35 protein-coding genes, 1 pseudogene and 1 riboswitch (1 of these 37 only partly in view) are annotated in these 42,292 nt (G+C 73.4%); of the genes and pseudogenes, 19 read left to right on the top strand and 17 right to left on the bottom strand.

Annotation, left to right across the window (positions count from 1 at the left end; genetic code table 11):
- Positions 1-32 precede the first annotated feature (32 nt).
- Positions 33-2,357: a phosphoribosylformylglycinamidine synthase subunit PurL gene (purL, locus tag AC060K_RS01735; RefSeq protein WP_483763715.1), complete on the bottom strand. Its 2,325-nt coding sequence runs from the start codon at positions 2,355-2,357 to the stop codon at positions 33-35.
- A 147-nt stretch (positions 2,358-2,504) separates the two neighbouring features.
- Here purL and AC060K_RS01730 point away from each other — a divergent pair, with 147 nt between their 5' ends.
- From AC060K_RS01730 to AC060K_RS01700, 7 genes are all read left to right on the top strand, one after another.
- Entirely contained in the window at positions 2,505-2,915 is a 411-nt protein-coding gene (locus tag AC060K_RS01730) for a nitroreductase family deazaflavin-dependent oxidoreductase (RefSeq protein ID WP_483763714.1), read from the top strand.
- Between the two features lie 89 nt (positions 2,916-3,004).
- Positions 3,005-3,958 (top strand): EamA family transporter, encoded by a 954-nt coding sequence (locus AC060K_RS01725; RefSeq protein WP_483763713.1) that lies wholly within the window; start codon positions 3,005-3,007, stop codon positions 3,956-3,958.
- Positions 3,959-4,080: 122 nt separating this feature from the next.
- Complete coding sequence (locus tag AC060K_RS01720) at positions 4,081-4,767, top strand: LmeA family phospholipid-binding protein (RefSeq protein WP_483763712.1); 687 nt, start codon at positions 4,081-4,083, stop codon at positions 4,765-4,767.
- A 117-nt stretch (positions 4,768-4,884) separates the two neighbouring features.
- Positions 4,885-5,412: an RNA polymerase sigma factor gene (locus AC060K_RS01715; protein WP_483763711.1), complete on the top strand. Its 528-nt coding sequence runs from the start codon at positions 4,885-4,887 to the stop codon at positions 5,410-5,412.
- Positions 5,405-6,472, top strand: coding sequence for a hypothetical protein (locus AC060K_RS01710; RefSeq protein WP_483763710.1), 1,068 nt, complete (start codon positions 5,405-5,407; stop codon positions 6,470-6,472). The genes AC060K_RS01715 and AC060K_RS01710 overlap by 8 nt, the downstream gene beginning before the upstream one ends.
- A 5-nt stretch (positions 6,473-6,477) precedes the next feature.
- Positions 6,478-9,102, top strand: coding sequence for a hypothetical protein (locus AC060K_RS01705; protein WP_483763709.1), 2,625 nt, complete (start codon positions 6,478-6,480; stop codon positions 9,100-9,102).
- A gap of 192 nt (positions 9,103-9,294) precedes the next feature.
- A complete protein-coding gene (locus AC060K_RS01700) occupies positions 9,295-10,236 on the top strand; it encodes a hypothetical protein (RefSeq protein WP_483763708.1) in 942 nt (313 codons plus the stop codon).
- Here AC060K_RS01700 and AC060K_RS01695 read toward each other — a convergent pair.
- Positions 10,149-10,988 carry a hypothetical protein gene (locus AC060K_RS01695; RefSeq protein ID WP_483763707.1) on the bottom strand — a complete coding sequence of 280 codons (840 nt, stop codon included), beginning with the start codon at positions 10,986-10,988 and terminating at the stop codon, positions 10,149-10,151. The genes AC060K_RS01700 and AC060K_RS01695 overlap by 88 nt on opposite strands.
- A gap of 64 nt (positions 10,989-11,052) precedes the next feature.
- On the opposite strand from AC060K_RS01695, the gene AC060K_RS01690 reads away from it, so the two are divergent.
- Together AC060K_RS01690 and AC060K_RS01685 are read left to right on the top strand one after the other, a co-directional pair.
- The gene (locus tag AC060K_RS01690) at positions 11,053-11,850 is read left to right on the top strand and encodes a DUF2599 domain-containing protein (protein ID WP_483763706.1); all 798 of its coding nucleotides are present in this window, start codon (positions 11,053-11,055) and stop codon (positions 11,848-11,850) included.
- Positions 11,851-12,067: 217 nt separating this feature from the next.
- The gene (locus AC060K_RS01685; protein ID WP_483763705.1) at positions 12,068-12,376 is read left to right on the top strand and encodes a hypothetical protein; all 309 of its coding nucleotides are present in this window, start codon (positions 12,068-12,070) and stop codon (positions 12,374-12,376) included.
- 91 nt (positions 12,377-12,467) lie between these two features.
- On the opposite strand, the gene AC060K_RS01680 is transcribed toward AC060K_RS01685, so the two are convergent.
- Entirely contained in the window at positions 12,468-14,594 is a 2,127-nt protein-coding gene (locus tag AC060K_RS01680; RefSeq protein ID WP_483763704.1) for an acyl-CoA dehydrogenase family protein, read from the bottom strand.
- Between the two features lie 45 nt (positions 14,595-14,639).
- On the bottom strand, positions 14,640-15,407 hold the full coding sequence (locus AC060K_RS01675) for a TetR/AcrR family transcriptional regulator (protein WP_483763703.1): 768 nt from the start codon (positions 15,405-15,407) through the stop codon (positions 14,640-14,642).
- 135 nt (positions 15,408-15,542) lie between these two features.
- Between AC060K_RS01675 and AC060K_RS01670 the strand changes: the two genes are divergently transcribed.
- Genes AC060K_RS01670 through AC060K_RS01660 form a run of 3 tightly spaced genes read left to right on the top strand, consistent with a single transcriptional unit; the run spans position 15,543 to position 19,263 of the window.
- Complete coding sequence (locus AC060K_RS01670; protein ID WP_483763702.1) at positions 15,543-16,865, top strand: acetyl-CoA C-acetyltransferase; 1,323 nt, start codon at positions 15,543-15,545, stop codon at positions 16,863-16,865.
- A gap of 41 nt (positions 16,866-16,906) precedes the next feature.
- Complete coding sequence (locus tag AC060K_RS01665) at positions 16,907-18,253, top strand: 3-oxoacyl-ACP reductase (protein WP_483763701.1); 1,347 nt, start codon at positions 16,907-16,909, stop codon at positions 18,251-18,253.
- 11 nt (positions 18,254-18,264) lie between these two features.
- Positions 18,265-19,263: a MaoC/PaaZ C-terminal domain-containing protein gene (locus AC060K_RS01660; protein WP_483763700.1), complete on the top strand. Its 999-nt coding sequence runs from the start codon at positions 18,265-18,267 to the stop codon at positions 19,261-19,263.
- Between the two features lie 123 nt (positions 19,264-19,386).
- Here the strand turns inward: AC060K_RS01660 and AC060K_RS01655 are convergent, their stop codons facing one another.
- From AC060K_RS01655 to AC060K_RS01645, 3 genes are all read right to left on the bottom strand, one after another.
- On the bottom strand, positions 19,387-20,373 hold the full coding sequence (locus tag AC060K_RS01655; protein WP_483763699.1) for a helix-turn-helix domain-containing protein: 987 nt from the start codon (positions 20,371-20,373) through the stop codon (positions 19,387-19,389).
- A 189-nt stretch (positions 20,374-20,562) separates the two neighbouring features.
- A complete protein-coding gene (locus AC060K_RS01650) occupies positions 20,563-20,841 on the bottom strand; it encodes a hypothetical protein (protein WP_483763698.1) in 279 nt (92 codons plus the stop codon).
- 122 nt (positions 20,842-20,963) lie between these two features.
- The gene (locus AC060K_RS01645) at positions 20,964-21,290 is read right to left on the bottom strand and encodes a hypothetical protein (protein ID WP_483763697.1); all 327 of its coding nucleotides are present in this window, start codon (positions 21,288-21,290) and stop codon (positions 20,964-20,966) included.
- Here AC060K_RS01645 and AC060K_RS01640 point away from each other — a divergent pair.
- A pseudogene (locus AC060K_RS01640) lies at positions 21,235-21,597 on the top strand (S8 family serine peptidase); the annotation flags it as partial. The gene AC060K_RS01645 and the pseudogene AC060K_RS01640 overlap by 56 nt on opposite strands.
- A gap of 76 nt (positions 21,598-21,673) precedes the next feature.
- Positions 21,674-24,310 carry a S8 family serine peptidase gene (locus AC060K_RS01635; RefSeq protein ID WP_483763729.1) on the top strand — a complete coding sequence of 879 codons (2,637 nt, stop codon included), beginning with the start codon at positions 21,674-21,676 and terminating at the stop codon, positions 24,308-24,310.
- Between the two features lie 43 nt (positions 24,311-24,353).
- Here AC060K_RS01635 and AC060K_RS01630 read toward each other — a convergent pair whose 3' ends face one another.
- From AC060K_RS01630 to AC060K_RS01620, 3 genes are all read right to left on the bottom strand, one after another.
- Complete coding sequence (locus AC060K_RS01630) at positions 24,354-25,244, bottom strand: LLM class flavin-dependent oxidoreductase (RefSeq protein WP_483763696.1); 891 nt, start codon at positions 25,242-25,244, stop codon at positions 24,354-24,356.
- Positions 25,245-25,333: 89 nt separating this feature from the next.
- Complete coding sequence (locus AC060K_RS01625) at positions 25,334-26,791, bottom strand: mechanosensitive ion channel (RefSeq protein ID WP_483763728.1); 1,458 nt, start codon at positions 26,789-26,791, stop codon at positions 25,334-25,336.
- 188 nt (positions 26,792-26,979) lie between these two features.
- Positions 26,980-28,440: an aminotransferase class V-fold PLP-dependent enzyme gene (locus AC060K_RS01620; RefSeq protein ID WP_483763695.1), complete on the bottom strand. Its 1,461-nt coding sequence runs from the start codon at positions 28,438-28,440 to the stop codon at positions 26,980-26,982.
- A gap of 33 nt (positions 28,441-28,473) precedes the next feature.
- Positions 28,474-28,589: riboswitch (SAM riboswitch) on the bottom strand.
- 274 nt (positions 28,590-28,863) lie between these two features.
- On the opposite strand from AC060K_RS01620, the gene AC060K_RS01615 reads away from it, so the two are divergent.
- Positions 28,864-29,316 (top strand): rhodanese-like domain-containing protein, encoded by a 453-nt coding sequence (locus tag AC060K_RS01615; RefSeq protein ID WP_483763694.1) that lies wholly within the window; start codon positions 28,864-28,866, stop codon positions 29,314-29,316.
- Positions 29,313-30,572, top strand: coding sequence for an O-succinylhomoserine sulfhydrylase (locus AC060K_RS01610; protein ID WP_483763693.1), 1,260 nt, complete (start codon positions 29,313-29,315; stop codon positions 30,570-30,572). Before AC060K_RS01615 ends, AC060K_RS01610 begins: the two co-directional genes overlap by 4 nt.
- Here the strand turns inward: AC060K_RS01610 and AC060K_RS01605 are convergent.
- Positions 30,562-32,523 (bottom strand): glycoside hydrolase family 3 C-terminal domain-containing protein, encoded by a 1,962-nt coding sequence (locus AC060K_RS01605; protein WP_483763692.1) that lies wholly within the window; start codon positions 32,521-32,523, stop codon positions 30,562-30,564. The genes AC060K_RS01610 and AC060K_RS01605 overlap by 11 nt on opposite strands.
- Positions 32,524-32,652: 129 nt before the next feature.
- Here AC060K_RS01605 and AC060K_RS01600 point away from each other — a divergent pair, with 129 nt between their 5' ends.
- Together AC060K_RS01600 and AC060K_RS01595 are read left to right on the top strand one after the other, a co-directional pair.
- Entirely contained in the window at positions 32,653-33,462 is an 810-nt protein-coding gene (locus AC060K_RS01600) for an MBL fold metallo-hydrolase (protein ID WP_483763691.1), read from the top strand.
- Positions 33,463-33,523: 61 nt separating this feature from the next.
- Entirely contained in the window at positions 33,524-33,910 is a 387-nt protein-coding gene (locus AC060K_RS01595; RefSeq protein ID WP_483763690.1) for a HesB/IscA family protein, read from the top strand.
- Positions 33,911-34,088: 178 nt separating this feature from the next.
- Here the strand turns inward: AC060K_RS01595 and AC060K_RS01590 are convergent, their stop codons facing one another.
- The 3 genes from AC060K_RS01590 to purS are packed head-to-tail and all read right to left on the bottom strand — an operon-like array spanning position 34,089 to position 36,270.
- On the bottom strand, positions 34,089-35,288 hold the full coding sequence (locus AC060K_RS01590) for a GNAT family N-acetyltransferase (RefSeq protein WP_483763689.1): 1,200 nt from the start codon (positions 35,286-35,288) through the stop codon (positions 34,089-34,091).
- Between the two features lie 11 nt (positions 35,289-35,299).
- Positions 35,300-36,013: a phosphoribosylformylglycinamidine synthase subunit PurQ gene (gene purQ, locus AC060K_RS01585; RefSeq protein WP_483763688.1), complete on the bottom strand. Its 714-nt coding sequence runs from the start codon at positions 36,011-36,013 to the stop codon at positions 35,300-35,302.
- Complete coding sequence (gene purS, locus AC060K_RS01580; protein ID WP_483763687.1) at positions 36,010-36,270, bottom strand: phosphoribosylformylglycinamidine synthase subunit PurS; 261 nt, start codon at positions 36,268-36,270, stop codon at positions 36,010-36,012. Before purS ends, purQ begins: the two co-directional genes overlap by 4 nt.
- A 220-nt stretch (positions 36,271-36,490) precedes the next feature.
- On the opposite strand from purS, the gene AC060K_RS01575 reads away from it, so the two are divergent.
- Positions 36,491-37,378: a formate/nitrite transporter family protein gene (locus tag AC060K_RS01575; protein WP_483763686.1), complete on the top strand. Its 888-nt coding sequence runs from the start codon at positions 36,491-36,493 to the stop codon at positions 37,376-37,378.
- Between the two features lie 81 nt (positions 37,379-37,459).
- On the opposite strand, the gene AC060K_RS01570 is transcribed toward AC060K_RS01575, so the two are convergent.
- From AC060K_RS01570 to AC060K_RS01560, 3 genes are all read right to left on the bottom strand, one after another.
- Positions 37,460-39,454 carry a cellulase family glycosylhydrolase gene (locus tag AC060K_RS01570; protein WP_483763685.1) on the bottom strand — a complete coding sequence of 665 codons (1,995 nt, stop codon included), beginning with the start codon at positions 39,452-39,454 and terminating at the stop codon, positions 37,460-37,462.
- A 120-nt stretch (positions 39,455-39,574) separates the two neighbouring features.
- The gene (locus tag AC060K_RS01565) at positions 39,575-41,815 is read right to left on the bottom strand and encodes a glycoside hydrolase family 6 protein (RefSeq protein WP_483763684.1); all 2,241 of its coding nucleotides are present in this window, start codon (positions 41,813-41,815) and stop codon (positions 39,575-39,577) included.
- Between the two features lie 204 nt (positions 41,816-42,019).
- On the bottom strand, positions 42,020-42,292 hold the end of the coding sequence (locus AC060K_RS01560) for a LacI family DNA-binding transcriptional regulator (RefSeq protein ID WP_483763683.1). The gene runs 708 nt beyond the window's last position; 273 of the gene's 981 nt are visible here — the last part of the coding sequence; its start codon lies beyond the right edge, outside the window; it ends in the stop codon at positions 42,020-42,022.

The following is a 42,292-nucleotide window of genomic DNA, read 5'->3' as shown; positions in this document are numbered from 1 at the left end:
CCGAACTGCCGATCACACGACCTCAAACAAGCTCAGCCGAAGATGCGCGGCAGCGTTCCCTCGAAGGCCTCGCGCGCCTCGTCGAGCGGCACCTCGAAGGCACCCTCCACGGCGACGGTGGAACCACCGGTCACGCCCAGACGCAGCACGGGAACCCCGGCCGCCTCGGCCGACGCCACGACCGCAGCCTCGGACTCCGGCGCGACGGCGACGAGCGCACGGGCCGTCGACTCCGAGAACAGCGCGGCGAACGGGTCCACGCCGTCGCGGGCGGTCAGGCCCTCCAGCGACACCGAGACGCCCGTGCCGAACCGCAGGGAGGACTCCAGCAGCGCCTGCGCGAGGCCGCCTTCGGACAGGTCGTGCGCCGCTGCGACGGTGCCTGCGCGCCGCGCCTCCACGAGGACGGACGCCAGCGCCCTCTCGGCGGCCAGGTCCACGCGAGGCGGCACGCCGCCGAGGTGCTGGTGCACGACGTCGGCCCAGGCCGAACCGTCGAGCTCGTCACGAGTGGTGCCGAGCAGCAGGACCGACAGCCCTTCCTCGCGCCAGCCGGACGGCACGGCGGTCCGTACGTCGTCGAGGACACCGAGCACGCCCACCACGGGCGTGGGGTGGATCGACGAGTCGATCTGCCCGGGCTCGCCGGTGCCGTTGTAGAGCGAGACGTTGCCGCCGGTCACGGGAACGCCGAGCTCCTGGCACGCGTCCGCGAGGCCCTCGATGGCCTCCACGAGCTGCCACATCGAGTCCGGGTCCTCGGGCGAGCCGAAGTTGAGGCAGTCGGTCACCGCGAGCGGCGTGGCCCCGACCGTCGCGACGTTGCGGTACGCCTCCGCGAGCGCCAGCGCCGCGCCGGTGCGCGGGTCGAGCTTGCCGTAGCGGCCGTTGGCGTCGGTCGCGAGCGCCACGCCGAGGCCGGTGGACTCGTCGACGCGGATCACGCCGCCGTCGTCGGGCTGGGCGAGCGCGGTGTTGCCCTGGACGAAGCGGTCGTACTGGTTGGTCACCCACGCCTTGGAGGCGAGGTTGGGGGAGGCGAGCAGCGTCAGCGCGGTCTCGCGCAGCTCGTCGCCCGACGACGGCCGGGCGAGCCCTGCGGCGACGGTCCCGGCCGCGTTGAGCTCGTCCTGCCAGGCGGGCCGGGCATAGGGGCGGTTGTACACGGGGCCCTCGTGGGCGACGGTGCGCGGGTCGACGTCGACGATGCGCTGGCCGTGGTGGTCGATGGTGAGGCGGCCGGAGTCGTTGACCTCGCCGATCACGGCCGTCTCGACGTCCCACTTCCCGGTGATCGCGAGGAACTCCTCGAGCTTGTCGGGCCGGACCACGGCCATCATGCGCTCCTGCGACTCCGACATGAGGATCTCGCCGGCGTTCAGCGTGGGGTCGCGCAGCAGCACGTCGTCGAGGTCCACGTGCATGCCGCCGTCGCCGTTGGAGGCGAGCTCCGACGTGGCGCACGAGATGCCGGCGGCCCCCAGGTCCTGGATGCCTTCCACGACCTTGGCCGCGTACAGCTCCAGGCAGCACTCGATGAGGACCTTCTCCATGAAGGGGTCGCCCACCTGGACCGAGGGGCGCTTGGCGGGGACGCCGTCCTCGAACGTCTCGGACGCGAGGATCGAGGCGCCGCCGATGCCGTCGCCGCCCGTCCGGGCACCGAAGAGGACCACCTTGTTGCCGATGCCGGAGGCGTTGGCGAGGTGGATGTCCTCGTGCCGCAGCACGCCCACGCACAGGGCGTTGACGAGCGGGTTGCCCTGGTACGACGCGTCGAACACGAGCTCGCCGCCGATGTTCGGCAGCCCGAGGGAGTTGCCGTAGCCGCCCACGCCGGACACCACGCCGTGCACGACGCGCGCCGTGTCGGGGTGGTTCACGTCGCCGAAGCGCAGCTGGTCCATGACGGCGACCGGGCGCGCGCCCATCGAGATGATGTCGCGGACGATGCCGCCGACGCCGGTGGCTGCACCCTGGTACGGCTCCACGAACGACGGGTGGTTGTGGGACTCGACCTTGAAGGTGACGGCCCAGCCGTCGCCGATATCGACCACGCCGGCGTTCTCGCCGATCCCGACGAGCAGATGCTCCTTCATCTCGTCGGTGACGCGCTCGCCGAACGTGCGCAGGTGCACCTTGGACGACTTGTACGAGCAGTGCTCCGACCACATCACCGAGTACATGGCCAGCTCGGCGGCCGTGGGGCGCCGCCCGAGGATGTCCTTGATGCGCTGGTACTCGTCCGGCTTGAGTCCCAGCTCGCCGAACGGCTGGGCCTCGTCGGGGTGGGCGGCCGCGTTCTCGACGGTGTCGAGCTGCGGGCGGGAAGGGGCCTGGGACGCGGGCGCGGTCATGTAGTTCCTCGCGTGCGGAGTGGGATTGGCGGCGCACTGCGGCGCGCCGCCAGTCTACCTTTCGCCTCCCGGGCGCCTGCGCGGTTGTCCACAGGGACTCCCCGCCGCCCGGGAATGTCCCGGACGCCCTGAACGGTTGCCCTGGTCATGAGCGACTGGAATACGCAGATCATCGAGGAGTTCCGCGCGAACGAGGGCCGCGTCGGCGGGCCGTTCGAGGGCGCGAACATGATCCTCCTCCACACGGTGGGGGCCAAGACCGGGCTGGAACGCGTCCACCCGGTCGTGTACTTCCCGGAGCCGGACGGTGCCATGATCGTCGTCGCCTCCAAGGGCGGCGCCCCGGAGAACCCGGCCTGGTACCACAACCTGGTCGCCAATCCGGAGTTCGACGTCGAGGTCGGCACCCGGACCTTCCGGGTCAAGGCCGAGGAACTCGGGCCGGACGAGCGCGGCGTGGTCTGGCAGCGCGTGGTGAGCGAGGCCCCCGGCTTCGGCGACTACGAGAAGCGCACCGAGCGCGTCATCCCGCTGATCCGGCTGACGCCGGTCGGCTGAGCCATCGCACGCGACCGTTCAGTACCGCTGAACGGTGCGACAGCGATACGCGATGGACGCTTCACGGTCTCGCGACGGAGGATGGCCGCATGCCCCTGCGTCACTCGCTCCTCGCTGTGCTCGTCACCGTCATCTGGGGCCTGAACTTCCTCGCGATCGACTACGGCGTGGCCGACGTCCCGGCGGCGCTCTTCGTGGCGATCCGCTTCGTCGTGGTGCTGGTGCCGGCGATCTTCCTGGTGCCGCGGCCCAGCGCCCGCCTGCGTGACGTCCTGCTCGTCGGGACGTTCCTCAGCCTGGGTCAGTTCGCGCTCCTGTACACGGCGATCGCCCTCGGGCTGCCGCCGGGCATCGCGTCGCTGGTGCTGCAGGCGCAGGTGGCGTTCACCGTCGTGTTCGCGTCGGTCGCCCTCCGTGAACGGCCCACTCCCGCGCAGCTCGTCGGAGTCGCGATCGGGGCGGTCGGGCTCCTCGTGGTGGGCCTGGGCCGCAGCGCGAGCACCCCGGCGCTGGCGCTCCTCCTGGCGATCGCCGCGGCGGCGTCGTGGGCTACGGGCAACGTGATCGTGCGCCGGCTCGGAGCCGCGGTCCCCGCGGGCGGCCCCGCCCCGAGCCCCATGTCGGGACTCTCCATGACGGTCTGGTCGGCGCTGGTCGTGCCGGTGCCGATGTTCGGGCTCGCGATCGCGCTGGACGGCCCGGGCGCCGTCGGGCACTCGCTGACGCACCTGAGCGGGACCGCCATCGTCTCCACGCTGTACACGGCCTGGCTGGCAAGCCTGGTGGGCTACGGCATCTGGAACACGCTCCTGGCCCGGCACCGCGCCGGGGCGGTGGCTCCCTTCACCATGCTGGTCCCGGTGGTGGGCATCGCCGCGGCGTGGGTGGTCCAGGGCGAGGTGCCCAACACCGCCGAGGCCGGCGGCGGCCTCCTGCTCCTGCTGGGCGTCGCGGTCACCTCGGGCCTGCTGCGGTTCGGTGCCCGACGACGGCGCCCGCTCACCCCGGCCGCGGACGTCCCGAAGGCGGAGGCTCGCCTCTGAGCCTCAGGTGGCAGGGCACGCGACCTATCAGTCACTGGATGTTTCATACATCGCATGTATGTTCCGCTGCCGGGCGCGACTCCCTGGCCGATGGTGGACAAAGCCCCCTAGGGTGGCTGGTCGTGAGACGTGCTCTGGGGTGGTTCCTGACGCTGGCCGTGCTCGCCGTCGTCCTGGTGGTGGGTGACCGCGTCGCAGCGGGCGCCGCCGAGCGCGCCGCCGTCCAGGCTTTCCAGCAGCAGGCCGACGTCACCGGGGCGAGCCTCGACATCACCGGCTTCCCGTTCCTCACCCAGGTGGCGCAGGGCGAGCTGACCCACGTGACGGGATCGGCGGCCACGGCGTCGTTCGGCGGCTACACGGTCACCGGCCTGGAGATCGACGCCCACGGCGTCGGTGTCGCGCCGCCATACCCGGTCACGTCCGGCACCGCCTCGGGGCTCCTCGCGATCGACGACCTCGAGCGGGCCCTGCGCGACCAGTCCGGCCTGGCGGGCGACCTGAGCACGGAGGGCGACACCCTCGTCCTCTCCGGCACCGTACTGGGGCTGCCGATGGCCGTGGCGGGACGCCCCCGGGTGGCCGACGCCGCCACGCTCGCGGTGGACGTCGTCTCCGTCGACACCGGCTCCGGCCCGCAGCCGGTCGAGGACCTGCCCGGTTCCGTCGCAGCCCTCCTCTCCGGGCTCGAGGTGCCGCTCACGCTGCCCGCCGGGGTCGGGCTCGACGCCGTCGAGGTCGCCGACGGTTCGGTGCGGGTCACGGTGACCGGCACCGGGGTGGCGCTCGAGGAGCTCGTGGCCTCCTGACGCGGCCCCGCCCGCGGATTCACCCGCCGACGCCGGGACGGCACCCCGCCCACCGCGCCATCATGTCGCTCGTCAGGCCGTGTCAACCCGACGGGCCCCGTCACACGTCGAGGCGATGTGAGCACAGTCGTGGCGGGAGAGGCCCAGGTGGACCTGGATGCCTTCGTCGCGCGCGAGTACCCGAAGGTCGTCGCGGCGGTGGGCCTGATCACCGGCAGCCCGCAGGATGCGGCCGACGCCGTGCAGGACGCCCTTGTGGGCTTCCTCGCCAAGCCACCGGCCCGGCGGGTGGAGAACCTCGCCGCCTGGATCACGGTGGTCGCGAGCAACCGCGCCAGGGACCTGCAGCGGTCGCGCGCCGCGGAGACGCGGGCCCTGCGCCGCGTCGGGTCCCGGGTCGAGGCGACAGCGGCCGAGGACCCGGTGGCCGCGGCGTCGGACGCCGTCGACGTGGACGTCGCCCGTGCGCTCGCCGCCCTGCCGGACCGGCAGCGCCAGGTGTGCGTGCTCCACTACCTGCTCGACCAGCCCGTGGATCAGATCGCCGCCGGGCTGGGTGTGAGCACCGGGACGGTCAAGACGCAGCTCTTCCGGGCGCGCAAGGCCCTGGCGGCTCGGCTCCGGAAGGAGGACCACCGTGGCTGACACCTCGCTGGACGACCTGCTGCGCGACTCCTTAGCCCGCGCCGCGCAGCCCGGGGACCCCGCCGGGGTCGCCGACGCCGTCCGCCGGCGCGTCGCCGAGGGGGACGCGGGCGCGGTCGCCCCGTCGTCCACCGCGCCGGGCTGGGGCGGCCTGCACAGCCTCCTGCCGTGGCTGGGCGCCGGGCTGGTCGCGGTCGTGGCCGGGTCGGTCGTGGGCGCGAGCGGCCTGCTCGGGGCCGTGGGGTCCGACGACGGCGCCGCCCCCGGGCTGCCGCTCCTCGTGCCGGACCACGGCGTGTCCGCGGGGCTGTGCCCGGGCGGGACCGGCGCCGCGGACCTGCGGGCGGGCGAGCGGGTGCTCGTCGTCGCACGGAGCGCCGACTCCTCCCACGTGGCAGTGCGCAGCCCCCACGACCGCTCCTCGGTGGTCTGGCTACCCGCCGCGGTGGTGACCGCCGACGTGGGCGAGACCCCCGTCGAGGACCTCCCGGTCGCCGGCTGTGCGCAGCCGCTGGTCGCGCTCGCCTCGCCGTCGGCCGCGCCGACGCCGGCCCCCTCCGCGACGCCGTCGGACGCTCCTGTACCGGCGCCCGGCCCGTCGACGACGGCGACGCCCCGGCCTGGCCGGTCCACGCCCGCACCCCAGCCCGCGCCAGGTCCGACGACGGCGCCACCGGCTCCCGCGCCCGCGCCACCGGCCCCCGGCCCGACGCCGCCCGCGCCGCAGCCCCCGCCTGCCCCACCTGCCGACACGACGGCGCCGACCGTCTCGGCCATGACGGCGGATCCGGCGACGTGCCCGGGCTACTCGCTGGACACCACGAGCACCGTCGTCGTCTCCGCGTCCGACGCGGTCGGCGTGCGCGGCGTCTCGCTCTCGTGGTCCGGCGCCACGACGGGCAGCGCCGAGATGTCCGCCGCCTCCGGAGGCTGGCGCTACGACCTTGCGATCCCCGAGGGCACCTACGGCAACGTCACCTTCTCCGCCGTGGCGCGCGACCAGGCGGGCAACCAGAGCGCGCCACGGACCGTCACCGTCTTCGTCAACTGTCTGGGGTGACCGCCATGAAGAAGCTCCTCTCGCGCCGGGTGCTGCAGCGCGTCGCCGGAGTGGCCGGCGTCGCCGCCCTGGCAGTGACCAGCACCTTCGTGGCGGGGGCCCTTGCCGGGGGCGACTCCGCGCCCGAGGCGACGTCGGAGCCCTGGGCGGGCGCGGCGTCGTCGGGCAGCGAGACCGTGACCGTGCCGGTGCTGGCTCCCTCCGCGACCGGGCCCGACGCCCCCGCCCCGCCCGCCGACGGCACGGCGGAAGGCGACGACACCGCGGAACCGCTCGCGAGCGAGGTGACCGGGACGGTCGAGGTCGCGCTGCCCCCGAGCGGCGACCTCGCCGCCCCGGAACCGGCCGCGAGCGCCTCCCCCGAGGCGTCGGCGGGCCCGTCCGCCGCGACGGGCCCCGACGGGGAGTTCCTCCTGGCGCTGGCCCCCGAGGTGGTGGCGTCCCTGGCGGGGCTGGCGGAGGCGTCCGACCCGGCTGGCCTGCCGGGCGTGTCGGTGCTCGACGCGGGCGGCGACCCGTGCGCGACCGGCGCGGAGGCGACAGGCTGCCCCGAGGGCGTGCGCTCCACGGTGCTCGCGTCGACGGACCTGCCGCCGCTGTTCGGGTACACCGTCACCCGCCCGTCCGTGGGCGAGGCCCCGTCGTGGGGCGTCGCGTGCCCCGCGGTGGAGACGGGCGACGACGGGGTGCGGTTCGCCGTCGGGACCAACCTGCCCGTGGAGCTCGAGGTCCAGTACTGGCCCGAGGGCCGGCCGGAGGACGCGCGCCGCATCCTCGCCTGGACGTCCGACGAGGACCGGGAGCGGTTCGAGGCGAACCCGCCGCCGCCCACCGGCCCCGCCGAGATCCTCACCCACTGCACAACGCTCGACGGGCTGGAGCCCGGCGTGGCCTACGAGGTGCACTCCGTGCTGACGGCCGACTCGGGCGAGGAGCTGGTCCTCGACGATGTGGTGCGGTCCGACGCGCAGGACGGGCGGCCGCCGTCGCGGGTGCTGACGCTGGCGCAGAACGTGATCTTCGCGTCGCTCGCCCACCGCCCCGAGGAACAGGCGGAGCTGGTCGCGTTCGAGGTGGCCCCGGAGGACGACCTGGACTGCGCCGCGACCGGGCCCCGCGCCACGCGGCAGCCGCTCCCCCGGCTCACAGGCCCCACCGTCACCGAGGTGCCCCGCGAGGACCTCCAGCGTGGCGGCTACGACACCGGCTTCCGGCAGCGCACGTCGTCGTCGTTCCTCGCGCCCGAGGGCGCTCAGGTGCTGGTCTGTCTCACGGCGCTCGACGACACGCGCGCCTCCTTCGAGGGCCCGGCCGCCTCCCGGGAGAGCGTGGTCCTGTCCACGCCGGACCGGCTGGTCCCCGTCATCTCCTGGTACCGCGCGACCGTGCACCCGGACCACGGGATCGAGCGCCTGCGGCTGGGCGTCGCGACCCGCGGTGCCGGCGAGTGCGCGCAGCTCACGCGGGACCCGCGCCGGTTCGGGCGGACCTTCGAGATCGAGGCGCCCACCGGCGGGACCCTCTGCGACCAGTGGGACCTGGACGGCACGTCCGGCCCTGCCTGGGGGCTCGACCCGGTGATCTGGGCGCGGGTGGACGGCAACGGCGGCTCGTACACGGCGCAGGCGGTCCTTCCCGTCGCAGGGCGCGCCTGCTCCGCCGTCTGCCCGCTGCCCGACGTCGAGTGGTACACCCTGAGCCTCGAACGCCCGCTCAACGACGGCGCGCTGTGCGGCAGCTCGTTCGGCGGGTGCGACGAGCCGACGCCGCGGGCGGCCGGGTCTGCGCTGGTGCGCGTGGAGTGGGTACAGGGCCGGACCAACGGCCAGGCGGACTGGCAGGTGGGACCGCTGGTGCAGCACGTGGGTGCACCCGTCGCGGCCGAGCTGCCGCAGCTCGACACCGACCTCGTGCCCGCCTTCGACCCGGCGGCGGGGGCGATCGTGGTGGACCTGCGCACCGACCGGCCCGCGGCCTACCGCGCCGAGCTGCGGGGCGACTGCGCCCGCGAGGATGAGGTGACGCTCCTGGAGGGGCGCACCGAGGGCTTGGCGCGGCTGTCCTTCGGGGGCGTGTGCGGCGGCACCGCTTACGAGGTCGCCGTGACCCTGACCGACGACGCGGGCCGCTCGGCCGTCTACGGGCCCGACCACGTGCCCCCGCGGCGCTGGGCCACCAGCCTGCGCACCCCAGGTTTCGCGGCGGTGGTCCGGGGCTCGCTCTCGGTGCGCCAGGGAGACGGCGCCGAGGTGCCCGGTGGGCCCACCGTGTGGCTCGAGCCCGTCTCGCTCCGGGTCGGCGGTGTGGAGCTCACGCCGGACGACTACCGCGACGGCCACTGCGGCGGCACGGCGGTGGCCGTGCTCCTCGACCAGCGCGAGGCCGACCTTGCGGACCAGGTCCGGGTCCAGGCGGAGGTCGTGGTGCGCGACGGCGGCGGGGCGTACGACCCGGGCCGCGTGCACCAGAGGTGCCCTGCACGGTCCGAGCCCCACGGGGACAGCCGCACGGTGGTGGTCGACGGGCTCGTCCCCCTCGACGACCTGCGGTCCGGCGAGGGGGTCGACGTGACGGCGCGGGACGCGTCGGGGGCGGTCGAGGTGCGGGTCCGTCTGGCGCTGGCGAACTGACGCGCGCCTCGGACCGGGGCGCCGCGGCCGGGGCCGTGGCGCACACCACGTGTTACCTCGGACACATCGCCCCAAAACGCCGAAACGATGCGACTCTTCGCGCCTTCACGCGGGGGTTGGTGCGAGATGAAACCGCCTCTGACCAGGGGGTTTCGCATCCATACCACAAGGTGGTTTGATTCGCACATGCAAATGCTCCGAACTTTCTCGCGAGAGTCCTTCGAGTTCGGGCTTGCTTCATGGCGGTGGCTGGGGATCAGCGGCAAGACTCCACGCTTCACCACGTGCTTCGGCGACGTGTTCCTGGAGTCTCTCGAGGGCTGGTGGTTCCTGGACGCTGTCGAGGGCACGCTCGAGCTCAGGTGGTCCACCGCCGTCGACATGTACTCCGAGCTCGAGACCCCGGAAGGCCAGGCCACGTTCCTGCTCGCCGACCTGGTCCAGGAGGCCCAGCACCGCGGGCACCGTCTCGCCGCCGACGAGGTGTTCACCTTCACCCCCCACCCCGCGGCCGGGGGCGACATGTCCATCGACACCGTGGTGCCCGCTCGCTTCGCCCTCGCCCTCAACTGGGCCGGGCAGCTCCACGAGCAGCTCCGGGCAGGATCCCAGCACACGGTCCCCGCCGCCGTCGGCGCCACCGCCGTGGACCACCTCACGGACGCCTGGGCCAACGCCTGGCAGGACAGCACCGGGTACGCCGACGGCGGCACTCACCCTCTCGACCCGGCCCGCCACTACGAGCGCTACGCACCCCCTGCGGACGCATACGGCGCGCCGTCGGAGGCCGTCGTGATGGACAGCGCCTATGCCGTCGGCGCGTACCCGGCCGTGCCGACCGGCCGGCACGCCTCGGTCCCGCCCGCTGGCGACACCGCCTACGCACCGTCCGCCTACGCGACCGATCCGTACGCCACGTATCCGGCGGACCCGTACGCGCAGCACGACGGCTGGGCGGCCTCAGCGACGACCTACGCGCAGCCCGCCCCTCCGAGCGCCGCCGTGCCGACGGGCACGTACGCGACCGTGCCGGCACCGGCGGGCTACTACGACGCGCCGGTGACACCGTCCGAGCCCGTGGCCGCCGAGACCGGCGCGCTCCCCGCCTGGGACGACCTCTGGCGCCGCCGCTGAGCCGGCCACTGGCCCGCGTCCCGTGAGCGGGGCGCGACCCGGTGCGGCCGCGCCGGACGCCGCACGGGGCGCTCGGCGTCCTGCACGGACGGCAGCCGCCGCTCGCGCTCGGTCCGCGCGACCATGCTCAGCTCGGCGACCGTGCACGCCTGCGACCGCTTGAGCAGCCGCGTCTCGAGCGCCGTCCGCGCGGTGCGGTGCAGCCCGTCCGTGTAGCCGAGGATGGTCTGCGCGTGGCCGTACGTGATGCGGCCGCCCCGGAGCGCCGCGAGGGTCCGGGGGTGGTCGTGGACGAGCGCCCGGGACTCCTCCGCCAGCGCGAGGACGGAGCCCTCGGAGATCCGCAGGGCGGCAGCGAGCGCCTCCACGAGGACGGGCGGCAGGACGGCGCCCGCCGCCTCGTCGTCGGCCGCGTCCGCCTCGACACCGAGGGCCGCCTCGACGCCGAGGGCGGCCTCCGGAGCCGCCCCCGCCTCCTCGGCCGACGCCGAGAGCTCCGGACGCCCCTCCGCCCAGACCCGGACGGACTCGACGAGCACCGCCCGTGACGCAGCCAGCGAGGCCAGGAGGGCGTCGACCGCCGTCACCGCCTCGACCGCCTCGGTGAGGGACGCGAAACCGGCCGCGACCCCCGACACCGCACCCGCATGGGCGAGCGCGGGAACAGGATGGCCCGTGCGGGGGACCGCACGACGGGACACCGCGCGGCCGGCCACCGGGGCCTGAGTCACCACTGCCTTGTTCGAACGCATGTTCGAACTGTAGCGATCGTCACCCACGTGCGCCACCCCAGACACGCGGACCCACAATGGTCGGGTGAGATCTGCCCGCCCGGTGGCCCGCGTGCTCCCCGTCCTGCTCTCCTGGTCCGCGTCCTGCCTCCTCCTCGCGGCCTGCACGGGCACACCGGAGCCCGCGGGAGCAGGGACCGAGCCCGGCGCGAGCTCGTCCACCGCGTCCGGCGGCCCGTCCTCCGCACCGGCCTCCGCACCGCCCGGCGCGACCGCCCTCGTCGAGCACCAGGTGCTCGTGGGCGACACCTCCCTGACGATCGGTTCCACGGCGGTCGCAGTCACCTCCGGCCCCGGTGCCGAGCCCGTGACGGTCACCGCGGACCTCCCCGTGACGGTCACCCTCGACGGGCCCGGGTCCCTGGTCGCACACGCCGACGGCGGCCTCACCGTGCTCGACGAGGCCGGCACGGCCCTCGCGGGCGTGGCGCCGCCCGAGTCCGCCGTCGTCACCCGGACGACCCTGCCCGAGCCCGGGCGCGCGGAGGTGACGGGGTACGCCGAGGAGGGTGGGACGACGTCGGGCAGCGTGGTGCTCTCCGGCGCCGGCAGCGCCTTGGCCGGGGCCACGTGGGGCGACCGCGAGGGCGGGCGGTCGCTGGCTGTCGAGCCGACGGCGTGGGCACGGACGGCCGGCCAGGCCGGGGTGGCCCTCCTGGCGGCGGAGCTCGGGGCCGCCGAGCCCGAGGCGCAGAGCACGACCATGCGGGACCAGCTCACCTGTCATGCCGTCGGCGCGCCCGACAAGGCCACCTGGAACCTCGAGCCGTGGCGGCCCGACGTGGGGCTGATGAGCGTGCTCGCCGCGCGCTGCAACCCCTGAGGCGGGACTCACCCGCACTCCATGCCCTCTCGGCGTGCGGATCCGGCCGCTGTGGGGTTTCCTGGAGATGGACGGTCGGCAGGGGCCGTCCTCGCTGGACCCCAGACGTCTTCGACCGTCCTCCGGGACGCTCGAGCAACGCTGCGGGCTGCCCCGAGCCACCGCAGCAGAACGCTTCACAGACGGCACGGCGATCACCTCGGCAGGGAGGCTCCCGATGACCCGTGTTCTTGCGCTCGGAGCGATCGTCGCGGTCTGCGGCGGTGCGCTCGTCGGCGTCGCCCTCGCGCTCGGTCCACCGCTCTTCGCCGTCCTGGCGGTCCTCCTGGCGCTGGGTGGCGCCGCTGCCGTGGCGCTCGTCGTCCCGGACCCGGAGGAGTCGGCGGAGACCGTCACGCTGAGCGGCCCGCTCGCACGCGAGGTTCCCGCGACAGAGCCGGAAGATCAGGCTGAGGCCGCACCGCACCACGTGCGGGCACCCACGAGCCTGCCGGCCCCGAAGGCGGCGGTCCCCACCGCCGCCTGACGCTCAGGCCCAAGGCCGGCCACCCCGTACCAGGGGTGGCCGGCCTTGGGCTGCCGGACTGTCAGCGCTTGGCGTGTCAGCGCCTGGCGTGTCAGCGCTTGGCGCGGATCGCCTTCTCGCTCACCGGCTCCTTGCCGCTCGCGCGCAGCTCGCGGTAGTAGTCGCGGGCCTCGTCCTGCCGGGCCTTCTCCGCGCCAGACGCGATGGGCGCGCGCAGGTGCTCCGGCCCGTAGCCCCAGGCGTCGACCAGGTCCACCGCGTGCGGGCGGATCTTCTTCAGAAGGCGGTCGATGCTGCTCGTGACCGTCTGGGCACGCGTGGCCGACAGGCGACCGTGCAGCAGGTACCAGGCGAGGTTCCGCTCCACGAGGGTGAGGCCGAAGATGTCGCGCAGCCAGGTCAGCACCTCGCGCGTCCCCGCGTCGGGAACCTTCGGCAGCGCCTCGGTGAACGCCTCCCAGCGCAGCAGGTCGGCGTACGCCTTGGCCGCCTCGATGAGCTGCACCTGGTGGTTGTCGAAGATCTCCTGCGCCACGGCGGGCTCGGCCTTCAGCGCCGGGCGCAGGCCCATCGCGACCTCCTCGACCATGGTGGCGACCCGGTCGGCGAGCAGCTTGCGCTGCGTCTCCTCGTCGCGCAGGTTGTTCGCGGCACGGCGAACGTCACCCGCGTCGGCGAGCACCTGGGCGGCCCGCGCCAGCGGGGTGCGGTGCAACGCCGCGTCCACCGCCTGGTCCACCACGAACCGCGCCATGCCGCCCGGGCTGCGCGTGGCCTTGGCCATCTCCTTGCCGAACTCGCCCACGAGGCGCTTGGCCACGAGCTGCAGCAGCACGTGGTTGTCGCCCTCGAACGTGACGTAGACGTCGAGGTCGGAGCGCAGGCTCGTGAAGCGGTTCTCCGTGAGGAACCCGGCGCCGCCGCAGGCCTCGCGGCACTCCTGCAGGGTGTCGAGCGCGAACCACGTGCTGGCCGACTTGAGCGCCGCCGCCGTGGTCTCGAGGTCCTCGCGCGTGGCGGGCGTGTCCTCCTCGCCGGAGAAGACCGTGTGGAAGAGGTCCAGCAGGCCGTCGTGCGCGAAGTGCGACGCGTACGTCTCGGCGATGCGCGGGAACAGGCGACGGCGGTGCGTCGCGTAGTCGAGGAGCGTCAGCTCCTCCACGCCCGCGGACGGCGCGAACTGGCGCCGCTCGGCCGCGTACTTCACGGCGATGGCGAGGCCGATCTTCGAGGCGGCCACGGCCGCGCCGTCGAGCGACACCCGGCCCTGGACGAGGGCGCCCAGCATCGTGAAGAAGCGGCGGCCGGGGCTGTCGATCGACGACGTGTACGAGCCGTCCGCCGCGACCTGGCCGTAGCGCGCGAGCAGGTCCGTGCGGGGGACACGGACGTGGTCGAAGTGCAGGCGGCCGTTGTCGATGCCGTTGAGGCCACCCTTCTGACCGTCGTCCTCGCCGCCGATCCCCGGCAGGAAGGCTCCGGCCGTACCGTCCGGGTTGGTCTCGCGGATCGGCACGTAGAAGCAGTGCACGCCGTGGTTGACCCCGTTGGTGATGAGCTGGGCGAACACCGTGGCCGCCGTGGCGTGCACCGCGGCGTTCCCCAGGTAGTCCTTCCACGCCCCGCGGAACGGGGTGTGGATGACGAACTCCTCGGTCTCGGGGTCGTACGTCGCCGTGGTGCCGATCGACGCGACGTCCGAGCCGTGGCCGGTCTCCGTCATCGCGAACGCGCCCGGCACCGACAGGTCCATCGCTCCCGGCAGCAGGCGGTCCTGCTGCTCCGGCGTGCCCAGGTGGAAGATCGCCGAGGCGAACAGCCCCCACTGCACGCCGGCCTTGATCTGCAGCGACGGGTCGGCCGCCACCATCTCCTCGAAGCCCACCAGGTTGGCGCCCGCGTTGTCGCCACCGCCCAGGCGCTTCGGGAAGGCGAGGTGCACGTGCCCGTACGGCACGAGCTGCTTCATGTGCTGGAGGGTGAGCTCGCGGTGCTCCTCCTTGACGATCCCCTCGCGCTTCCACAGCTCGGGGTGCTCGGCGACGAGGCGGCGCGCCTGGGCGCGCTCCTCCTTCCAGCGGCCGAGCAGGTGGTGCTCCAGGGCCTGCACGTCCACGCGAGGCCCGCTGCCCGACGACGTCGCGGTCGCCTTCACGCGGTCGCTCGCCGGGGCGGTGGTGGCCGCCGCGGTCTCCACGGGGTCGGAGGTGGTGGTCATCGGTGCTCCTCGGTTCTCGAGAGGGACCGGCCGGTCGGGCCGGGCTCAGGCAGTCGGGTCCAGGGTGGTGGTCTTCGTGTCCGCCGGGCCGGCGGCGGCGGGGTCGTGGTGCAGCACGCCCACCGGCCCGGTCCACAGCCAGAGCGCCACGCGCTCGGTGAGCTCCTCGCGGCTGAGGCCGCCCAGGCCGAGGTCGTGCCCCAGCCACCACTCGCCGGCACCACGGACGAATCCCACGGCGCCGGCGGCCCAGGCCGCTGCGTCCGCGCGGGACACGTCGGTGGCGCGGGCGAACGGCTCGGCGACGAGCTCGATGACAGAGTCCAGGTAGGCGCCCAGCGGGGTGTCGGACGGGCCGACGGGCACGCCCGCGGCCTCCAGGGCCTGCTCGGCGACGCGGCGGGCCATGCGGCCGGCGCTCGCCTCGACGGGCGACGACGGCTCGTTGCCGCCGATGGCCGTACGGGTGACGAACCAGTAGACGTTGGGCGAGCTCTCGATCATCTCGAGGTAGACCCGCACCATCCCGCGCAGCGCCCCCTCGGGCGTCCTGGCGGCACGGGCAGCGTCACGCAGCGCGTCGTGCATCTGGCGCACCACCGCCTCGGCGACCGCCAGCCGGAGGCCCGCCTTGTCGTCGAAGTACCGGTACACGATCGACTTGGACGTGCCCGCGGCAGCCGCGATCTCGTCCATGGACACGGCGGGGCCCAGCTTGTGCACCGCTTTGCGCGCCGCTCGGACCAGCTCGGCGCGCCGAGCCGTGCGATGGTCGTCCCATCGGGTCGAGCGGCCGTCCACGCTGACGCTCATCGGACGACCTCCTCGTCATGCCTTGTGATCCGTCTCACGAGACCGAGAGTATCAGGTACTGTGAGTCCTGGGCACAAGCGGCCCGCTCCGGCCTGTGCCGGAACCTGTCCGACGGAGTGAGAAGGAAACAGCGACGTGGCCACCACACCTGCCCCCCGTGACATCCCGCGCGACGCCGTGATCGTCGGCGGCAACCGGATCCCGTTCTCCCGCGCGGGCAAGAAGTACGTCCGCGCGAGCAACCAGGACATGTTCACCGCCGCCCTCGAGGGCCTCGTCGCCCGTTTCGGCCTCCAGGGCGAGCGCCTCGGTGAGGTCGTCGGCGGTGCGGTCCTCAAGCACAGCCGCGACTTCAACCTGATCCGCGAGTGCGTGCTCGGCTCGTCCCTGTCGGCGCAGACGCCGGCGTACGACCTGCAGCAGGCCTGCGCCACGGGCCTCGAGGCCGCCATCGCGGTGACCAACAAGATCCGCCTCGGCCAGATCGAGTCCGCGGTGGCGGGCGGCACGGACACGGTGTCCGACGCGCCGATCGCCGTCGGCGAGAAGCTGCGCCTCGCGCTGCTGGCCGCGAACCACGCCAAGACCACGGGCGCCCGGGTCAAGGCGTTCACCACGCTGCGCCCCAAGGACCTCGCGCCCGCCAGCCCGAGCACGAGCGAGCCGCGCACGGGCCTGTCGATGGGCGAGCACCAGGCCATCACCACGGCGAAGTGGGGCATCAGCCGCGAGGCGCAGGACGAGGTGGCGTTCAACAGCCACCGCAACCTCGCCGCCGCCTGGGACGCAGGCTTCTTCGACGACCTCGTGACCCCGTTCAAGGGCCTCACGCGTGACGACAACCTGCGCGCCGACACCTCGCTCGAGAAGCTCGCGACGCTGAAGCCGGTGTTCGGCACCCGCCTGCCCGAGCCCGCGACCATGACGGCCGGCAACTCGACCCCGCTGACCGACGGCGCGTCAGCCGTGCTCTTCGCCTCGCGCGAGTGGGCCGCCGAGCGCGACCTGCCGGTCCTCGCGCGGTTCGTCGACGCCGAGACGGCCGCCGTCGACTTCGTCCACGGCCACGAGGGCCTTCTGATGGCCCCCGTGCACGCCGTGCCGCGCCTGCTCGCCCGCAACGGCCTCACGCTCGAGGACATCGACTTCTTCGAGATCCACGAGGCGTTCGCCTCGACGGTCCTCACCACGCTCGCCGCGTGGGAGGACAAGGAGTACTGCCGCACCGAGCTCGGCCTCGACGAGGCCTTCGGCACCGTCGACCGGTCGCGCCTCAACGTCAACGGGTCGTCGCTCGCGGCGGGCCACCCGTTCGCCGCCACGGGTGGTCGCATCATCGCCACGGCCGCCAAGCTCGTCGCCGCCAAGGCCGCGGAGACGGGCCGCCCCGCCCGGGCTCTCCTCTCGGTCTGCGCTGCCGGTGGCCTCGGGGCCACCGCGCTCATCGAGTCCGCCTGACGTCCCCGCGCACCAGAACCCGGAAGGAGCCCGACCTCATCGTGGCTGACAAGTACACCGAGGCCGTGAACAGCGGCCTCGCCAAGACCCTCGCCAAGAAGCTGGGGCTGCCGCGCCCCGCGATCCTGCGCCGCTACCAGCCGGGCGCGCCGCTCACGGTGGGCCCGGTCCTCGTGGTGTCCGACGACGCCTCGGCCGCCGACGCCGACTCCCTCGCCAAGGCGCTGCTCAGCTGGGACCTGGACGTGCGCCGCTCGGCCGAGAACGCGGGCGGCGTCCGCTGGGGCGCCGTCGTGCTCGTGGGCACCGCCGCCCAGGCTCCCGCTGCCGTCTCCGAGGCGGTGCTCGCCCTCGGCAGCACGCTCCGCTCCCTCGCGGGCAACGGGCGCGTCGTCGTCCTGTCGCGCGCGCCGGAGGCCGGCGACTCCCCCGCGGTCGCGGCCACGCGCGCCGGGTTCGAGGGCTTCACGCGCTCGGTCGGCAAGGAGCTGCGCGGGGGCGCCACCGCCAACGGGGTCCAGCTGACGGGTGACGCCGCCGTCGAGTCGGCGTCGGTGCTGGCCGCGCTGCGCTTCTTCCTGTCCGCCAAGTCGGCGTACGTCGACGGCCAGGTGCTGCCGGTGGGCCCGTCCGGCCCGCTCGGCGACGTCGACTGGGAGCACCCGCTGGCGGGCCGCACGGCCGTGGTCACGGGCGCAGCCCGCGGTATCGGTGCGGCGATCGCCCGCACGCTCGCCCGCGACGGGGCCAAGGTCATCGTCGTGGACGTGCCCGCGGCCGGGGAGTCCCTCGCTGCGGTGGCGAACGAGATCAAGGGCACCGCCCTGCAGCTCGACGTGACCGCCGCCGACGCCGGCACCAAGCTGCTCGAGGCCGCGGCGAAGCATGGCGGGCTCGACATCGTGGTGCACAACGCCGGCATCCTGCGCGACAAGCTGCTGGCCAACATGAAGCCGGCCCAGTGGGACGCCGTGATCGCGGTCAACCTGGCGTCCCAGCTCGCGATCAACGAGCAGCTGCTCGCCGCCCGCACCCCGGGGCTGCGCATCGTGTCGCTCGCCTCGACGAGCGGCATCGCCGGGAACAAGGGCCAGACCAACTACGCCTACTCGAAGTCCGGCGTGATCGGCCACACGGCCGCCACCGCTCCGCTCGTCGCAGAGCTGGGCGGCACCGCCAACGCGATCGCCCCCGGCTTCATCGAGACGGACATGACCAAGTCCATCCCCGCCCTGACCCGCGAGATGGGCCGCCGCACGCCGTCGCTCCAGCAGGGCGGCCAGCCGGTCGACGTCGCCGAGGCCATCGCGTTCCTCGTGTCCCCGCCGGCCCAGGGCGTGAACGGCCAGGTGCTGCGCGTGTGCGGCCAGGCCATCATGGGCAAGTGAGGACGGGAGACGTGACGCAGCAGACCAGCCCAGGCGCTCCGGCGTCGTACACCGTGGCCGACCTGCCAGGCCTGCCCGGCCTGGGGTCGCTCTACGCGAAGGGTGCCGCCGGGTCGCTGACCAAGCGTCCCGGCAAGGGCGCGGTCACGCTGCCGCCGGTGGTGTACCGGGTGACCGGCGTCCCCACCGGCGACGCTGCCACCGCCGCACACCTGGACGCCTACTGCCGCGTGGTCGGCGAGCCGGCGTCGGACGTGCTGCCAGCCGGTTTCCTGCACGTGCTGGCGTTCCCGCTCGCCACCGCCGTCATGGTGCGGGGCGACTTCCCGCTGCCGCTGCTCGGCATGGTGCACCTGCGCAACCACGTCCGGGTCGCACGGCCGGTGCGGCTCGGCGACTCGGTCGAGGTGCGCGCCTGGGCGCAGGACGTGCGCCCGCACCGGCGGGGCGTGCAGGTGGACCTGGTCGCCGAGGTGTCGGTCGACGGCCCGGAGGGGCCGGAGGTCGCCTGGCGCGGGGTCTCCACCTACCTCGCCAAGGGCTTCCGGGCACCGGCCGAGGTGGTCGGTGGCGCCGAGGCGGGCGCGGGCGCCGAGGCGGTCGCTGCGACGAGCACGGGCGGCGGGCGTGGCGAGGCCCGCGACGAGTGGTCTGCCCCGCTCCCCACGGGCCGCTGGTCCCTCGGTGCCGGCACGGGCCGGGTCTACGGGGCGGTGTCGGGCGACCGGAACCCCATCCACCTGTCGGCGCTGGGGGCGAAGGCGTTCGGGTTCCCGCGCGCCATCGCGCACGGCATGTACACGTCGGCGCGCGCGCTGGCCGAGGTGGGGCCCGCCCGCCGCGGCGAGACGTACGAGTGGACGGTGGAGTTCTTCAAGCCGGTGCTGCTGCCCGGCACCGTCGACGTGGCGATCCGCCGCGACGGGGCGGACGAGGGCTACGTCTACGACGGCTGGCGCTCGGGCAAGGGCACCCGCCACTTCACAGGCACGGTCACCCCGCTGGCCTGACCCGGGCCCCGTCCACCCGCTCCGCCCATAGCCGCCCACCCACCGTTGTGGGTATGGCTGTTGCGTGAACTCCGGTGAGAATTCCCGCCACAGCCATACCCACAGCGGAACGGGCGGGTGGGGCTACAGCCAGCCCTTGCGGGCCGCCGCCCACCCCAGCTGGATCCGGGTCGACACCCCCGCGAGGTCCATGAGCACCTTGACGCGGCGCTGGACGGTGCGCAGGGACAGCTCGAGCTGGTTCGCGACGGACTGATCCGTCAGCCCTGCCAGCAGCAGGCCGAGGATGCGCAGGTCCTGGTCGTCGAGGTCGAGGTCCGCCGGGCCGGCGCCGGGCACCACGAACGGCGTGGCGTCCCGCCAGGCGGCGTCGAAGAGGGCGATCAGCGCGTCGAGCAGCGCCCCCTGGTGGATCAGGAGCGCGCCGACCATCTCGGGCGCCGCCGCCGGGTCCACCGCGGTGGACAGCGGCAGGTACGCGAGGCGGCGGTCGATGATGACCAGCTTGAGCGGGACGGACTCGGCGATCCGGAGCTCCTCGCCCGCGAGCACGGCCGTCGTGGCGGCCGCGACGGTGAGCTTCCCCGTGTCGAGGAGCGACCGGTCGGCCACGACCCGGTACCGGACCCCCCGGGCGACCGCCTGGTCCTCGGCGGCGTTCTCCTCGGCCTCCATGACGAAGATCGGCGGCCGGATGAACGCGTCCACCTGCTCCCGCGCCCCGAGCTGGAGCTGCGTGATCCGCTGCCGCACGGCCTCGGCGCCGCGCACCACGTCGACCACGTCGGTGACGGGACGCAGCGCGGACGCGCGCCGGTACTCCTCCTCGAGCCGGGACAGCTCGACCTGGGCCAGCCGGATCTCGTCGGTGCGACGCGCGAGGAGTGCCCCGAGGGCAATCTCGGGCGGCGCCGCCTGGAACCGGGTGCCGTCGCTGCTTTGCCGGGCCACCAGCCCGTGCTCCTCGAGCGCGCGCAGCACGCCGTACGCGTCGGTCGGGTTGCAGCCGAGGCGGCCCGAGAGCTCCTCGGCGTCGAGGGAGGGCGCGCCCACGAGCTCACGGTAGGCGAGGGTCTGGGTCGTCGTGAGGCCGAGCACGTCGCTGAGCATGGCACCCTCCGTGGACTCGGGATCTCGACCGCCTTGGCGAGGATACGCCACGGCGTGTTTACGTCACGGAGGACGTCTTGTGCCATGTCGCGATCCGCTGCCATCGTTCCGGTGAACCTGGCCACCCTCAGCGTCGAGACGTGCGCCCACCCGTCGGGACCTGGAAGGCCCTCCATGAGACACCACACCTCACGTCGCCGGGCCACGCTGCTCGCCGTCACGACGTCGGCCATCGCCGCGACCCTGGCCGTCGCGCTCGGCGCGACCTCCGCCGCCGGATCCCCCGCCGACGGCGAGGAGCGAGAGGCGGCGGTCGCGACGTCGGGCACCTCCCAGGAGGCGCCGCAGGCGCCCGACACGCCCGCGCTGGCCGACGGGTCGACCACCGTCACGCTCGTGACGGGCGACGAGGTCGGCGTCAAGGTCGTCGACGGGCGCCTCGCGCTCGACGTCGCGCCCACCGCGCACGGCACCAAGATCCAGACGGAGGGTGACCAGGTCTACGTGGTCCCGGACACGGCGCGCGCGTTCGTCGCGAGCGGTGCCCTCGACCGTGAGCTCTTCAACGTCACCAAGCTGCTCGAGTACGGCTACGACGACGAGACCGTGGAGGGCATCCCGGTCATCGCCCAGCGCGCCCGCACGCGCGCCGCGGCGACGCCCGTCCCGGGCGCCGACGTCACGGCGACGCTCTCCAGCATCGGCAGCGAGGCGCTCACGGTCGACGACGCGGCGGGCTTCTGGACCGCGGTCACCACGACGGCCGCGGGCACCCGCGCCACGGGCACGACGGCGGAGGGTCGCCTGGGCGGCGGCGTCGCCAGGCTGTGGCTCGACGGCCGCGCGGAGGCGACCCTCGACGTGAGCGTGCCCGAGGTGGGCGCTCCCGAGGCGTGGGCAGCGGGCTTCGACGGCACCGGCGCGACGGTCGCCGTGCTCGACACCGGCTACGACGCCGCGCACCCCGACCTGGTCGGCCGCGTGGCCGAGGCCGTGTCGTTCGTGCCGGGCGAGGACGCGAGCGACCACAACGGTCACGGCACCCACGTGGCCTCGACGGTGGGCGGCTCGGGCGCCGCGTCGGGCGGCATGCACCAGGGTGTCGCGCCGGGCGCGACGCTCCTGGTCGGCAAGGTGCTCTCCAACTCGGGCTCCGGCCAGAGCTCCTGGATCATCGAGGGCATGGAGTGGGCCGCCGCCGAGGCGGACATCGTCTCCATGAGCCTCGGTGACGCGTCGGTCACCGACGGCTCGGACCCGATCTCGCAGGCGCTGAACGCGCTGTCCGCAGACCGGGGCCCTGTTCGTCGTCGCCGCCGGCAACAACGGCAGCCCGGGCTCCGTGGGCTCCCCCGGCGCGGCCGACGAGGCCCTGACCATCGGCGCGACCGACGAGTACGGCTACCGCGCGTACTTCTCGTCGTACGGCCCCCGCACGGGCGACGGCGCCATCAAGCCGGACCTGTCCGCCCCCGGGACGGGCATCACCGCCGCCCGCTCGTCGCTCTCGCCCGGCGAGGGCGACTACACGAACATGGACGGCACCTCCATGGCGACCCCGCACGTCGCGGGCGCCGCCGCCGTCGTCAAGCAGGCGCACCCCGACTGGACCGGGGAGCAGGTCCGTGCGGCCCTCGTCTCCTCGGCGTCGCCGGTCAGTGCGACCGCCTACGAGGTCGGCACCGGCAAGCTGGACGTCCCTGCCGCGATCGACGGGATCGACGCCACGGGCTCCGGGTTCTTCGGGTTCCTCGCCTACCCGTCCACGGACACGGGCCCGATCGAGCGCGTCGTGACGTACACGAACGCCACCGAGCAGGACGTCACGCTGCAGCTCGGCTCGTCCATCTCCGTGCCGGGTGCCTTCCGGCCGTCCCCGACGCTCGTCCAGCTCTCCGCCACCGAGGTGGTCGTGCCCGCCGGCGGTTCCGCCGACGTGACGGCCACCCTGGACCCGGCGCAAGCCCCGGCGACCGGCGAGTACGCCGGCTCGATCACCGCGACGGTCGTGGGCGGCGCCCTGGAGGGCGCGACGGTCCGCACCGCTGCCGCGTTCGTCCGCGAGGCCGAGATGTACGACCTGTCGTTCACCGCGACGGACCGTGCCGGCCAGCCCGTCGGCGGCGAGGTGCTCTTCCACCGCCACGGCGGCGCGGGCGCCTTCACCGCCCTCATCGACCCGGAGACCGGCAAGCTCACGCAGCGGCTCGCCCCGGGCACCTACTCCGCGATGGCCTACCTCGACCTGGTCGGGCCCGACGGCGGTTACGCGGTCGCCCTGGTCGGTGACCCGGAGGTGACGCTCGACGCCGAGTCCGGTGACGTGCACCTCGAGCTCGACGCGCGGGAGGCGAACGAGCTGACGCTGACGACGCCCACCGCGAGCGAGACGCAGTACCAGCGCCTCTTCTTCACCTTCGGCAACACGTTCTTCAGCGGCTTCTCCTCGATGTACACGCTCCCGTACACCACCGAGGCCGTCTACGTCGCCGAGTCCACCGTCGACAACCCGAAGTTCATCTTCGGCACGCGCTGGAGCGCGCACGAGCCCGTGCTCGACGTCGACGTGTTCCGGCCCGCCAAGGGCAGCCCCATCGAGCCTGTGTACCAGAACGGCTCCGCCCGCCTCGACGGCCACGTCGACCTCCGGGTCGTGAACGGTGGCGAGGGCACGGCCGAGGAGCTCGCTGCGGCGGGCACCGAAGGCAAGGCTGTGGTGGTCCAGGCCCGGCCCGCCGCTGACGGCAGCGGTTTCGCTGCCCAGGCGCAGGCGGCCCATGCCGCCGGGGCAGCTCTGCTCCTCGTCGTCGCGGACGAGAAGATCTTCCAGTTCGCGGGCGGTACGGACCTGCCGGTCGCCTCAGTCACCACCGACGAAGCGGCACAGCTGCTCGCCCCGGCGAAGAAGGAGGTCCGCCTCAAGGGGCAGGCGAAGGAGTTCCCGACCTACACCTACGAGGTCTCCAAGCACTGGGACGACGTGCCCGGGGCGGACGAGCTCACGGTGGTCACCGCGGCCGAGGACTTCGCGACGGTCCACGACTCCCTCACCGACTCGCGCTCGCGGATCGCGTTCGGGTTCAGCGCCGACTGCCGCTCGTTCATGACGCCCCAGTGCGTCGGCTACAGCTACCCGCTGCGGACGCAGTCGGAGATCACGCACTACGTGTCGACGGACGCGGCCATCGGCTGGCACGACCAGATCGACCACCAGGACGAGGAGTGGCACCAGCGTGCTGCCGACTTCGCGGCCCCGGAGCCCGGCTCCGTGACCGAGCGCCGCTGGTTCGCGCCGGTGACGGCTCCGGCCCTCGGCGAGGGGTACAGCGAGCCGGAGCAGAGCGGGACCTGGTTCAGCATCAACGTCGCGGCGTTCGGTGGTCCCGGCGGCCTGACGGGTCACCGCGAGTGGGGTCGGGTGACGTCCAGCCTCTACGAGGGCGCGACGCACCTGCGGTCGGCAGGCGACCAGGCCGTGAACGTCGACGTCCCTGACGGGACGGGCGAGCGGACCTTCACGTTCGCGCAGGAGACCACGACCGGCCTGTTCGACTTCTCCACGACGACCCACACGGAGTTCCAGTTCGTGGCGGACACGGCGGACCACGGCCTGCTGCCGCTGCTCTCGCCCGGCCTCGACGTCCGTACCGCGCTCGACGGCACGGTGCCGGGCGGGCTGCCCGCCACGGTGTCGGTCGCGCCGTTCTTCACCGAGGGCGCGCTCCGGGCGGGCACCGTCACGTCGGCCTCCCTGGAGGTCTCGTACGACGACGGCGCCACCTGGGTCCCGGCTGCCCTCACCGGAGCCGACGGCGCCTGGACGGGCTCGATCACCCTGCCGGCGGGCGCGGGCTTCGTCTCGCTGCGGGTCACGGTGGCGGACGACGCGGGCAACCGCACCTTCCAGGAGGTCGTGCGGGCGTTCGGCGTGCGGTGACGCGGTGACCCCTCTTCGCTGTGGCTCTCACGGCGAAGAGGGGTCACCCGAGCAGCGGCCGCACCTCCTCGCCCAGGACCCGCACGAAGCCCTCGAGGTCCGGCGTGTCCGGCGTCGGCTGGATCACCACCGTGTCAGCGCCCGCCTCAGCGAAGCGACGCACCCCTGCGGCCAGCTGCTCCGCGTCGCCCCACACCGTGTATTCGGCGAGCTTCTCGTCGGTGTCGACGTCGATCGGCCATTCCGCGGCCGCGCGCCGTAGCCGCTCCGTGGCGTCCGGCCCGGTCGCGCCCGGCACGAAGACGACCGTGCGGAAGGGGTCGCCCGTCCGGCCGGCGGCGGCGCGGCCCTCCGCGACGAGCTCCTTGGCGGCCCGCAGACCGGCCAGGCCGGTGTCGCCGGTGATGACCACGCCGTCGGCCACCTCGCCCACGAGGCGCAGCGTCTTGGGGCCCTGCCCCGCCGACAGCACGGGCGGGACGGTGGCGGGCGGCCAGTCGAGCGCCACGTCCGTGAGGTTCACGTACCGGCCCGAGACCGTCAGCCGCTCGCCTGCCAGGAGAGCACGGAGCGCCGTGGCGTACTCGCGGAGCAGCGTCAGCGGCGAGGCCGCCCGCGCACCCACCTGGCCCATCCAGTCCAGCACGCCGTGTCCGATCCCCGGCAGGAACCGCCCCGGGAACATGCCCTCGAGCGTGGCGATCTCCATCGCGGTGAGCGCCACGTTGCGCAGCGGTACGGGGAGCACGCCCACCCCGACCCGAACCCGCGAGGTGGCGCCCAGGATCGCGCCGGCGGCGCCCGCGCCTGTCTCACGGAAGCAGTCCTCCCACAGCCAGATCTCTTCGAGGCCGGCCTCGTCGGCCGCTCGGGCGATCGGCAGGAAGCGGGACGGCGGCTCGGACGGCAGGACGATGCACCCCAGAGTGGTCATGCGAAAGACGCTACCGGTCGCCCGGCAGACGCGACAGGGCCGCTCTCCGTGACGGAGAGCGGCCCTGTACAGGTGCCTCGCGAGAGCGGTCAGATGGTCGGGCCGCCCGGCGCCGCAGGCGGCGGCGTGGCCGGAGGCGTGGGCGTCGACGGCTCGGACTCGATCTTGCGCTCGGCCTTCTCGAGCGAACGAGCCGCGGCCTCCCGCCCGCCGAGACCGTAGGCCAGCGCGGCCGCCAGGGCCGCACCCACCACGATGGCGCCGAACGCCAGCGTGATGATCTGGTCGGCCACCCCCATGAACTGCAGGCCCATGGCGGCGAACAGACCGATGATCGCGTACCGGGCGATCTTGCTGCCCAGGTTCGACCCGACAGCGCTCGCCACCATGCTGGCCAGGAAGAAGCCGGCCGCGATGATCAGCGCACCGAACAGCACCCGCCCGCCGAGCTCGAGGATCTCGTTGAGGATGTTGGTGATCTCCTCGAAACCGAGCATGTTCGCGGCCATGATGGCGAAGAACACGATGATCGCGATCTTGACGATCCACGCGACGATCTTCGACGGGCTGGCCTGGCCGGTGCTGAACCCCAGGTTCGCCGCAGCCCGGTCGGCACCGACCCCGCGCAGGGTGCTCTCCAGCAGATCGCCCACGAAACGGGCGATGAAGTAGCCGATCGCAAGGATGATCAGCGCCGCGATGATCGCCGGGATGGCCGCGAGGATCATGGTGAGCATCTGCTGGGCCGGGTCGGCGATGGCCGCGATGCCCAGGATCTGCAGCGCCGCGATCGCCACGACGATGAGGATGACCGCGAACACGACGTTGGCGATGACCGACGCGATGCGGGCGTTGGTCTCGCGGGGGTCGCTCGCGGCGGGCTGGCCGGCCGAGCTGTACCCGCCGGTCTCGTAGGAGGCGGTGTCGTACGCGCCCGCCTCGGCGGTGCCGGCCGCCGGGTACGCCGGCTCGGAGCGATAGGTCTGCTCCGCGGTCCCCGTGGTCCGCTCCGCACCGGACTTGGCCTTCTCGACCAGTCCGGCGAAGTTGATGGCGCCGAGCGCAGCCTGAAGGATCTGCTTGACGATCTTGGCGATCAGGTAGCCGATGAAGAAGACGACCGCCGCGCCGATGATGTTCGGCAGGTATTCCATGATCGATTCGAGCATGCCGCGGATCGGTGTGAGCACCTGGTCCAGCTCGAACAGCTGCAGCACGGCAATCAGGCCGAACAGCCACACCAGCAGTGCGGCGATCTGACCGATCGACGCCCCTACCTGCCGGCCGTCAGCGCCCTCCCGACGCAAGAAGCCGACACGTGAGACCAGTTTCGAGATCGCCCACTTGACCAGGCGGGCAACAATCCACGTGACGACAAGAATCAGCAGGGCGATGAGGACTTTCCCGAGGATCCCGGTCCAGTCGACGTCATTTGCGAAGTCCATCTTCGGCGTCCTTCCTCGCACGGCTTCCGTCGGTGACGGGTACCGATGATCGGAATGCTTCCGCCGGTCCCGAGCGCCGTGGCGACACCCCGGGGAATTCACCGGCAGCAATAAACATAGGCGCCGATCTCACCCTCCGCACGGAGGGAATGTGTTGCCTGGGCGCATCAACTGGCGCCCGGTGCGCCGTCACTCCTGGTCAAAGCAGAAGTGTTATCGGCACGGCCCGGCCCAATTGCGTGCGGTGCCAAACAATGATGGTGCTTAAGAATCCGTCATATCGACGGCCGTCAGACCGGGTCGGGCAGGCAGGCCGCGGCGTCGGCGAGGAAGCCGGCGGCCGCCGTGGCCAGCAGCCCGGCGAGCCCGCTGCCCTCGGGGACGGGACGCGGGTCGTCCACGACCACCCAGAGTCCGTCGACGACGTCGTACACCGCGCGCGGGCCCTCGGTGACCAGCGCGGCCACGGCTTCGACGAGGCGCGTGACCTCCTCGGGCGACGTGCCGACGCCGACCGAGGCGCGCACGGCCCCGGCGTCGAACCCGAGCCTGCCCAGCAGCGGGTGGGCGCAGAAGCGGCCGTCCCGGACGCCGATGCCGTGCTCGGCCGACAGGTACGCGGCGACGAGCCCCGGGTCGTACCCCGCGACCGTGAACGTCACGACGCCCACCGGGTCGACGGCGTCGGCCCACACGCGCACGACCGACACGCGGTCGAGAGCCTCGAGCCCTTCGACCAGGCGGCGGCGCAGCGCCCCCTCGTGCTGACGCACCTCCTCGGGGTCGAGGGCGGCCAGCGCCTCGCAGGCTGCCGCGAGCGCCACGGTGCCGATCACGTTCGGCGAGCCGGCCTCGTGGCGGGCCGGCCCGTCCTGCCAGAGGGTCTCGGTGGTGCGGACGCGGCGCACGGCACCGCCGCCCGCCAGGTAGGGGGTTCCGGTGTCGAGCCAGTCGCCGCGGCCGACGAGGGCGCCGGCACCGAACGGCGCGTAGGTCTTGTGGCCGGAGAACGCGACGTAGTCCACCCCCGACTCGGCGAGCGAGAAGCGGCGGTGCGGGACCAGCTGGGCGCCGTCGATCGCGATCCTGGCGCCGTTCGCGTGGGCGGCGGCGACGATCTCGGCGAGGGGCAGCGCCTCGCCGGTCACGTTGGACGCGCCCGTCACGGCGAGCAACGCGTACGGGCGCCCGACGGCGGCGGCGTCCTCCAGCTCCTCACGGAGCTCGGCCACTGTCGCGGCCACGGTGGACGCGCCAGTGAGGACGGTCGCCTCGGTGTCGCGCTGCCAGGGCAGGAGGTTGGCGTGGTGCTCGACGTCGAGGACGAGCACGCGGCCGGGGGTCCCGTCCGCGGCCGCCGGGACGCACCCGGCGAGCAGGTTGAGCGAGTCGGTGGTGTTGCGCGTGATGACCGTGAGGTCGCCCTCCCGGGCGCCGACGAACGCCCCGATGGTGCGGCGGGCCGCCTCGTAGAGCGCTGTGGACACCTGTGACAGGTAGCCGGCCCCGCGGTGCACGCTCGCGTACAGCGGGAGCACCTCGGCGACCCGGTCGGCCACCGCACGGAGGGCGGGGGCGGACGCGGCGACGTCCAGGTTGGCGTAGGTCACCTGGGAGCCGTCGACGAGGGGGACGAGGGTGTCGCTGCCGACCACCGGCAGGAGGGGTCCGGTGAGCTGGGCACGGTCGGGCACGGCTGCCTCCGTCACGGCGCTGTGGGTGGTGTCGCGGTACTGGGTCAGAGTGGGCATGACTCCTCCTCGGTGAATCCGGGGGAGGCGTGCTCCCCGCGCTTGCCGCGCGCCTCGTGGCGTGCGACCAGGTCGTCACCCGGGGCACCCCACCGCGGTAGGAGGGTTGCCGGCCAGCGAGCCGGGGCTTCGCGCTGGCGCTCATGACCTGGCGTCATCCTGACCTCCGGCCGGAGACCCTGTCAACGATTCTGGACAGCCGTCTCAGCATCCGGGCGACGCGCGCTCCGGGGCACAGCCGAAGAATGAGACGCCGTCCCAGGGGCTGGACCTCGTGTCGTACGATCGCTGGCGACCATCCCGAGCGGCCGAGTGACGTGGCACGTCGACGCCGCAGCAACCCGCGGGCAGGTCGGGACGGAACGCTCCGGACCGGCGTGCCCGGTGCAGGGTGCTACCGCCACGACCGATGGAGGAGTACCGATGAGCATCCAGGCCCGACCGGCCGACGGCTACGCCGGCGACATCACCCCGCAGCAGGCCTGGGACCTGCTCGCCGGCGACCCGGGCGCCACGCTCGTGGACGTCCGCACCGAGGCCGAGTGGCGCGCGATCGGTGTGCCCGACGCGTCCTCCCTCGGCAAGCGCACTGTGTTCGCCCAGTGGGTGACCGCCGACGGCCGCCCCAACCCTGCCTTCCTCGCCGAGCTCCGCGACGCGGGCGTCACCGACGGCCCGGTGGTCTTCCTGTGCCGTTCCGGCCAGCGCTCGATCGGCGCCGCTCGGCTGGCGACGGCGACCGGCATCGGCCCGTCGTACAACGTGCTCGAGGGCTTCGAGGGCGCGCCCGGACCGGGCGGCGTCCGCGACCGCGAGGGATGGAAGGTCGCCGGCCTGCCCTGGCTGCCCACGCTCGACGCCGAGGCCCAGCAGTGAGCGTCACCGGCGCCGCGGCGCCCGGCGAGGTCCCCGGCGGCTCGGGCCGCAAGCCGCTGCCCCGCGGCGTCCGGCCGGCGACGCTCGCTGTCCGCGGCGGGCACGCACGCACCGAGTACCAGGAGACGGGTGAGGCGCTGTTCCTCACCCAGGGCTACACCTACGACCGGGCGTCCGACGCCGAGGCGGCGTTCTCGGGCGACCTCGACCGGTTCGTCTACTCGCGCTACGGCAACCCGACGGTGCACACCTTCGAGGAGCGTCTCCGCCTGCTGGAGGGCGCCGAGGCCTGCTACGCGACCGCGACCGGGATGTCGGCGGTCTTCACCTCGCTCGCCGCGCTCGTGCAGAGCGGCTCGCGGATCGTCGCGGCGCGAGCGCTGTTCGGGTCGTCGGTGGTCATCTTCGACGAGATCTTCGCCAAGTGGGGCGTGCGCACCGACTACGTGGACGGCCACGTGCTGTCCCAGTGGGAGGAGGCCCTGTCCACGCCCGCCGACGTGGTCTTCTTCGAGACGCCGTCCAACCCCATGCAGGACATCGTGGACGTGCGCGCCGTCGTCGCCCTGTCGAAGGCTGCGGGCGCCACCGTGGTGCTCGACAACGTCTTCGCCACCCCGCTGCTCCAGCACCCGCTGGAACTCGGCGCCGACGTGGTGGTCTACTCCGCGACCAAGCACATCGACGGGCAGGGCCGGGTGCTCGGCGGTGCGATCCTCGGGACGGACGAGTACATCAACGGGCCCGTCCAGACCTTCATCCGCAACACGGGACCGTCGCTGTCACCGTTCAATGCATGGACCCTGCTCAAGGGCCTGGAGACGCTCCCCGTGCGGGTGGCCGCGCAGACCGCGAGTGCGCTCCAGGTGGCCACAGCCCTCGAGGCGCTGCCCGGGGTCGGTGCCGTGCGGTACCCGTTCCTGGACTCCCACCCGCAGGCCGAGCTCGCCCGGGCGCAGATGACCGGCGGCGGGACCGTCGTGACGTTCGACCTCGCGGTGCCCGACGGCGCCGACGCCGAGGCGGCCAAGAAGCGCACCTTCGCGTTCCTGGACGCCCTGCAGATCATCGACATCTCGAACAACCTCGGTGACGCGAAGTCGCTGGTCACTCACCCGGCGACCACGACGCACCGCAAGCTCGGCGCGCCGGGACGGGCTGCCGTGGGCATCGCGGAGACGACGGTGCGGCTCTCTGTGGGCCTGGAGGACCCGGCGGACCTGGTGGAAGACCTGGAGCAGGCGCTCAGGGCCTGAGGCCCCAGCCCACCGGGAGCTCACCGGCGGCAGGGTCGGCGGCGAGCGGCCACGCGACCGGCAAGGTCCCCGTGAACGGGGCCGCGCCGAACAACGTGTCCGCCACGCCGCCACCCTCCGTACCGGGGAGCCAGGCCGCCACCACGGCGTCGGCCACCTGGAGGTCGACGGCCTGCGGCCGGCCTGAGACCACGACGACGACGCAGGTGGGCACGGCGCCACAGACCCGCTGCACGACGTCGGCGTCGCCCGGCTGGAGCGCCAGCGACTTGGCCTCGCGGAACACGCCCGCGTCGGACTGGTCCCAGGCCCACGAGGGTCCGCCCACGTCGCCGTACGCCCCCGCGTAGGGCGTCTCGCCCACCACCACGACCCCGACGTCGTGACCGGCGGGCGGCACGGAGCCGTCAGCGCTGAACGTCGCGTCCGGGTCCAGCTCACGGATGCCGTCCAGGATCGTGGAGCCCTGTGTGGGCTCCCCGGACGAGCCCTGCCAGGTGACGGTCCACCCGCCCGCCTGGTTGCCCAGGTCGTCTGCGGAGCGTCCTGCGACGTACACCCGGCTGCCGGCGTCGAGGGGGAGCGCGCCGTCCCGGTCCTGGAGGAGCACCTGGGACGCCGCGACCGCCTGCCGGGCCTGGGCACGGTGGTCGGCCGACCCGACCTCGGCGAGGCGCGAGCGGTCCACGAACGGCGCCTCGAACAGGCCGAGGCCCAGCTTCGCGGTGAGCACCCTCGCCACCGCCTCGTCGAGACGGGCCTGCGGCACCTCGCCCGACCGGACCGCCGCGAGCAGCGCGGTCCGCCCGCCGGCGTGCCGCTCCGGGTCCTCGCCCGCGAGCGCCAGCGCGTCGCCGAGCCCGGCGGTCACGGGGTCGCTCCCCGCTGCGGCGAGCCGGGCCGCACGCGCCGGGTCGGCACCGAACCGTGTGTACGCGTCGCCGGAACGGACGTCCGCGAGCGGCTCGGCGGGCGGGGCCTGGACCCAGGTGACCCCGGTGGCGCGAGCCTCCTCACGGACCAGCTGTGCCAGGCCGCCCACGAGAGCAGGGTCGTCGGTGGCGGCGAGGCCGAGCCGGTGCGGCACCAGCGTGGCGCCCGGCAGGCTGTCGTGACCGTGGACGCCGTCGATGCCGACCAGGAGCGGCACCTGCAGCCGGGTGGCCAGGGCCCTCGCCTGGAGCCCGTCGGCCATGTCGGCCCAGGCCTCGACGGTGTTGCGGGCAGGCGCGGAGCCGGGGCTCGCGACGACCACGCCGATCTCCAGCTCGGTGATCGCCTCCGGCCGGCTCGTCGCGTTGCTCCGCTCGACGCGGACGAGCTGGCCCACCTTCTCCTCGAGGGTCATCCGGGAGAGCAGGTCGGCGACCCGCCGGTCGGCCGGCAGGGCGGGGTCGAGGTAGGGCAGCCCGTGGGCGCCGATGACCACGATCGGGGTGGTCCCGATCCGGGCTCCCACGGCCGAGAGGGTGAGGGGCACGGTCTCGGCGGTCTCCTGCTCCGGCGTGGCGCGCGTGCTCACCACCACCGTCTGCTCGGCGCCCGACGGGGAACCGGCCGGGAACGTCACCGTCCCGCGCGCGATCTCGTAGTCCGCGTCGGGGGCAGCTGTGCCGTGCCCCGTGGCCCAGGTGACCGTGACGGGACGGGCAAGACCCGCGCCGTCGGACACGTGGAGGCGGAGCGTCACGTGGGCCGGCGACCCGTCGTCGGTGAGCACCACCGGGTTGACCGCACCGACCACCACCTCCGTGCCGTGCGCGGCGGGCCGAGGGGCCTGGGCCGACGACGGCTCGGCCGCCCCGACGGAGGCCGAGGCGGGCGACGCCGTCGCGGCGAGCAGGGGCGCGACGCTGCAGGCCGCAGCCAGCGCGACCCACCGGGCGCGCCTGCTCTTCCCTGGTCCGGGTGACGGCTGACGGCGCCGTCGATCACCAAATGTGTCGGACATCTGCGGATTTCCCCTCACCGCTGGTGGGATCCTGCCGCATCGATCACACACCGGGTGCGGCGGCTGCACAACCCCTGGCGCCCAGCCGCCCTTCCCGGCTCGGCTGACCTGGCTCGTACAGTGGGCGCCATGTCGCCCGTCGTCTCCGTGCTCCGCGCGGACAACCCCGGCCCGATGACCCTCGACGGCACGCGGTCCTACGTGCTGCGCGCGCCCGGTTCCACCGGTGCCGTCGTGGTGGACCCCGGGCCCGACGACGCCGCGCACCTCGACCGCCTGACGGGCGCCGGACCGGTCGAGCTGGTCCTCGTCACGCACCGGCACGCCGACCACACGGCAGGGTCGCCCGGCCTCGCCGCCCGGACCGGCGCGCCTGTCCGGGCCGCCGACCCGGCGCACTGCTACGGCGGCGCGCCCCTCGCGGACGGCGAGACCGTCGAGGCAGCGGGCCTGCGCATCGACGTCGTTGCCACCCCGGGCCACACCGCCGACTCCGTGTGCCTGGTCGTGAGCGCTCCGGGCACGGCACCCGTGGTGCTCACCGGCGACACGGTGCTGGGGCGGGGAACCACCGTGATCGCCGAGCCGGACGGTTCCCTCCGGCAGTACCTCGCGAGCCTCGACCGGCTGGAGCACCTCGCGGACGAGCTCGCGGCCCGGGCGACGGCGTCGGCCACGCTGGCATTCCCCGGCCACGGGGAGCCGCTGCCCGACCTCGCTGCCGCCGTCCGCGCCTACCGCTCCCACCGGCTGGAGCGCCTGGACCAGGTCCGGTCAGCGCTCCGGACGCTCGCCCTGCCCGACGACGGCGGTGCGCACCTCACCCCCGACGTCACCGACGCCGTAGTCGGGCTGGTCTACGCCGACGTGGATCCCTCGGTGCTGCCGGCGGCCCGCCAGACGGTCCGCGCCCAGCTGCAGTACCTGTCGGAGGCTTGAAGCGTCGCGGGCGTTGCAAGGCCATGTGCAGTGTGGGTGGCCGGTGGCATCATCCGTCGGCATGGACGACACCCTGGTGCTACCCCCGTTCGACGTGACCCGGGCGGCGATCGACCAGATCGAGGCCCTTGGCGGGGCGGTACGTCTGACGGTGGAGGACGGCGGATGCTGCGGTCTCACCTACTACTTCGACGACGTCCCCGGCAGTGATGGGGACGAGCGCTTCGGCTGCCCGGGCGCCGAGCTGTTCGTCTCGGCGCCCGCGGTCAAGGTACTGCGAGGTGCCCGGCTCGACTGGTCGGGGCGGATCAAGCCGCCCCGGTTCCGCGTCCTCGCGAACCCGAACACCCCGCTGCGGTGCCCGTGCAACCGGTCGTTCGGGAAGGAATGGCCAGGGCGCGGTCAGCCTGGCTGCCGGGCCGCGGCGCGGATGCCCTGGGACGAGTGAACGCTCCCGCCGACGGAGCGACCTCGGCGCCGCGAGATCGACAGAGCACCAGTGGCCGAGGCCGTCGGAGTGACATGGTGCGTTCCGGGTCGGTCACCCTGCGTGACGTTGTGTACGCAGAGTGACACTCCCAGGGGAGAACAGGTTTACCCGGGAGCCTTCCGAGGAGGCGGTCGGGTCAGCGGTCGAGCGCCTTGCCCAGGAACAAGCCGAAGGGGTCGTCCTCGGGGCCGTGGGGCGGGAAGGGCAGCACCGGCCGGAACCCGATGGCGGTGTACAGGCGCAGAGCCTCGGGCTGGCGGATCCCGGTTTGGAGCAGGAGCTCGCCGGCCCCGAGGCCGAGCGCCGCATCCTCCAGCGCCGCGAGGAGCGCACGGCCCACGCCGGTCCGGCGGGCGTGCTCGCGGACGAAGACCGTCCTCACCTCGTACGCCGACCCGGTGAGCGCAGGCCGCAGCGACCCGCAGCCCACCGCCTCCCCTTCGCGGTACGCCACGAGAGTCAGCATCACTCGCTCGCCCATCCCGGGGTCGATCCCCTCGAAACCGCCGCGCACGGCCAGGTGCGCGACCACCTCCGGATAGCGCTCGACGTTGAACGCCAGCATCTCGCGGCGGAGAGCCACCGCGTGCTCGTGGTCCCACTCGACCGGCCGCAGGTTGAGGTCCACGCGGGGCACGCGGTCGACGGCCCGCGGCTGGTCCCCCACGGCAGGCATCACAGCCGGAACCGCCTTGCCGAAGCACCGGGACCCCGCCTCCTGCGCGTAGACCCCGAAGCGCTCGATCGGGAGATACCCCATCGACAGGTAGAGCCCGATCGCCTCGACCTGCAGCGTGCCGCACTCCAGCACGAGGTTGCGCAGCCCGGCCTCCACGGCGGCCTCCTCGACCGCCGCCAGGACACGCCGTGAGAGCCCGCGCCCACGGAACGACGGCGCCACATACATCCGCTTCACCTCGCCGGTCGCGGGCGGGTGCACCCCGCCGCGGCCGTCGGGCAGTCCGGCCATGTCGCGCACGGCGCCACACGCGGCAGCCTCACCGTCGACGCGCACCAGCACGGTCGCCGCCACCGTCGACGGGTCGACCTGGTCGCGCGAGACGTCGGCCTCGGCAGTCGCGCCGACGTCGCCCGCCGGACGCTCCTCGGGCCCCGCAGGGTCCGCCTCGTCCGCGTGACCGTAGAGCACGGCGAGCTCGGCCTGCTGCAGGTCGCGCAGCCGCGCCGCGTCCGGGTCGTCCCACGGGACCACCGACACGGTCACCACGCGGGAGGCCAGGGGGACCCGGGAGGCGAGGGGCCCGCCCGAGGCGACCACGGCTGCGCCGTCGGGCAGCGGCGAGGCCGGGACCCGCTCGGCGGGACCCGGCCTCAAGGACTGTTGCGTCACGCGCTGACGAGCGAGGCCAGGACGGACGTGAAGAAGGTGAGCCCGTCGGTGCCCGCGCGCGGGCCCTCGGCACCCGCCGGGCCGAAGCCGGCCTCGACCGCGTGCTCGGGGTGCGGCATGAGCCCCACCACGTTGCCACGGGCGTTGCTGATGCCCGCGATGTCGCGGCGGGAGCCGTTCGGGTTCCAGCCGTCGTACCGGAAGACGACGCGGCCCTCGCCCTCGAGCTCGTCGAGGACGTGCTCGTCGGCGACGAACTGCCCGTCCTGGTTCTTCAGCGGGATCGTGATGCGCTGACCGGCCTCGAACTGGTTGGTCCAGGCGGTGGACGCGTTCTCCACCACGAGCGACTGCTCACGGCAGACGAAGTGCAGGTGGTCGTTCTTCACCATGGACCCGGGCAGCAGGTGCGCCTCGGTGAGGATCTGGAATCCGTTGCAGATGCCCAGCACGGGCAGACCGCCGTTCGCGGCGTCCACCACGGCCGACATGGCAGGCGCGAAGCGGCTGATCGCCCCGGCGCGCAGGTAGTCGCCGTAGGAGAACCCGCCGGGCAGCACCACGGCGTCGACGCCCTGAAGGTCGGCGTCGGCGTGCCACAGGGCGACCGCCTCGGCACCGGCGAGGCGCACCGCGCGAGCGGCGTCCCGGTCGTCCAGCGTGCCCGGGAAGGTGATGACGCCGATGCGGGCGCCGGACAGCGCGGTCACGCCGGCACCTCGGTGGCGTCCACCACGCTCACGACGTCCTCGATCACCGGGTTGGAGAGCAGCGTCTCCGCGGCCTCCTGAGCGGCGGCGAGGATCTCCGGCGTGACGTCGCCGTCCACCTCGAGCTCGAACCGCTTGCCCTGCCGGACGCTCATGAACTGCGTGAAGCCGAGGCGCGGCAGCGCACCGACCACGGCCTTGCCCTGGGGGTCCAGGATCTCGGGCTTGGGCATGACCTCGACGACGACGCGTCCCACGGGGGCTCCTCGGGAGATGACGGGGGTTCGGGGCCGAGTTTACCCGGCTGCGCGGGGCGCCGTTCCTCTCGTCCACAGCCCGCCCGCTGAGAGGAACTTGGTCATCGCCGGTAACGCAGCCGTGCGCCCGAGGAAACCATGGTGTTGCACAGTCGAGGAGGACCACGGGCCGGTGCCTTCACCGCCGAGGACACCGCCCACTCGACCGGAGGTTGACCCCATGCCCTATGTGAAGCCCAAGGACCTCGTCACCCGCATGATCGACGCGGGCGAGGCCAAGGTGTTCATGTCCACGCGGGACACGCTGATCCGCTCGTACATGGGCGCCGCCCTGCTGACGATCGCCGCCGCGTTCGCTGTGACCGTGTCGGTCCGCGCAGAGAACCCGCTGCTCGGAGCCGTGCTGTTCCCCGTCGGGTTCTGCATGCTCTACCTGCTCGGCTACGACCTGCTCACGGGAGTCTTCACGCTCGCCCCGCTCGCCTGGCTCGACAAGCGGCCAGGCGTCACGATCCGCGGCGTGCTCCGCAACTGGGGCCTCGTCTTCGTCGGCAACTTCGCCGGCGCCTTCACCGTCGCCGTGCTCATGGCCATCTACTTCACGTACGGCTTCTCGGTGGAGCCGGACGCCGTGGGCCAGGCCATCGGCGAGATCGGCGAGGGCCGCACGGTGGGCTACGCCGACCACGGCGCCGCAGGCATGCTGACCTTGTTCGTCCGCGCCGTGCTCTGCAACTGGATGGTGTCCACCGGCGTGGTGCTCGCCATGGTGTCGGAGAGCGTGTGGGGCAAGATCGTCGCGATGTGGATGCCCATCATGCTGTTCTTCTACATGGGCTTCGAGCACTCGATCGTGAACATGTTCCTGTTCCCGTCCGGCCTGCTGCTCGGCGGCGACTTCACGGTCATGGACTACCTCGTGTGGAACGAGATCCCCACCGTGGTGGGCAACCTCGTGGGCGGCCTCACGTTCGTGGGCCTCATGCTCTACGCGACCCACGGGAAGACGGCCCCGAGCCGCCACCCGGCAGCTGTCCCCGCGGCGACGGAGGCCCCCGCCGGCGACCCCGCCGAGGACAAGGAGCTGGTCTCGGCGGAGAGCCGCTGACCCAGCCACCGGCACGTTGTCAGAAGCTCCCCGGCGAATGCGCCGGGGAGCTTCTGACAACTCACGAGAGGTGCGCGAGGATCAGCTGCAGGCCACCGTCAGGGCCGACGGCGCGGTGCCGTTGGCCGTGAAGCCGTAGGTCGCCGAGGCGCCCGGGCCGATGTTCCCGTTCCACGCGGCGTTCCTGACCGTCACCGTGCTGCCGGAGACGGTGTGCGTGGCGCTCCACATGCTGCCGATCGTGGTCCCGGCCGGCAGCGTGAAGGAATTGGTCCAGCCGCTCTTGGCCGTCGTCGACGACACGGTGACCTCGGCCTGGAAGCCGCCCTGCCACGAGTTGAGCACCTTGAACGTGGCGGTGCAGGCGCCCGGCGGCGGGCTCGAGGGCCCGGACGCCGTCGTAGCCGACACCGCAGCGGAGAACGCCGACACGTTGCCGGCGGCGTCGCGCGCCCGCACCCGGAACTGGTACGCCGTGGCCGGCGTCAGCCCGGACACCGAGGCGGAGGCGGTGGTCGAGGTGGCCACCACCGCACCGGAGGCGTTCACCACGTCGTAGCCGGTGACCCGCACGTTGTCGGTGGACGCGGTCCACGTCAGCGAGACGGACGACGTGGTGGTTCCCGAGACGGCCACGGCCGACGGCGCGCTGGGGGCCGTCGTGTCCGCCGGCGGCGGCGTGGAGCCACCGAGGTCGGAGACGGAGATGCCGGTCGTGGAGCCGGCGCCGCCCAGCGGGACCTGGTGGTCGAGCGACACGAACTTGCCGCCGCTCTGCCAGAGCGAGGGCTCCAGGAGCGCGTACTTCTCCTCGTCCCAGCTGGCCCAGTCGTTGTTGAGGAGGCCACCCGTGTCGCCCGAGTTCGGGTTGATGCACCAGAAGGTGTGGCTGAGCTTGCGATCGACGATGAGGTCGCGCATGGCGACCATCCACTTCTCGTTGTCGCCGCCGTCCATGAAGCCGCCCCACTCGCCGATGAGCAGCGGCGAGGTGTTCTCCGTGTGCAGGTACAGCCAGTTCGGGCCCCACACGTCACGCTCGAGCGTGGCGCGCGACCACTCGCCGGTGAACCAGGGCTGCTGGTAGACGGCGGGGCCGTAGTCGTGCGGCGAGTAGACGAGCTGGTCCTGGTGGGCACCCAGGTTGACGGGGAACTCGCGCGCCCCGCGGAAGTTGCCGCCCCACCACGTGGAGTAGAAGTCCGTGGACGTCGTGGACGACCAGGACTTGCCCTCCTTGGGGTAGATCTCGTTGCCCTCGACGAAGATCAGGAGGTTGGGGTTGATCGCCAGGACCCGCTTGGCCGCGGTCTCGGCGACGTGCTTCCAGTTGTCCGCGTCGGTGGAGCCGTCCCACTTGGCCCGCGGGGTCTCGTTGGCCTTGCCGTGCGGCTCGTTCTTGAGGTCCGCGCCGATGATCGTGTCGTTGTTCCGGTAGGTCGTCGCGAGCCACTCCCACCCCTGGTAGAACTGCTCGGTCGTGACCGAGGCGTTCCACCACACCGGGTAGACGTGCCCGGAGTTGTCGGCGGCGGCGGAGTGGACGTCCACGACCACCTTGATGCCGTACCGCTCGCACAGGTCGAGGAACGCGTCGAAGATCTGCTTGCTGTTCAGGCCGGCGAGCTCGGGGTTCGCGTAGGTGTTGACGTTGACCGGCGCGTAGGTGCCGGCCTTCCACTCCAGCAGGAGGGTGGTCGAGATCGGCACACGCACGGTGTTGATGCCGCGCTCGGCCATCTGCCGCGTGATGTTCGTGATGTTCCCCGACCAGAGGCCGTGGAACACGCGCTCGCTCGCGTTGAAGCCGAACCAGTTCGCGCCGGTCAGCACGACCTCCCGGCCCTGCGCGTCGACGATCTTGTTACCGGCGGTGTGCAGCCAGTCGTCGCCGTCGGTGGCGGGGGACGCTGCCGCGGGGGCGGCGGCGAGGGTCGCGGACACGGTCGCGGCGGGCACGGCCAGCCCTGCCGAGGCGACGAGGGCGGCGCCCAGCGCCGCGATGCCGCGGAGGCCGCGGCGCCGTCGGGCCACGGTGCCCGACGTCGAATCGTTACGGTGCGTACGAGGTCTCACCTGGGTCTTTCCTTCCTGGGGGGCGGCGGCCGGGTGCGGGGGCACCCCGTCGCCGCGCGGTAGAGCGCCGGGGTAGCGCCGCCCTCACGGGCGGTGCTACCCCGGCGCGGGGGGTGGTGCTTACGAGCAGGTGCGGGAGCCGGCGGCCGGCGCGGTGCCGGTGCCGATGAACCCGAACGTGGTGCTCGCGCCGGCGCCGAGGCTGCCGTTCCAGGCCGCGTTGGACGCGTTCTGGCCGGACAGCGTGGCGCTCCAGATCTGGCTCGGCGTGGTGCCGAGCGCGACCGTCCAGCGGGTGATCGCAGCGGTGCCCGCGGTCACGGTGACCTCGGCCTGGTAGCCACCGGACCACGAGTTCATGACCCGGAGCGTGGCGGAGCAGGTGCCGGGCGGCGGCGTGCTGGTGCCGCCCGAGGTCGTCGCGGAGACAGCCGCCGAGAAGGCGGAGAGGTTGCCCGCGGCGTCCTTGGCCCGGACGCGGAACTGGTAGGCCGTGTTCGCCGTGAGACCGGTGACGGTCGCCGAGGCGCTCGTCGAGGTCGCCACCACGGTTCCCGCGGCGTTGACGACGTCGTAGCCCGTGACGCCCACGTTGTCCGTGGAGGCCGTCCAGCTCAGGGCCACCGAGGACGCGGTGACCGCGCCGGCCGTGAGGCCCGAGGGGACCGTCGGGGCGACGGTGTCGCCGCCGCCGGAGCCTGCCGTCGTGGTCGCCGACACAGCCGCCGAGAAGGCGGAGTTGTTGCCGGCGGCGTCCTTGGCCCGGACGCGGAACTGGTAGGCCGTGCTCGGCGTGAGGCCGGTGACGGTCGCCGAGGCGCTCGTCGAGGTCGCCACCACGGTGCCCGCGGCGTTGACGACGTCGTAGCCGGTGACGCGCACGTTGTCGGTGGAGGCCGTCCAGCTCAGGGACACCGAGGACGAGGTGACGGTGCCGACGGTGACGCCCGACGGGACGGTCGGCGCCTGCGTGTCGACGGGCGGCGGCGTGGTGCCGCCGATGGCCGGGTACGCGTTCCGCACGAGCATCGCGAACTGGTTGTGGAACCAGTGGCCCGAGAGCGGCGCACCGGGGAGCGCCCCGGTCAGGTTGCCGCCCAGCACGGAGGTGGAGTACGTCGGGTCGCACATGCGGTCCAGGCGCTTGCCCTCGTCGTTGGGGATCTCCGTGGAGGAGCCGTCCGACTCACCCGGGGGCTTGACCCACACGAACGCGTCGAGGTGCGAGGCGGCGTAGCCGCTCGGGGCGACGGTGGGACGCTCGCCGATGCCGGCGCCGTCCGGGTTGCACCACGCGCCGCGGTGCGTGCGACGGTCCACGCGGGACTCGTTCACGTACGTGTCGATGTTCGTCGAGGTGCTCACCGCGGTGGGACGGGCGGAGCCGCCCCAGCCGTTGCGGGAGGTGTCGACGAGCATGCCGATGCTGGCGGGCGCGCCCTTGCTCACCATGAGCGAGTAGAGGCGGGCGGTCCAGTCCGTCTCGTCGAAGTTCGGGTTCCACTCGAACCACTTCGCCTGGCGCGTGAACGAGCCGCCGATCTGCAGGCCCGGGTCCGTCAGGAAGGGCTCGACCAGGGGGGTCGAGTTGGCGGTGTTGGTCACGAAGCCCGCGACGGCGTTCCAGCCGTACGTGGAGCCCTCGATGACGCTCTCGAACTCGGTCGCGGCCTTGGTGGCGTTGTCGTCCCAGCCCAGCCAGCCCGCGTGGGCGGCGTCGATGTAGCTGTAGACGTTGCCGACCTCGTACAGCTTGGTGAGCGCGTACTGCACGCCCTCGCGGTAGTACGGCGCCGACGCGGTGCAGTCGGGGTCCGACATGTTGGTGACCATGTTCGGCAGCGAGTCGGGCTCGATCGTCGCGACGAAGCGGATGCCCTCGTACTCGGGCTGGTTGAGGAGCGACGCGATCGGGTCGATGTACTCGGTCTTGTAGCGCTGCATGCCCGCGGCGGTCGGGGGCAGCTCGCCGTTCGAGGCGAGCGCGAAGCAGTCACGACCGGGCAGGTCGTAGATCACGATGTTGAAGACGATCGGCGTCGAGCCCTGCTTCTGCGCGAGGGCCTGGTCGAGGTGCCACTCGAGGCCGTGCTGGCGGTCAGTGCCGTTGATGGCAGCGATCCGGTCCATCCACACCGACGTGGGGTTGTTCTTGATCGCCCGCATCTTCTCCGCGAGGGCGGGGTCGCTGGCCGCGACCTGCGTCGCCGACTGCTCGACGGTGGCCTGCCAGTCCGGGTTGATGTACTGGGTGGCCCCGACGAAGGGGTTGTCGACGAGCGCCGCCGCGGCGGGCGCAGCTGTCGCGACACCGACGATCGCGGGGGCCGCGATCGCCGCCGCTGCTGCAAGGGCTGCCACCCCCTTCCGCGCCCGGGCACCGCCGGAGCGGCTTGTTGCTGTTACCACTTTGACCTCCACAGGTCGTACTGGGCGCCGCCCCTCGCCGGCATCCGCCGGCGCGGGCGCGCGCACCGCAGCAGGCCTTTCTGCAGCGGCAGGACGCACGTTTGCACGTCCCTTGACCTGGGAGACACCTGGTTAATCGATTAGGGCAACCATGCGTCAGGAGGGCGGCGGGGCGGTCGAGCCCCTGACCACGAGGTTTCCCACCGCGACGGTGCCGTTGCCCGACGCCGTCGGCGCGCCCCGCGCGGGAGTGTCACCGCCCAGGACGTCCAGCAGGGCGGCGCCGACGGCCAGGCCGAGGGCCCGGACCGGGAAGGGGACGGCAGTGAGCGAGGGCGTGGTGAGGTGGCAGGCGGCGGCGTCGGTCCCGGCGACCACCGAGAGGTCCCACGGCACCGAGAGGCCCAGCCGGCGGGCGACGTCGAGCAC

This window comes from Antribacter sp. NEAU-D49 (assembly GCF_057158775.1).
Note: the sequence above shows the minus strand (reverse complement) of the source record. Positions and strands in the feature narration are given on the sequence as shown.

Excerpts from the sequence above, each read along its gene's own strand:
- purL (WP_483763715.1), bottom strand. The coding sequence starts at position 2,357 with ATGACCGCGCCCGCGTCCCAGGCCCCTTCCCGCCCGCAGCTCGACACC.
- AC060K_RS01730 (WP_483763714.1), top strand. The coding sequence starts at position 2,505 with ATGAGCGACTGGAATACGCAGATCATCGAGGAGTTCCGCGCGAACGAG.
- AC060K_RS01725 (WP_483763713.1), top strand. The coding sequence starts at position 3,005 with ATGCCCCTGCGTCACTCGCTCCTCGCTGTGCTCGTCACCGTCATCTGG.
- AC060K_RS01705 (WP_483763709.1), top strand. The coding sequence starts at position 6,478 with ATGAAGAAGCTCCTCTCGCGCCGGGTGCTGCAGCGCGTCGCCGGAGTG.
- AC060K_RS01700 (WP_483763708.1), top strand. The coding sequence starts at position 9,295 with ATGCTCCGAACTTTCTCGCGAGAGTCCTTCGAGTTCGGGCTTGCTTCA.
- AC060K_RS01695 (WP_483763707.1), bottom strand. The coding sequence starts at position 10,988 with ATGCGTTCGAACAAGGCAGTGGTGACTCAGGCCCCGGTGGCCGGCCGC.
- AC060K_RS01685 (WP_483763705.1), top strand. The coding sequence starts at position 12,068 with ATGACCCGTGTTCTTGCGCTCGGAGCGATCGTCGCGGTCTGCGGCGGT.
- AC060K_RS01680 (WP_483763704.1), bottom strand. The coding sequence starts at position 14,594 with ATGACCACCACCTCCGACCCCGTGGAGACCGCGGCGGCCACCACCGCC.
- AC060K_RS01675 (WP_483763703.1), bottom strand. The coding sequence starts at position 15,407 with ATGAGCGTCAGCGTGGACGGCCGCTCGACCCGATGGGACGACCATCGC.
- AC060K_RS01655 (WP_483763699.1), bottom strand. The coding sequence starts at position 20,373 with ATGCTCAGCGACGTGCTCGGCCTCACGACGACCCAGACCCTCGCCTAC.
- AC060K_RS01630 (WP_483763696.1), bottom strand. The coding sequence starts at position 25,244 with ATGACCACTCTGGGGTGCATCGTCCTGCCGTCCGAGCCGCCGTCCCGC.
- AC060K_RS01620 (WP_483763695.1), bottom strand. The coding sequence starts at position 28,440 with ATGCCCACTCTGACCCAGTACCGCGACACCACCCACAGCGCCGTGACG.
- AC060K_RS01615 (WP_483763694.1), top strand. The coding sequence starts at position 28,864 with ATGAGCATCCAGGCCCGACCGGCCGACGGCTACGCCGGCGACATCACC.
- AC060K_RS01605 (WP_483763692.1), bottom strand. The coding sequence starts at position 32,523 with ATGTCCGACACATTTGGTGATCGACGGCGCCGTCAGCCGTCACCCGGA.
- AC060K_RS01600 (WP_483763691.1), top strand. The coding sequence starts at position 32,653 with ATGTCGCCCGTCGTCTCCGTGCTCCGCGCGGACAACCCCGGCCCGATG.
- AC060K_RS01595 (WP_483763690.1), top strand. The coding sequence starts at position 33,524 with ATGGACGACACCCTGGTGCTACCCCCGTTCGACGTGACCCGGGCGGCG.
- AC060K_RS01575 (WP_483763686.1), top strand. The coding sequence starts at position 36,491 with ATGCCCTATGTGAAGCCCAAGGACCTCGTCACCCGCATGATCGACGCG.